The organism is Variovorax sp. 278MFTsu5.1 (assembly GCF_048305045.1).
In the GTDB taxonomy this organism is placed as follows: domain Bacteria; phylum Pseudomonadota; class Gammaproteobacteria; order Burkholderiales; family Burkholderiaceae_C; genus Variovorax; species Variovorax guangxiensis.
The window spans coordinates 5327127-5383093 of the sequence record NZ_CP157622.1 but is presented as its reverse complement, the minus strand read 5'-3'; the positions used below and the strand labels follow the sequence as shown (position 1 = coordinate 5383093).

Sequence of the window (55967 nt, the reverse complement as noted above, 5' to 3'; positions counted from 1 at the left end):
GCGACGATCCAGCCCTCGAGCTGGGCCGAGGTGACGGAGACGATCGACGGCGTCACGTCGAAGGCGGGCCGTCAGGCCAGCAGCTGCGGTATGCCCGAGAACAGCGCGCGCATGTAGTCCAGCATGCGGTCGAGCATCCACGGGCCCGCGACCACCAGCGTCGCGAACACCGCGAGCAGCTTCGGGATGAAGGAGAGCGTGGCCTCGTTGATCTGCGTGGCGGCCTGGAAGATGCTCACCACCAGGCCGATGACCAGCGCCACCAGCAGCAGCGGCGCGCCGATCAGCAGCGAGATCTCCATGGCCCGGTGGCCCATGGTCATGACGGATTCGGGTGTCATCTCCGGTCGTGCCCTAGAGGTAGAAGCTCTGCGCCAGCGCGCCGATGAGCAGCTGCCAGCCGTCGGCCAGCACGAAGAGCATCAGCTTGAAGGGCAGCGCGATGGAAGCCGGCGGCACCATCATCATGCCCATGGACATCAGCACGCTCGCCACCACGAGGTCGATGATGAGGAAGGGAATGAAGATGGTGAAGCCGATCTGGAAGGCCGTCTTCAGCTCGCTGATGACGAAGGAAGGCAGCAGGATGCGCAGCGGCACGTCTTCGGGGCCCTGCATCTCGGGCACCTTGGCCAGCCGTGCGAAGAGAGCGAGGTCGCTCTCGCGGGTCTGCTTGAGCATGAAGGTCTTGAAGGGCGCGATGCCGCGCTCCATCGCCTTCTCGGCGCTGATCCTGTTCTCGGAGAAGGGCTTGTAGGCCTCGTCGTAGGCCTTGTCGAGTACCGGCGCCATCACGAAGAAGGTGAGGAACAGCGACAGCCCCACCAGGATCTGGTTGGGCGGCGAGGTCTGCGTGCCGATGGCGGTGCGCAGCAGGCCCAGCACGATGAGGATGCGCGTGAAGCTGGTCATCGACAGCAGCAGCGCGGGCAGGAAGGTGAGCGAAGTCAGCAGCACCATGGTCTGCACGCTCAGCGACCAGGTCTGGCTGCCGCCGGGGCCGGGCGTGCTGGTGATGCCGGGCAGGCCCTGGGTCCATGCGGCTGCGGGCACCAGGGCGGCGGCGAGCAGCAGCAGCGCGGCGCGCAGGCCGCGGCGCAATGCGGGGCGGGTCATGGGGCGGGGTGGTGTTGCCGAGGCTGCTGCGTCTTGCCGGTGAGCGATTCGCGCAGCTTGCGGGCGAAGAGTTCGACGGGAGTCGCGGGCGTAGATGCCGATGCCGCGCTGGCCTGCTGGGTCTGCGTCTGGGCCTGCGCCGGCAGCGTGTGCAGCGTATTGACCTGGCTGGGCGTGACGCCCAGCACCAGCCAGGTGTCGGCCACTTCGACCACCACCACGCGCTCGCGCTGACCGACTGCGGCGCTCGAAACCACCTTCACCAGGTGGCCGCCGCCCAGCCGCTGCAGGCCGAAGCGGCGCGCCAGCCAGGCGCAAAGGAAGATCAGGCCCACCACCATCGCCATGCCGAAGCCCGCCTGCAGCAGGCCCGAGGCGCCGACGGCGGCCGGCGCCACATCGTGGACCGGCGTGGACACGGTGGGAAGGCTCATGCGCGTGCGAGCTTCTGCATGCGCTCGGAGGGGGTGACGATGTCGGTCAGGCGGATGCCGTACTTCTCGTTCACCACTACCACCTCGCCCTGCGCGATGAGATAGCCGTTGATCAGCACGTCCAGCGGCTGGCCGGCCAGCCCGTCGAGCTCGACCACCGAGCCCTGCGACAGCTGCAGCAGGTTCTTGATGGTGATGCGCGTGCGGCCGATCTCCGCGGTGAGCTGCACCGGCACGTCGAGCACGCGCGCGATGTCCACCGCGGTGGCGTTGCCGCCGGCCGCAAGAGGCGCCGCGGCGGGCGCGTCCTGGATCGGCTGGAAGACCTGCGCGGCGGCCGGCGCCACGGCAGGGGCTGCTGCTGCGGCAGTGGCGGCCGTCTGCTCGGCCAGCGCGCTGGCCCAGTCGTCCGCTTCGCTGCCGGCGGAGGAGGTGTTGTCAGTCATGTTCGTTCTTCAGGTCGCTGTCTTGATGGGTGATCATGTTCTGCACGCGCAGTGCATAGCGTTCGTTGGAGATGCCGTAGCCGCACTCCATCACCGGCACGCCGCCGACCTTGGCGACGATCGTCTCCGGCAGCTCGATGGGAATCACGTCGCCGGTGCGCAGCTTCATCACTTCGCCGATGGTCGAGGGCATGCTCACGAAGTCGGCCACCAGCTCCACGTCGGCGGCCTGCATCTGGCGAGACATCTGCGTGACCCAGCGCTTGTCGACCTCGACCTCGTCCTGGATCGGGTTGGACAGCAGGTCGCGGATCGGCTCGATCATCGAATAGGGCAGGCACACGTGCAGGAAGCCGCCCACGGGGCCGAACTCGATCTGCAGCGTGGTGTTGATCACCACCTCGTTGGGCGCGACGATGTTGGCGAGCTTGCCGTGCATCTCGGCGCGCACGTAGTCGAAGTTCAGCGGGAACACCGGCTGCCACGCGTCGCCATAGCACTGCAGCGACAGGTCGAGCAGCCGCTTGATGATGCGCTGCTCGGTGCGGGTGAAGTCGCGGCCTTCCACGCGAACGTGGTAGCGCCCGTCGCTGCCGAAGAGGTTGTCCACCACGAGGAACACCAGCTTCGGATCGAACACGAAGAGGGCCGTGCCGCGCAGCGGCTTCATGTGGATCATGTTGATGTTCGCCGGCACCGGCAGGTGCCGCACGAACTCGCCGAACTGCTGGATCTGCACCGGCCCCACCGAGATGTCGGGGCTGCGCCGCATGAAGTTCAGCAGCGCGCTGCGCAGGCCGCGCGCGAAGCGGTCGTTGATGACCTCCAGCGTGTGCATGCGGTTGCGCACCACGCGGTCGGGCGCGCCGAGGTCGTAGGCGGGCAGCCCGTCCTTCGGCGGTGGAGGAGGGGGCGCCTGGTCGACGTCGCCGGTGACGCCTTGCAGAAGCGCATCGACCTCGTCCTGCGAGAGCACCTGTTCATACGCCATGGATCGCTTGCCGTCCGGAGGATGGTGTCGTGGTGCTCACTGCACGACGAAGATGTTGAACGAGACGCTGGAGATGCCCAGCTCGGGCGTCTGCGGCGTCAGCGGTGCGTTCAGCGCGGCGCGGATCTCCTCGGCCAGCCTGGCCTTGTCTTCCGGCGTGACCAGCGACTCGGGCGGCCGGTTCGACAGCTGCACCAGCAGCCGGCTGCGCAGCTCGGGCATGAACTCGACGATCCGGGCCTTGGCCTGCTCGTCGCGCACGCGCACCGCCATGCCGATCTGCAGGAAGCGGCTGCGCCCTTCGGACTGCAGGTTCACCGTCAGCGGGTCCAGCATGACGAAGATGGGCTTCTCGGGAACCGGCGGCTTGGCCGTTTCCGTGGAGGCGGCGCCCGTGAAGCGCGGCAGGAAGACGTACGCGGCGGCGCCGGCCGCTGCGAGAAGGCCGACGGCCAGCACGACCCCGATCAGCAGCTTCGATGAGCGGCGCGGGGCGGGCAGCGAGGCGGAGGCCGGTGCGGCGTTTGCGACAGATGTTGGGGGAGCCATGTTGAAGCGGTTTTTCTTGTCCGGTCTATTCTTTTCGAAGTCCCTCGCGGACGAACGGCCGAACAAGCGCACAAAGGCGTTTCATATCCGTTCATTGCGCGGCGCCTTCCATGGGGCGCCGTCGCGGGGCGGGGGGTGAAGATGGGTTGCTGCGTGCCTCGCTGCCTCAGGCGAAGGTGTCGATGCCGGAGCGCGAGTTGGCGGCGGCGGGGCGCGTGGCGGCGACGGCGGCCGCCGGTGCACCGGCCGCCGTGCGTCCGGCGCCGGGGTAGGAGGCCGTGGCCTGCTGCCGCGCCGCGCCCTGCTGCTGGCCCTGTTGTTGCTGCGCGAAGGCGGCGTCGTTGCCGTTGGGCTGGCGCGTTTCCGCGCCGACCGAGGTCTGGCCCAGCGTGATGCCTTGCTCCGACAGCGAGTTGCGCAACTGCGGCAGCGCGGCCTCGACGGCCTTGCGCACGCTCTCGTGCGCCGAGACGAACATCGCCTGCGCCTGGTTGTCGCCCATCGACAGCGTGACCTTCAGCGGGCCGAGGCCGGCCGGGTTCAGGTTGAGCTCGGCCGTGTGGTGCCCGCTGGCGCTCATGCGCAGCAGTTGCTGGCCCAGGGCCGGCGCCCATTTGTCGCTGCCGACTTCGGGCGCGATGGTGTGGGCCGGAGTGCGCGCGGCGGCCGCGGTGTCGCCCGCGCGCTCCGGGGACGACGCCGTCACCGCGGCTGGCTGCTGGAGCGCGACGGGGTCGATGGCGGGCTGGCTGTCCGCGCCATCGGTCGTGGCGGCGACAGGGCTTGCAGCCACGGCGGCCTTGGCGGCCTGCGCATCGTTTGTTGCCGCTGGTTGCGCCGCGCTCGCGAGCTGCTCGGCGGTGGTGGTGCCGATGGGCGCGCGCGATGCGGGGCCGCGGCCGGTCGCTGCGGTGCCCACGGATGGGCTCGCGGGGGCGGACACCGGCTTGGCGAAGCCCACGGCCATGGTCTGCGCCGCGATGGCGGCGCGGGCTGCATCGTGCAGCGAGCCGGCGGGCGCGGCATCCGCTTGCAGGGGCGCGGCTTGCGCGGCGGCTGCGGCGGGCTTCTGCGCGACGGCCTCCTTCGCGGCCTTGGCCGCGGCCTCGGCCGTGTCCGCTGCATCGGAGGCGACAGCGGTCGTGCCGGCGGCTGTCTTCGCCGAAAGCGCCTGCAGGGCCGGATCGAGAGCCACGTCGGTGGTGGCGTCTGCCGGCGTCGTCTTCGCAAGCCCGTCGGCAGTGCCTTCGCCCGCCGCCTGCGCCGCCGACCGGCCCGCGAGCGTCAGCGCGTGCAGCGGCGAGTTCGCCTGCGCGAGGAATGCGAGGTTCGGGTCGGCGAGCGGAGCGTCTTCCTTCTTCGTGTCCTCATCCGCGCCGGGCTTGCGCGCGGCCTTGCGGTCGATGGCGGCCACGTCCGACGTGCTGCCGTCCTTCTCCGCCGTACCGGCCTGGCCGCCGCCGTTGGCGCGCGAGCGCTCCAGCGCCGCGCCGAAGCTTGGGCCCTGCGCCTCGTCCGCGCCGCGCCCGCGCGAGGCGGCCTGCGCGGCCGCGGGCTGTGCTGCGGCATTCGTCGTGACGGGGGGCATGATCATGGAAGGCATGTCGGGTCCTGCGTGCGGATGTTTCTGTTTCTCAAAGGGTCGGATGCGAGGCGCGGTCGAAGAACTTGCGCGCCGCGCGCTCGTCGCTGTCGCGCTGCTCGCGCTTGGCCTCGGCCATCAGTTCCTGCATGCGCACGCGCTCGGCCAGCGTGTCGAAGGAGCTCAGGCGTCGGCGCTGCTGCTGCCAGTCGTCGCGGCCGTGGTCCAGCCGGGTGCCGGTCTGCGCGGCAATAGCGCGCTGCTGCTCGATGGCGTTGTCCAGCGTGCCGAGGAAGTTGCGGTAGTTGCGCCACTGCGAGGAGGGCAGGCCGTCGCGCATCAGGGCGTCGAGCTGCTCGTGGTAGTCCTGCCGGTACTGCAGCAGCAGGTCGAGCTTCTGGCTGGCGTCCAGGTGCGCGTTCTGCAGCGCGCCCAGGCGCCGCGCGGCGTCGTCGGTCTGCGTGTGCGCCAGGTCGATCAGCATGCCGAGAGGGAGCTTGCGTGTCATCTTTTGCTTCTTTGCGGAGTGGGTGTGCGCGGCTCGCCTTCGAACAGGTTTTCCAGGCGGGCGATGGATTCGGCATAGTCCGTGCGCTCGTCCATCGACTGCTGCAGGAAGCCCTCGATGCGCGGGTACATCGCGATCGCCTGGTCCAGCTGCAGGTCGTGGCCGGGCGCGTAGGCGCCCACGCTGATCAGGTCGCGGTTGCGCTGGTAGCGCGAGAGCATCTGCTTGAAGCGGCGCACGGTGTCGAACTGCGAGGACGGGATCAGCGCGGTCATGGCGCGGCTGATGGAGGCCTCGATGTCGATCGCCGGGTAGTGCCCGGCCTCGGCCAGCGTGCGCGAGAGCACCACGTGGCCGTCGAGAATCGCGCGCGCCGAGTCGGCGATGGGGTCCTGCTGGTCGTCGCCCTCCGAAAGCACCGTGTAGAAGGCCGTGATGGAGCCGCCGCGCCCGTTGGCGTCGCGCTCGCCGTTGCCGGCGCGCTCCACCAGCGCCGGCAGCTTGGCGAACACCGAGGGCGGATAGCCCTTGGTGGCCGGCGGCTCGCCCACGGCCAGCGCGATCTCGCGCTGCGCCATCGCGTAGCGGGTGAGCGAATCCATGATGAGCAGCACGTCCTTGCCGCGGTCGCGGAAGTACTCGGCCAGGCAGGTCGCGTAGGCCGCGCCCTGCAGGCGCAGCAGCGGCGAGTTGTCGGCCGGCGCCGCCACCACCACCGCGCGTGCCAGGCCCTCTTCGCCCAGCGTGTTCTCGATGAAGTCCTTCACCTCGCGGCCGCGCTCGCCGATGAGGCCGACCACGATGACTTCCGCGCTGGTGTAGCGCGCCATCATGCCCAGCAGCACGCTCTTGCCCACGCCGGAACCGGCGAACAGGCCCATGCGCTGGCCGCGGCCCACGGTGAGCATGCCGTTGATGGCGCGCACGCCCACGTCGAGCACCGAATCGATCGGCGCGCGCGTCAGCGGGTTCATGGGCGGCGAGCTCAGCGGCACCTTGCGGGCCATGTCGAGCGGGCCCAGCCCGTCGAGCGGACGGCCGGCCGCATCGACCACGCGGCCGAGCATGCCTTCGCCGACAGGCAACCGCTTGGTGTGCGCATTGCCGCCGCCGATGGTTCCCGCCGCATCGGGCTCGGGCGCGCCGGGCCGCGCATACACGCGCGCGCCGGGCAGCAGGCCCGCCACTTCGGTCTGCGACATCAGGAAGAGCCGGTCGCCCGCGAAGCCGACCACTTCGGCTTCGGCGTGCCGTTGCGCATGGCCCGGCGGCAGCTCGATCAGGCAGTCGCTGCCCACGGGCAGCTGCAGGCCCACGGCTTCGAGAACCAGTCCCACGGCGCGCGTGAGCCGGCCCGAGGCGATGGTGGTTTCGCAGCCCGCCACATTGGCGCGCGCTTTTTCGAGCGCGGCGAGCACCGACTGCAGATGGGGGTTGGGGGCGGTGGCCTGCATGGCGGTTGTCACCGGGCTTCGGGCCTGCCGTCGGCGTCGCCGTTGAGGGCGCCCGTCACGCGCTTCCAGCGCGTTTCCAGCGTGCCGTCGAGTTCGCCGGTGGCTGATTGCACGCGGCAACCGCCTCGGGTGATGGTGTCGTCGGCGCGCATCTGCCAGCCTGCGGCTTCGATCTCTTCGCCAAGGCTGCTTCGCACCAGCGCCACGTCGTCGGGGTGCAGCAGCAGGCGCGGCTCACCGCGCAAGGCTGGTTCGGTGTTGAGCAGGTCGCGCACCACGGGCAGCACCCATTCGGGCTCGGCCTTCAGCGTGCGGTGCACCACCTGGCGGGCCACGTCGAGCGCGAGCGCGAGCACGGCCTGCGATAGCTCTTCCTCGGCGCGGCGCAATGCATCGGGCAGCGACCGGGCCAGCGCGCGCAGGCGTTCGGCGTGTGCGCTGGCGGCCGCGAGGCCGGTGGCCAGGCCCTCGGTGTGGCCCACCTTGCGGCCTTCGGCAAGGCCGGCGGCGCGGCCCTCGGCTTCGCCGTCCATGCGGGCTTCCTTGCGGATGCGCGCGAGATCGGCGAGGTCGACCTTGGGTGCGGAAGGAGGCGGCGGCGCTGGCGGCGCGGTGTTCCTGCGCTCGCCCGTCGTCTTGCGGGCCGCGGGCGTGCGAGGGTTGCCGTCGATGGTGCCCATCTCCCAGCGTTCCCATGCGGACAGCGCGGGCGCGGGAACGATGGGGCGCTCGGTCCTCGGCCCGCCTGCCGCGTGGCGTGCGGCGGCGTGGATGGCTGCGAGCCGCTCGCGCGATTCGCCGAAGCCGCCGAAGTTGCCGTTGGAATCAGACGAACTCATCGGTGCCAGGCGTCGCGATCACGATTTCGCCGGCCTCCGCCAGGCGGCGGGCGACCTGCAGGATGGCCTTCTGCTCGGTTTCGACCTGCGACACGCGCACAGGTCCGCGCAGCTCCATGTCCTCGCGCAGCGTCTCGGCGGCGCGCTGCGACATGTTGTTGAGGAACTTGTCGCGCAACTCCATCGGCGCGCCCTTGAGGGCGATGATGAGCGAGTCGCTCTCGATGTCCTTGAGCAGGCGCTGGATGCTGCGGTCTTCCAGGCCCAGCAGGTTCTCGAACACGAACATTTCGTCGACGATGCGCTGCGCCAGCGCCTCGTCCTGCTCGCGCACGTGGGCGATGGCTTCTTCCTCCACGCTGGTGCTCATGAGGTTGACGATCTCGGCCGCGGTGCGCACGCCGCCCAGGCGGCTGCGGCGCAGGCCCTGGCCCGCGAGCATCTCGGTGAGCACGTCGGTCAGTTCGTTCAGGGCCGAAGGCTGCACGCCGCCGAAGGTGGCCACGCGCATGATCACGTCGTGGCGCAGGCGCGCGGGCAGCTTCTCGAGCACCTCGGAGGCCTTCATGCGGTCCAGATGCACGAGCAGCGTCGCCAGGATCTGCGGATGCTCGTCGCGGATGAGCTCGGCCACTTCGCCGGCCTCGAGCTCGTTGAGCCGCTCGATGCCGCCGTGCGGCTCGTCGGGCTGCAGGATGTCTTCCAGCAGGTTGCTGGCGCGGTCCTCGCCCAGCGCCTTGCGCAGCACGGCGCGGATGTAGCTGGTCGAGCCCAGGTGCAGGGCCGAGAGCTGCTCGGTCTCGTTGCGGAATTCGGCCAGCACCCCTGCCAGCTCTTCCTTCGAGACTGAGGTGAGCTTCGACATCGCGAGCCCCAGCGCCTGCACCTCGGAGGTGGGCAGCTGGTGCAGCGCGGCCGCCGCGCGGTCTTCGCCCAGTGCCATCAGCAGGATGGCGCTCTTGCGGGTTCCCTGTTCGCTACTCATCGTTGTTCATCCAGTGCTGGATCAGCGCCGCCACCACCTTCGGGTCCTTGTCGGCGGTCTGGTGGGCGTATTCCATGTCGGCCTTGCGGCGGTTGGCCTCGCGTTCGCGCAGGCTCTCCTCGGCGGAGGGCGTGTTCTCATCCGGTGCGGCAGCGGCCACCACGGCCGGGGCTTCCGCAGCGGCCGGCGCGGGCGGGGGCGCCAGGTGCTTGCGCATCAGCGGGCGCAGCACCGCGAACCAGGCGAAGAGCGCGAACAGCGCGTACAGCAGGTACTGGCCGGCGATCCTGGCGAGGTCGAGGTTCTCGCGGTCGCGCCAGAACGGCACCTCGGGCGCGGGAGCGTTGTCGGCGTCACGGGCGAAGGCGCTGTTCACCACGTTGAGCGAGTCTCCTCGTTCCTGGCTGAAGCCCATGGCTTCCTTCGCGAGGTTGCGGATCTGCTCCAGCTCGGCCGGCGTCAGCGCGCGGCTGGCGGTCTTGCCCGCGGCATCCACCGCGTCGCGGTTGTTCACGACGACGGCGACCGACAGGCGCTTCACGCCGCCGGCGGCCTGCTGCACGTGGCGTATGGTGCGGTCGAGCTCGTAATTGGTGGTGGTGTCCTTGCGCGAGCTGCTCGGGCCGGTGGGCGCGGTGCTGGCCGTCGATGCGCTGGCCGTGCCGGGGGCTCCCGGTGCGCCGGGCGTTCCGGGGGCGGGCGGGGTTCCGGGTGCGTTCGGTGCCCTCGGGCCGGTGATCGGCGCGGTCGGGTTGACCGGCGGCTGGTTCGACAGCGCGCCCGGCACGCCGCCAGGCTGTCCGCCGCCGTGCTGTGCCGATTCGCTGCTCTGCTGGCTGCGGATGGCGGCCTGCGCCGGGTCCTGGTTGGGCTTGTATTTCTCGTCGGTGTGCTCGACCACAGAGAAGTCGATGTCCGCCGCCACCTGCGCGCGCACGTTGTTCGCGCCCACGATGGGCTGCAGGATCGCCTCGATGCGGCGGATGTAGCCCTGCTCGATCTCCTGCGCGTACTTCAGCTGGCTCACGTCCAGCCCGCGGTCTGCGCCGCGCGCGGAAGAAAGCAGGTTGCCGCGCTGGTCCACCACGGTGACGCTCTTGGCGTCGAGGTCGGGCACGCTGCTGGACACCATGTGCACGATGGCGCTGACCTGGCCTTCGTCGATGCTGCGTCCGCGCGCCAGTGCGAGCACCACCGAGGCCGAGGGCTTCTTCTGCTCGCGCACGAAGAGCGAGGGCTTGGGCAGCGCCAGGTGCACCCGGGCCGACTCGATGGCGCCGATGGATTCGATGGAGCGCGCCAGCTCGCCTTCGAGCCCGCGCTGGTAGTTGACCTGCTCGGCGAACTGGCTGGTGCCGAACTTCTGGTTGTCCATCAGTTCGAAGCCCACCCCGCCGGCCTTGGGCAGGCCCTGCGCCGCGAGCTTGAGGCGGGTCTCGGCCACCTTGTCGCCCGCGATCAGGATCGCGCCGCCGCCTTCGGCGAACTTGTAGGGCACGTTCATCTGCTGCAGCGACGCGATGATCGCGCCGCCGTCGCGGTCCGACACATTGGTGTAGAGCACCTTGTATTCGGGGCCGCGGCTCCAGAGCATGAACGCGGCCGCGGCGGCCACCAGGGCCGCGCCGCCGATGATCAGCGGCAGCCTCGGCTGCGCGCGGAGGCGGTCGAGCAGGGCCGGCTGGCCGTTGCCGGACTGGGGCAGCGCGTCCGCGGGCGCAGCCGTGCTCATGGGTGCGCCCTCGTCGCGGCCATGGCCATGGTGGGAGAGGAATTTCGGTTTAGAGATTTCATTCCGGATGGCCGGTGATGTCGTCCGCGGCCTGTTCGTTTCGCGGACGATTGTCAGCAGTCACCCGGAATTCGAATGGCCGAACAGCCGGGGTTTTCGCCCTCAGTTGCGCGCTTGAATCGGGGTCTTCCCTTGATACGCTGCAAGCCAGCCGGAGGGCCCTGGTCCCTCCGTGTCAAGTCACGCAGAAGTGTTCAGACAAACAAGAGGAAGAGGATCACCATGTCCATCAGCGCCATCGAATCGGTCCTGCAGCAGATGCGGGCCACCGCGGTCCAGACGGGCATCGCGCCGCAGACGGCAGCCCCGGCCGAAGCCGGCGGCTTCGCCGCCGAACTCAAGCGCTCGCTCGCCAACATCAGCGGCGCCCAGCAGCAGGCCTATGCGCAGGCCGAGTCCTTCGAGCTGGGCAAGCCCGGCGTCGCGCTCAACGACGTGATGGTCGACATGCAGAAGGCGAACGTCGCGTTCCAGACCGGGCTGCAGGTTCGAAACCGGCTCGTGACCGCCTACCAGGAAGTGATGAACCTGCAGGCCTGAAGGGTGAACGGGTGATGTGGAGAGGGGCGCGCAACTTTTTCGTGCATGCCCCCTAAAGGTTCGCAGGGCCCCGCCGATAACCAAGTCAACGATGGCTTGAGTCTCTAAGTGGAAGCGGGTCCAGCGTTACGGCCAAAAGCCGGAGTCCACAACCTTTTTCATCAATCAGGAGTCGAACATGGCGCAAGTCATCAACACGAACAGCCTCTCCCTGCTCACGCAGAACAACCTGAACAAGTCGCAGTCGGCGCTGAACAGCGCCATCGAGCGCCTGTCTTCGGGCATGCGCATCAACAGCGCCAAGGACGATGCCGCCGGCCAGGCCATCGCCAACCGCTTCACGGCCAACATCAAGGGCCTGACGCAAGCCACCCGCAATGCCAACGACGGCATCTCGATCGCCCAGACGACGGAAGGCGCCCTGACCGAAGTCAACAACAACCTGCAGCGCATCCGCGAACTGGCTGTGCAGGCCGGCACGGGCACGAACTCGGCCAGCGACCTGGACTCCATCCAGGCTGAAATCGGCCAGCGCATGGACGAAATCAACCGCGTCTCGCAGCAGACCCAGTTCAACGGCGTGAAGGTCCTGTCGGCAGACGCTGGCAAGCTGACCGTGCAAGTCGGCGCGAACGACGGTGAAACCATCGACATCGACCTGCAGGAAATCAGCGCCAAGACCCTGGGCCTGGACGGCTTCAACGTCAACGGCAAGGGCGTGTCGGCCAACGCCAAGGCCAACGTCAACGACCTGACCAAGGCCGGCGCCACCGGCACGGGCCCGTACGTCGTGACCACCAGCTTCGCCAAGGTGACCGCCGAGCAGGCCGTCGACGCGATGCAGGACGGCAACACGGCTGTCGTGGGCGCGACCACCTACAAGTACGACGCCGCCGCCGGCAACTTCACGACCACCGTCGCCGTCGCCACCGGTGCTCCCACCACGGCTTTCGCCGGCACGCTGCTGCCGACCGCGGGCAACAAGTTCTCGGGCACCTTCACGGGCGTCAGCGGCACCACCAACTTCGAAGTCGACAGCGCCGGCGCGATCACCATCGGCGGCCAGGCAGCCTACCTCTCGGGCGGCAACCTGACGACCAACAACGTCGGCGCTCCTCCGGCCGCCACGCTGTCGGGCCTGTTCGCCAGCGGCGACACCACCGCCAGCGCATCCAGCGTCCAGCTCAACGGCACGACCTACAACTTCGGCGCTGCCGCGAACTCGGGCTTCACCTACACGAAGACCGTTTCGAAGGACGACGTGAAGACCGCCGTCGCCGGCGCCGCCTCGACGGTGAACCTGGGCTCGGGCATCTTCGCCTCGACCGTGACCTTCGCCGCTGCCGGTGGCCAGTCCAGCGACACGTACATGGACAACGACAAGGAGATGACCAAGACCGCGTCGTACACCACGAGCTACAACGTCAACGCAGTCAACGGCGAAGTGACGGTTGCCTCGACGACCGGCACGGGCAAGTACGCAGCCGACGTGGGCGCAGTGGCCTACGTCAACTCCGCCGGCAAGCTGACCACGGACACGACCAGCAAGGGCACCAAGACGAGCAACCCGCTGGCCGCGCTCGACGCAGCCCTGGCCAAGGTCGACACGCTGCGCGGCAGCCTGGGTGCTGTGCAGAACCGTTTCGACTCGGTGATCGCCAACCTCGGCACCACGGTCGTGAACCTGTCCTCGTCGCGCTCGCGCATCCAGGACGCCGACTACGCGGTCGAAGTGTCGAACATGACGCGCGCCCAGATCCTGCAGCAAGCCGGTACCTCGGTGCTGTCGCAGGCCAACCAGACCACGCAAGGCGTGCTGTCGCTCCTGCGTTGATCGAAAGGTACTGAGAAGTCAGAGGAAAGCCGGGTCCCTCCCCTGGGTTGGGATCCGGCCGACGCAGGCCCCTGGCGCAATCCGGGAGTGCCTGCGCTGTTCCCTGCGGCCATGCCGGTCCAGGCGAGGCCGCAGAGAACAGCGAACCCAGCACAGCAAGGTGGAAATGATGTTGAACCCCGTGTCGGCGAACTCCGTGAAGGACAACCAGTGGACGCAGCTGCTCGTCGGCGGCGCCGCGGGCGCGGCCTCTGCCGCCGCCGCCACGGCCGAGAAGGACGACGCGAAGGAGGGCGCGACGCCGGTCCAGGTGGAGCAGGCGGTGCGCCAGGTGAACGAGTCGCTCGCGCTGCGCGAGGTCGGCCTGCAGTTCGAGGTCGACAAGGAGACCGACATGGTCATCGTCAAGGTGGTGGACCGCGCCAGCGGCGAGGTCATCCGCCAGATTCCCAACGAGGAAGTCGTGCGCATCGCGAAGCTGATGAACGACGGCAACGGACTGCTGGTGGACCACGCGGCCTGAGGCCGGCACGCGGGCACCGGCAATCTCAATCAAGGAAAAACAGGAAAGCATCCACATGGCAACCATCAGCAGTCTCGGCGTCGGCGCCAACCTCGACCTCGCCTCCCTGCTCACGCAGCTCGAGACCGCCGAGAAGCAGCCCATGGTGGCGCTGCAGGCCAAGGCCAAGAGCTACACGAGCAAGCTGTCGGCCTACGGCACGATCCAGAGCGCGCTCTCCACGCTGCAGGCGGCGGCCAAGAAGCTCGGCGACCCGACGTTCTTCCAGAGCGTGACGGGCACGCCCACCGTCAGCGGCATCCTGTCGGCAACCGCCACCGACACGAGCGCGGCGGGCAACTACACCATCGACGTGTCGCAGATCGCGCAGTCGCAGACGCTGGTGAGCGCGGGCCAGGCCGACGCCAAGGCCGCCATCGGCACCGGCAAGATCACCATCGACTTCGGCGCCATCACCGGCGGCACGCTCGACCCGGCGAGCGGCCAGTACAGCGGCGCCACCTTCACCGCCGACGCGAGCCGGCCCGCCAAGTCGATCACCATCGACTCGACCAACAATACGCTGGAAGGCATCCGCAACGCCATCAACGGCGCGAACGCGGGCGTCACGGCCAGCATCGTGAACGACGGCAGCGGCACGCCCAACCGCCTGGTGCTGACCTCGACGCAGACCGGCGAGAAGTCGAGCATGCGCATCGCGGTCGACGGCGACGCGGCGCTGCAGGGCCTGCTGAACAACGACCCCGCCGGCGCGCAGAGCCTGAAGCAGACCTCGGCGGCGCAGAACGCGAAGCTCAACGTCAACGGCATCGACGTCACCAGCCCGACCAACACGGTGAAGGAAGCCATCCAGGGCGCCACGCTGACGCTGGTGGGCACCGGCAAGACCGGCCTGTCCATGAAGGAGAACACGGCCGGCGTGAAGACGGCCATCAACGACTTCGTGAAGGCCTACAACAGCCTGCAGAGCACGGCCAAGACGCTGACCGCGTACGACGCCGACACCAAGACCGCCGCGGCACTGGTGGGCGACAGCACGCTGCGCAACCTGCAGACGCGCATCCGCCAGGCGCTCGTGGCGCCGCAGTCCGGCGGCACGAACGACATGAAGGTGCTGACCGAGATCGGCGTGTCCTTCCAGAAGGACGGCACCCTGGCGGTCGACTCCGACAAGCTGGACAAGGCGCTGGCCAACAACCTCAAGGGCGTGGCGAACCTGTTCTCCAGCGCCACCGGCAGCAAGGCCGGCTACGGCAAGCAGATCGACGCGCTGGTGGACGACGTGACCAAGGGCGCGCTGAAGGTGGCCAGCGACGGCGTGACGGCGACCATCAAGGAACTCGACACCCAGTACGACGCGATGCAGCTGCGCGTGGACGCCACGGTCGACCGCTATCGCAAGCAGTTCAACCAGCTCGACGTGCTGATCAACAACCTGAACAACACCAAGAACTACCTCACGCAGCAGTTCGACGCGATGTCGAAGCAGTCCAAGTAGGACGCAAGGCACGCGGAACCTGGAGCACCAGCCGATGTACACCCCCCACAACATGCGCACAGGTGCCGGTGCCTACGCGCGCCTCGGTGTCGAGACCAGCGTGATGAGCGCGTCGCCGCACCAGCTCATCACGATGCTGTTCGATGGCGCCAAGACCGCCATCGGCATGGCGCGCCACCACATGGCCGCCGGCGACACCGAAGCCAAGGGCAACGCGATCTCCAAGGCCATCGGCATCGTCGACAACGGCCTGAAGGCCGGGCTCGACGCCCAGGCGGCCGGCGAGGCCGGCGCCGAGCTGGTGGCCAACCTTTCGGCACTGTACGACTACATCGTGCAGCGGCTGTTCCGCGCCAACCTGCACAACGACGTGCTGGCCCTGGACGAGGCCGACCGGCTGCTCGAGAACATCGCTTCCGCCTGGCGGGAGATCGACGACCGGGCCCGTGGCTGAAATGCAACCGCAAGAGAAACAGAAAAACATGGCATTCCGGAGTGAGGTCGTTCATTGCTACGAAGAGCTGGCCACCGGCATCGCATCGATGCTGGTGCTGGCGCGCGCCAAGGAGTGGGGCCAGCTCCCCGCGCTCGAAGCCCGCTGCTCGGCGATGGTGGAGCGCCTGAAGGCCATCGAGCCCCACGAGCTGCTGGACGCGACGCAGGTCGAGCATGTGCTCGATCTGCTGGAGCGCATACGTTCCGACCAGGCCGAGGTGTCGGGGCTCATCAAGCCGCAGCTCGAGAGCCTGATCAGCCGCATGGGATATCTCACGCAGCAGAAGAACCTCGGCAGGGCCTACGGGCCGCCGCACTGAGCGCGGCTGCCGGACGACCTGAAGAAACCGCACCATGACTGGACTCGCCGGACTGCTCGACGCGCTGCTGGCCGCAAGGCTCGCGCCGCGGCTGGACGTGCTCGGCATCAAGCCCGAGACCACCATCGGCGCGCCCGGGCCGGCGGTGGCGATCGGCAAGGTCGAGAACGATGTCAGGCTGCCTTCCAATGCGGCGCTCGACAGGCAGATCCCGGGTGCCGCTGCCGGCGGTACTCCCCATGCCGGCTCCGGCGCCCAGCCTTCGATGGAGACGCGGCTGTCGGTGGCGGCGCGCGTCATCGGCGCGGTGCTGGCCGACCTGCAGGCGCAACCGGGGCCGGTGCGTGGCGCCGTGCCGCTGATGCCTTCGCGCGCGCAGCCGGTGAACGCCGCGGCGCTGGCGGGCACGCTGGCGCAGGCTGTGTCGGACAGCGGGCTCTTCTATGAATCGCACCTGGCGTCGTTCACGGCCGGCGGCCGCACGCTCGCGCAGATGAAGCAGGAGCCCCAGGCGCAGTGGGCCGTGCCGGTGATCGCGAAAACGCAGGCGGGTGCATCGGTCGCGTCGCAGGTGGTGGCTGCCGCATCGACGGCGGCGATCGTCGATTCGCCGGATGCGCTGCCTTCGCTCGTGGCGCAAGCTCAGGTGCCCGCGGTGCAGGGCGACGGCGCCCGCGCGGTGGGCGTTGCCGCGCCACAGGCGCCGGCCACAGCAGGGCAGCCACAGGACGCCGGTGTCTCCTCCTCGCAAGGCAAACCGCAGACTCTGGAACAGCAAGCCGCGGCGAACGACGCGGCGCGGGTGCAGGCCGCCTATCGGCAACCCGAGAGCGCATCGCCCGGCGGCGGCTTCGATTCGATGCCCGCGCACCGCGCCGGCGAATCCGCGCGCCAGGCCGACAGCGCCACGGCCCTGCCGGCATTGCGCGGCGGCGAAGTGATCCATCCCCAGGCCGTCACGCTGGTGCACCAGCAGCTCGATCTGCTGGCCAGCTCGGTCTTCCGCTGGAACGGCCATGCCTGGCCCGACGTGCCGATGAGCTGGACTGTGGAGGAAGAACAACAGGCCCGGTCCGAGGCGCGCGAGGGCGCGGTGGCCGAAGAAGAGGGTGCGCGCCGCTGGTCGACCACGGTCTCGCTGGAGCTGCCGAAGCTTGGCGAGGTCGACTTGCGGCTGAGCCTGGACGGCCAGGCCGTCCAGGCGCATCTGTTCGCGCGCGAGGCTTCGACCATGGTGCGCCTGCGCGGCGACACCGGCCGGCTCGCGAAGCGTTTCGACGCCGCGGGCCTGCAGCTGCAGCAGGTGCTGGTCGCCGCGAAGGAGGTTGCGCTATGAGCGCCGCGCCGGGCCGCCCCAGGCAAGCTCGCACCGCGGTGCGAAGCACGAAGGTATTCCAATGAACGAGGTGCTCGACAACCGCAACAGCGCCGTCGCGCTGTCCTATGCGGACAAGACGCGGGCGCCCGTCGTCGTGGCCAAGGGTTATGGCGTGGTCGCCGAATCGATCATGCGCGAGGCGCGCGAGCACGGGCTTTACGTGCACTCGTCGGCCGACCTCGTGAAGCTCCTGATGCAGGTCGACCTGGACAGGCAGGTCCCGCCGCAGCTGTACCTCGCCGTGGCGGAGGTGATGGCGTGGATCTACCGCCTCGAGGGTCGCGCAGGCGACTAATTGACCAGATGGACCAATGTGAAATCATGAATCGAGAAATTCGTTCAAATGGTCTTTCATCGGGACTAAATAAACCCATAGCGTTTATCAATTCGATGTTGCTGACGAATAAATTCGCGCTTTTTTTGGTGGCGTCTGAAACATTTGTTACCCAAACGGCTGACACCTGTAAACGCGGGGTCTCCATTGGGAGATGAGGAGTGCCTTGTCAGATGCCTCCTACCTTTTTTACCCTCATGTCATACAAAACACTTCAACATGTAAAACTTTGTGTATATAATGTATACACGATTGTTAGGAGCACGAAGTGAGCTTTGAATCGGAAATGGGATCAGAGATGGAAAACGTCAACATCACCGCCAACGGCGTGATTTCGAGGGAAATCGGCGAGATAAATCTGGCCTATATGCTGCTGGCGCAGAAGCTGGTGAAGCAGGACAGGGCCGAGGCCATGTTCCGCCTCGGCGTGGGCCGTGAGCTGGCCGATCTGCTGGCGAACATGTCGCTCAGCCAGATCGTGAAGCTGGCCGCGTCCAACTTCCTGCTGTGCAGCTTCCGGCTGGACGACCGCCCCATGTTCGCGGTGGTCGGCGAGGGCAAGGAGCCTGCGCTGCAGCAGGCGCATATGTCGATCCTGATGGCCGCGCGCCAGGCGCAGGCACAGTCGCAGGCGCAGATGCGCGGAGCGAGCGCGGCGTGACCAGCAAGAGCGTCCTGGGCGAGGTGCGGCAGGTCCAGCTCGCGATCGAGCTGATCGGCCTCGGCGCGCGCCTGCAGTTCCTGGAAGCCGCGGTCACGCTGAGCCGCGAGCGCCTGATCCGCCTCTACAAGGAACTCAAGGGCGTCTCTCCGCCCAAGGGCCTGCTGCCGTTTTCCACCGATTGGTACATGACATGGCTGGCCAACATCCACTCGTCGATGTTCTACAACATCTACCGGTTCATGCTCGACGAGGCGGACGAGAACGAGCTGCCCGCGCTCATCAAGGCCTACCGGCTCTACACGCAGCAGGTCGAGGCCAACGGTGGCGAGGTGGTGCTCGACTTCACCCGCGCCGAGACCATGGTCCGCTTCTTCGACAGCGACATGCTGCAGCTGAGCACCTGCTGTCGCTGCGGCGGCCATTTCGTGGCGCATGCGCACGACAACAAGAACGGATACGTGTGCGTGCTGTGCCGTCCGCCTTCGCGCGCGGGCAAGGCACGCAAGCCCAAGGCGACAGAGCGCCGCCGCGGCGGGCTCGTCGCGGTGGCGCCGGTGATGGACATCGGCGGCGCCGTCTAGGAAAAGTGCCCCGCCGGCGGCCATGGCCGCCAGGGGTTTGTTGATTCGACGCCCGCTGGGCGATAGGGGAAGCGCGTGCTGGTTCTGGTTGGATACATCGTGGTGATCGGTGCCGTCTTCGGTGGCTACGGCCTCATGGGCGGGCACTTCGGCGTCCTGTTCCAGCCGGTCGAACTGCTCATGATCGGCGGTTCGGCGCTGGGCGCCTTCATCGCCGGCAACAACGGCAAGACCATCAGGGCCACCATCAAGGAGCTGCCCCTGCTGCTGCGCACCTCCAAGCACAACCGCCAGCTCTACATGGACCTGCTCGCGCTGCTGTACGAGCTGCTCGCCAAGGCCCGCAAGGAAGGAATGATGAAGCTGGAGACCGACGTGGAAGACCCGTCCCAGAGCGAGATCTTCACGCGCTATCCGAACATCATGGCGCACGAGGGCATCACCGTCTTCCTGTGCGACTACCTGCGCCTGGTCATCAGCGGCAACACCGATGCGCACGAGATCGAGGCGCTGATGGACCACGAGATCGAGACCATCCGCCACGAGGCCGCGGTGCCCGGCCACAGCCTCTCGCGCGTGGGCGACGCGCTGCCCGCGCTGGGCATCGTCGCGGCCGTGATGGGCGTGGTGCACGCACTCGGCTCCGCCAACCTGCCGCCCTCCGAAATGGGCGCGCTGATCGCGCACGCGATGGTGGGCACCTTCCTCGGCGTGCTGCTGGCCTACGGCTTCGTCTCGCCGCTGGCCTCGCTGATCGAGCAGAAGGTGGAAGAGGGCATGAAGATCTACCAGTGCGCCAAGGTCACGCTGCTGGCCAACCTCAACGGCTACGCGCCTCAGCTCGCAGTGGAGTTCGGCCGCAAGGTGCTGTTCTCGACCGAGCGCCCCTCGTTCACCGAGCTGGACGACCACGTCCGCGAAGTCAAGGCGCGCTGACGCGCCCATCGCACGAGCCAGCACAGAGCAGCCAGCGATCATGAGCGACGACAAGCCAAGAGTCATCTTCAAGCACGTCCACAAGGGCAAGCACGGGGGCGCGCACGGCGGCGGCTGGAAGATCGCCTATGCCGACTTCATGACGGCCATGATGGCCTTCTTCCTCGTGATGTGGCTGCTCTCCATCTCCAGCACCAAGCAGCGCGAAGGCATCGCGGAGCACTTCCGCATGCCGTTGCGCGTGGCGCTCACCGGCGGCGACAAGTCCAGCCTCAGCACCAGCATGATCCCCGGCGGAGGCGCCGACCCGGTGCACGTGGAGGGCGAGGTCAAGCTCACCGAGACCGCGAGCGAGGACGAGGCCGACGCCAGCCGCCTCGCCGAGATGAAGAGAAATCTCGACGCGCTGATCGAGAAGAGCCCTGTGTTCCAGCAGTTCCGCTCCCAGATCCTCATCGACATCACCACCGAGGGCCTGCGCCTGCAGATCGTCGACACCGAGAACCGCCCGATGTTCGAGCTGGCCAGCGCGCGCGTGGTGCCGCACATGCGCGCCATCCTGCGCGAGCTTGCGCCGGCGCTCAACGGCCTGCCCAACAAGATCACCCTGTCGGGGCATACCGACGCCATCGTCTACACCAACGACCGGTCCTATGGCAACTGGGAGCTGTCGTCAGACCGCGCCAACGCATCGAGGCGCGAACTCGTGGCCGGCGGCATGGCCGAGGGCAAGGTGCTGCGCGTGATCGGCCTGGCCGACAGCATGCACCTGGACAAGGCCGATCCGCGCAACCCGATCAACCGGCGCATCAGCATCATCCTGCTCAACCACCGGACCCAGGAGCGCATCGAGCGCGAGAACAGCGCGGAGCCCGTCGGCGGGCTGCGCATCGGCAAGGCGGCCGCGAAGGCGGACTGAACGGACGCACGACAGCAGACGGCACAACAACAAGAAACACACAAAGACACGAGATGGACCTCAGTCAATTCACCCAAGCCTTCTTCGTCGAAGCCATCGAACTGCTCGCCGAGATGGAGCAGCTCCTGCTGGAACTCGATGTCGACGCCCCCGACAGCGAACAGCTCAACGCCATATTCCGCGCGGCGCACTCCATCAAGGGCGGCGCAGCGACTTTCGGTTTCACTGCCCTTACCAACACCACGCACGTTCTCGAGTCGCTTTTGGACCGCGCCCGCCATGGGCAGCTGCGTCTGACCGGCCGGATGATCGATGCATTCCTGGAAACGAAGGACGCCTTGCAAGAACAACTCACCGCCTACCAGGCAGGCAACGAGCCGGACCCGGACATGGTCGCGCACATCTGTGGCGTGCTTCAGCAACTCGCGCTCGAAAGCGGTGACGCAAGTGCGGCGGCACCCGCGCCCGCTCCGGCCCCTGCGCCGGCTCCTGCGCCGGCTCCCGCGCCGGCTCCCGTGCCTGTGGCAGCCTCCGAGCCCGTGGCTGCGCCGGCCGATGCCGCCGCCGGCAAGGGCGGCGGCGGCGCACTGCGCGTCCGCTTCGCCCGCCTGTCGGAAAGCGAATGCGAGCTGCTGACCGGCGAGCTGGCCAATCTCGGCAAGGTGCTCTCGAGCACGCGCAGCAACGACCAGCTCACAGTGCTGCTCGAAACCACCTGCTCGCCAGACGACATCGTCGCCGTCTGCTGCTTCGTCATCGACGAATCGCAGATCGACATCACGCACGAAGCGGTTGCCGAAGCTCCGGCAGCGGTGGCCGCACCCGCGCGCGCGCCCGATCCCGAGCCCGCCGCGATCGTGGAAGCCGCGAAGCCGCAGCCCGCGCCTTCTCCCGCACCCTCGGCGCCCGCCACGGCAGCCGCTTCGTCCGCCGCCGCCAAGGAATCCAGCTCCATCCGCGTCGACGTCGAGAAGGTCGACCAGCTCATCAACCTCGTGGGCGAGCTCGTCATCACCCAGTCGATGCTCACGCAGGCCGCGACCATGCTCGATCCGGTGGCCTACGAGCGCTTCCTCAGCGGCCTGGGCCACCTGGAGCGCAACGCACGCGACCTGCAGGAATCGGTCATGTCCATCCGCATGATGCCGATGGACTACGTGTTCAGCCGCTTCCCGCGCGTCATCCGCGACGTGAGCGCCAAGCTGGGCAAGCAGGTCCGCCTGGACACCTACGGCAAGGAAACCGAGCTCGACAAGGGCCTGATCGAGCGCATCGTCGACCCGCTCACGCACCTGGTGCGCAACAGCCTCGACCACGGCATCGAGACGCCCGAGGTGCGCCTGGCCAAGGGCAAGGACGCCACCGGCCAGCTGCTGCTGTCGGCGCAGCACCACGGCGGCAACATCGTGATCGAGGTGAGCGACGACGGCGCGGGCCTCAACCGCGAGCGCATCCTTGCCAAGGCCATGCAGCAGGGCCTGCCGGTGAGCGAAACCATGCCCGACGACGAGGTGTGGCAGCTCATCTTCGCGCCCGGCTTCTCCACCGCCGAGCAGGTCACCGACATCTCGGGCCGCGGCGTGGGCATGGACGTGGTCAAGCGCAACATCCAGGAAATGGGCGGCCACGTCGAGATCCACTCGCGCGGCGGCCAGGGCACCACCACGCGCATCGTGCTGCCGCTGACGCTGGCCATCCTCAACGGCATGTCGGTGAAGGTGGGCAGCGAGGCCTACATCCTGCCGCTGAGCTACGTCATCGAGTCGCTGCAGCCGCTGCCGGAGCACCTGCATTCCATCACCGCCGACGGCCACGTGATCCGCGTGCGCGGCGAGTACTTGCCGCTCATCGAACTGCACCGCGTGTTCGACGTGGCCGGCGCGCAGACGCACCCCACGCAGGGCATCCTGGTGATCGTGCAGGCCGATGACAGCCGCTTCGCGCTGCTGGTGGACGAGCTGCTCGGACAGCACCAGGTGGTGGTGAAGAACCTCGAGACCAACTACCGCAAGGTGCCCGGCATCTCCGCCGCGACCATCCTCGGCGACGGCAGCGTGGCCTTCATCATCGACGTGGGCGCCATGCCGCGCATCCAGCGCGCGCAGGCCGCGAGTGCGGCCGCGCTCGCGGGCGCGGCCCGGAGGACCGACGCCATTGCACTCTGACATCCGACGGAGACAGCTGAATGCGGTTTGATTTCTTCCGTCGCGCTTCCGAAGGCGCCGGCGCCGAAACCGGCGCCTCCACCCAGCCCGAGGCCGGCTGCGAAGGCCACCTGGCCTACGCGATGCTGCTCGACGCGCAGAGACGCGTGATCGGCTATCGCATGGCCTGGCGCGCCGCCGGCGCGGCTTCCGATGCGTCCGGCGCAGCGGGCGTCAAGGCGCTCATGGACACGCTCGCCATGCACCTCAACCCTGGCGACGAAGGCTGGCTGCTGGGATCGCAGCTGCTGTTCGTCGACGTGACGGTCGACGCGCTCTTCCAGAGCGAGCTCCAGTCGCTGCCGCCGCAGCAGGTGGTGCTGTGCATGCGCGCGGACGAACTGATGGACGCCGACCTGCGCTCCATCCTGCTGTTCCTGCGCGAGCAGGGCTTCGGCTTCATGCAGTGCGCAGGCACCGTACTGCCTGAAGACCCGGAGCTGCGCTCCATCGTCACCCACCTCGAAGTCGGCGCGAACGACGCGGACACCGTCGCGCGCCTGCGCCAGGACGCCCAACTGGGCCACCCGCCGGTGGAGCCGGTGGCCTCGCGCGTGGAAGACTGGACCGAGTTCGATGCCTGTGCGTCGCGGCGCGTGAACGTGTTCATCGACGGCGCCTTCCGCAACCCGCCGGTGCTCGAGACCGAAGACGCGCTGCAGCCCGAGTCGCTGCTGATCGTGCAGCTGATGCAGATGCTCCAGCGCAACGAAGACCTGCGCGTCATCGAGGCCGCGCTCAAGCACGATGCCGCGCTCACCTACCGCCTGCTGCGCTACATCAACTCGCCCGCGGTGGGCATGGCGGTGGAGATTCATTCGCTGCGCCATGCGGTCGCCATGCTCGGCTACTCGCCGCTTTACCGCTGGCTCTCGCTGCTGCTGGCCACCAGCAACAAGGCGGGCTCGCCCTACATGATGAAGAAGGCCATCCTGCGCGGGCGCTTCGTCGAGCTGGTGGGGCAGGGCATGCTGCCTGCCAGCGAGGCCGACAACCTTTTCGTGGCGGGCATGTTCTCGCTGCTCGACCAGCTGCTGGGCGTGTCCATGGAAGGCGTGCTGCGCAAGGTGCAGCTCACCGAGGCGGTGCAGCAGGCCATTCTTTCGCGCGGAGGACTGTACGGCCCCTTCGTGGCGCTGGCCGAGAGCTGCGAGCTCGACGACGGGCAGGCGGCGCGCCTGTCGGAGGCGCTGTTCCTGAGCCCGGCGCAGGTCAATGCCGCCCAGCTCTCCGCGCTGGTGTGGGCGCAGGGCGCCAGCCCCGCCGCGAGCGAGCAATGAAGCAAGCCGCGGCCGGAGTGCCGAAAGTGCGGGGCATTTGCGCGTCTGATCGGTCCATTGGAAACGGTGGCCGCTATGTACATTGAAAGCCAACCTTCCAGGCTGGCCGTGACCACCGAGTTCCTTTTCACCGACAGCGACTTCTCGCGCGTGCGCACCCTCATCCATCGCCGCGCCGGCATCGCCCTGGGCGAGCAGAAGCGGCAGATGGTCTACAGCCGCCTCTCGCGCCGGCTGAGGGAGCTGCAGCTGCCCGACTTCGCCTCGTACCTCGACTGGCTCGAACAGCGCCAGGACGGCGAGGAGTGGCAGCTCTTCATCAACTCGCTGACCACCAACCTCACCTCGTTCTTCCGCGAGGCGCATCACTTCCCGACGCTGGCCGAGCACGTGCGCAAGGCGAAGCAGCCCGTCACCGTGTGGTGCGCGGCGGCATCGACGGGCGAGGAACCCTATTCCATCGCCATCACGCTGATGGAGGCGCTGGGCGACAAGGCCGCGGCCTCGCGCGTGATCGCCACCGACATCGACACGGCGGTGCTGGCCAAGGCCTCCGCCGGCGTCTTCACCGCGGAGCAGGTGCGCAGGCTCGCGCCCGAGCGGCTGCGGCGCTTCTTCAACAAGGGCACCGGCTCCAACGCGGGCAAGGTGCGCGTGCGGCCCGAGGTCGCGGCGATGGTGAAGTTCTCGCGGCTCAACCTGCTCGACAGCGCCTGGGCGGTGAAGGAGCCGGTGGACGCGATCTTTTGCCGCAACGTGATGATCTATTTCGACAAGCCGACGCAGAAGAAGGTGCTCGACCGCTTCGCGCCGCTGCTCAAGGCCGACGGCCTGCTGTTCGCCGGGCATTCGGAGAACGCCTCGCTGGTCAACCAGGCCTTCCGCCCGCTGGGCCAGACCGTGTATGAGCTGGCGCGCTCGCGTGCCGCGGGTGCTTCCTCATGAGCGCGGCCTCGAATGCGGCCGCCCCGGGCTCGGTGGCGAGCCATCATTATTTCGACCGCGACGTCGGGATGATGGCCGTGAAGCTGCTGCCCTCCGAGTACTACGTGACATCGAGCAACACCGCGCTCAGCACGGTGCTGGGCTCCTGCGTGGCCGCCTGCCTGCACGACCGCGAGGCGGGCGTGGCCGGCATGAACCATTTCATGCTGCCCGACGACGGCGAAGCCGGCGCCTCGGCCGGCACGCGCGACGCCACCGAATCGATGCGCTACGGCACCTACGCCATGGACGTGCTGATCCGCGAGCTGGTGCGCGCGGGCGCGAGCCGCGACCGGCTCAAGGCCAAGGTCTTCGGCGGCGGCGCGGTGCTGGCGAACATGACTACGCTCAACATCGGCGACCGCAACGCCGACTTCGTGCTGCGCTACCTGGGCAACGAGCGCATCGAGGTCGCCGCGCAGGACCTGCGCGGGCCGCATGCGCGCCGCGTGTGCTTCGTGCCGGCGACGGGAAAGGCCATCGTGCGCAAGCTGCGCGCGCAGACAGAAGTGCGCCAGGTGCAGCACGAGGAGGGCGAGCTGCTGCGCAGGCTCTCCGGCCCGCGCGCTGCATCGGCTGCCGATAACAAAGGAAACCTGTGAGCGTGAAGAAGATCAAGGTGCTGTGCGTTGACGACTCGGCGCTCATCCGCAGCGTGATGACGGAGATCATCAACAGCCAGCCCGACATGACGGTGGTGGGCACGGCGGCCGACCCGCTGGTGGCGCGCGACCTCATCAAGGTCACCAACCCCGACGTGCTCACGCTCGACGTGGAAATGCCGCGCATGGACGGGCTCGAATTCCTCGAGAAGCTCATGCGGCTTCGGCCCATGCCGGTGGTCATGGTTTCCTCGCTCACCGAGCGCGGCTCGGAGATCGCGCTGCGCGCGCTCGAGCTGGGCGCCATCGACTTCGTGACCAAGCCGCGCCTCGGTGTGCGCGACGGCCTGCTCAACTACACCGAACTGATCGCCGGCAAGATCCGCACCGCGGCCAGTGCGCGCCTGCTGCCCGCGCGGCATGCCGCCCCGGCGCGCCCCGGCGGCGAGGCACCGCAGGAATCTCTGCTGCGCAGCCCGCTGCTGAGTACCGAGAAGCTCATCATCATCGGCGCTTCCACGGGCGGTACCGAGGCCATCCGAGAAGTACTGCAGCCGCTGCCGCCCGACTCGCCGGCCGTGATGATCGCGCAGCACATGCCCGCGGGCTTCACGCGCTCGTTCGCGCAGCGCCTGGACGGTCTGTGCCGCATCAACGTGAAGGAGGCCGAGCACGGCGAGCGCGTGCTGCCGGGCTATGCCTACATCGCGCCCGGCGGCTTCCACCTGTCGCTCGCGCGCAGCGGTGCCAACTACGTGGCGCACCTCGACCAGGAGCCGCCGGTGAACCGCCATCGGCCGTCCATCGACGTGCTGTTCGATTCGGCCGCCAAGCACGCGGGCAAGAATGCCATCGGAATCATCCTGACCGGCATGGGCAAGGATGGCGCCGAGGGCCTGCTGCGCATGCGGCGCGCCGGCGCACACACGCTGGCGCAGGACGAGGCCAGCTGCGTGGTCTTCGGCATGCCGCGCGAGGCCATCGCGCTGGGCGCGGTGGACGACGTGTCGCCCCTGGCCGAAGTCAGCCGCCGCGTGCTGGCACACCTTCGCACGTTCGGTGAACGTACGAACCGAGTTTGAGAGAAAAGAAAACGACCTTGGAGTTGGAAATATCGTGATCGACAAGAGCATCAAAATCCTGGTTGTGGACGACTTCCCGACCATGCGCCGCATCGTGCGCAACCTGCTGAAGGAGCTGGAGTTCCACAACGTGGACGAAGCCGAGGACGGCGCCGCCGGCATCGAGAAGCTGCGCGGCGGCAACTTCGGCTTCGTGGTGTCGGACTGGAACATGCCCAACATGGACGGCCTGACCATGCTGCAGACCATCCGCGCCGACCCCGAGCTCAAGAAGCTGCCGGTGCTGATGGTCACGGCCGAGGCGAAGAAGGAGAACATCGTGGCGGCGGCCCAGGCCGGCGCCAACGGCTACGTGGTGAAGCCCTTCACCGCCGCAACGCTCGAAGAAAAGCTCACCAAGATCTTCGAGAAACTCGCGAAGGAAGCGGCCTGACATGAGCCAGAACTCCGCCGCCGCCGCCGTCGCGGAACCCGCGAACACCACCGAAGAACTGCTGGGCCGCATCGGCCAGCTCACGCGCCAGCTGCGCGAAGGCCTGCGCGAGCTGGGCCTCGACAAGCAGGTGGCCAGGGCCGCGCAGGCCATTCCGGATGCGCGCGACCGCCTGAGCTACGTGGCCGCCACCACCGAGCGCGCGGCGCACCGCGCGCTCAACGCCATCGACGTGGCCCAGCCGCTGCAGGAAGCGCTGTCCACCGATGCCAAGGGCCTGAGCAAGCGCTGGGACGAGTGGTTCAAGAATCCCATCGAGCTCGACCACGCGCGCGAACTCGTGCTGGACACGCGCGGCTACCTCGACGGCGTGCCCGAGCGAGCGAGCGCGATCAACTCGCAGCTCATGGAAATCCTCATGGCGCAGGATTTCCAGGACCTCACGGGCCAGGTCATCAAGAAGATGATGGAAGTGGTCAACGACGTCGAAACGCAGCTGCTGCAGGTGCTGATCGACAACTCCGCGCCCGAGAAGCGCCACGAGGCCGTGCAGAGCCTGCAGAACGGCCCGCAGGTCAAGCCCGGCAACCCCGATGCAGTCACCGACCAGGCGCAGGTCGACGACCTGCTGGAGAGCCTCGGCTTCTGATCTCAAGGGGCCTGCCGGCCCCTTTCTATTGTCCGAATTGCAGGGCTATCAGGGCCCTGATCGACAGATTGTTCCGGAGGGTCGAATTCAATAATTTGGCCATGAGCAAGGCGTACTTCGCCACTGCTGGTTCGGAGCATGAATGGCTGAGGAAAGCGATCTCGAGAAAACGGAACCCGCCTCCGAGCGGCGCCTTGAAAAGGCCCGCGAGGAAGGCAACGTAGCCCGTTCCCGCGAGCTCACCACCTTCGTCATGCTGGGCACGGCCTGTGCCGGCCTGTGGCTCGCGTCGGAGTCGCTCGGCACGAGCATGAACGGCGCGCTGCGCATGGGACTGCAGTTCGACCGCGCGGCAGCCTTCGACCCTTCCTACATGCTGGCCCGCACCGGGCTGATGTCGATGCAGGCGCTCGGCGCCATCGGCCCGATGTTCGCGATGATGATCGTCGCAGCCGTGGTCGCGCCGATGATGCTCGGCGGCTGGCTCTTCTCCACCAAGTCGGTGGCGCCGAACTTCGGCAAGCTCAACCCGTTGGCCGGCATCGGCCGCATGTTCTCCTCGCAGTCGCTTGCCGAGTTGCTCAAGGCGCTGGCCAAGTCGGCGCTCATCGGCGGCGTGGCCTGGTGGGTGGTGTCGAGGGACATCGGCACCCTGATGGCCCTGATGGCGCAGCCCGCGCAGTACGCGCTGCCGCATGCGGTCGTGCTGGTGGCCAGGCACTGCGTGCTGATCGCCGCGACGCTGTTCCTGGTGGCGCTGATCGACGTGCCCTTCCAGCTCTGGAGCTACTACCGCAAGCTGCGCATGTCGCGCGAGGACGTGCGCCAGGAGCACAAGGAAAGCGAAGGCGATCCGCACATCAAGGCCGCGATCCGCCGCCAGCAGCAGCAGATGGCGCGCCGCCGGATGATGTCCGAGGTGCCCAAGGCAGACATCGTGCTGACCAACCCCACGCACTTCGCCGTGGCGCTCAAGTACCAGGAGGGCGGCATGCGCGCCCCCCGCGTGGTGGCCAAGGGCACCGAGCTCGTGGCCGCGCGCATCCGCGAACTGGCGAAGGAGCACAAGGTGGCGATCCTCGAAGCGCCGCCGCTCGCGCGCTCCCTCTACAGGCACACGAAGCTGGGCGACGAGATTCCGGCAGGCCTCTACACCGCCGTGGCCGAGGTGCTCGCCTGGGTCTACCAGCTTCGGCGCTGGAGGGCCGAAGGCGGCGAAGCGCCACGCACGCCCACCGACCTGCCGGTTCCCGCAGATCTTCAATACAGCGCCGCCGATGCGGCTGAGCTTGCCGCATGAACGCGATGACAAACCTGATGCGCATGCCCGCGCGATTCTTCCCGGGCTCGCAGCTCAAGGGCCTGGCCGGTCCGATCCTCATCATCATGATCCTGAGCATGATGGTGCTGCCGCTGCCGCCATTCCTGCTCGACCTGCTGTTCACCTTCAACATCGCCATGTCGGTGATGGTGCTGCTGGTGAGCATGTACACGATGAAGGCGCTGGACTTCGCGGCCTTCCCGGCGGTGCTGCTGTTCTCCACGCTGCTGCGCCTGTCGCTGAACGTGGCTTCCACGCGCGTGGTGCTGATGAACGGCCACACCGGCGCCGACGCGGCGGGCAAGGTGATCGAGGCCTTCGGGCACTTCCTCGTGGGTGGCAACTTCGCCGTGGGCGTGATGGTCTTCATCATCCTCGTGCTCATCAACTTCATGGTGATCACCAAGGGCGCGGGCCGCATCGCCGAGGTGGGCGCGCGCTTCATGCTCGACGCGATGCCCGGCAAGCAGATGGCCATCGACGCCGACCTCAACGCCGGCCTGATCGGCGAGGACGTGGCCCGCAAGCGCCGCACCGAGGTGGCGCAGGAAGCCGACTTCTACGGCTCGATGGACGGTGCCAGCAAGTTCGTGCGCGGCGACGCGATCGCGGGCCTGCTCATCATGGTCATCAACATCATCGGCGGCCTGGTGGTGGGCATGGTGCAGCACGGGCTGGACTTCTCCACCGCCGGCAAGACCTACACGCTGCTGGCCATCGGCGACGGCCTGGTGGCGCAGATCCCGGCGCTGGTGATCTCCACCGCCGCGGGCGTGATCGTCTCGCGCGTGACCACCGACGAGGACGTGGGCAGCCAGCTCACGGGCCAGCTCTTCTCCAACCCGCAGGTGCTGTTTCTCACGGCCGGCATCGTTGGCCTGCTGGGCATGATCCCTGGCATGCCGAACCTGGCGTTCCTGCTGATCGCGGGCGGCCTGGTGTGGCTGGGCCGCGGGCTGCTGCAGCGCAAGCCGAAGCAGCAGGCCGCGCAGGAGGCGGCCGCCGCGCAGGCCGCGAACCTCGCCGCGTCTTCCGCAGAGACGGCGGAGGCCACCTGGGACGACGTGGCCATGGTCGACCCGCTGGGCATGCAGGTCGGCTACCGGCTCATTCCGCTGGTGGACCAGTCGCAGCAGGGCGAGCTGCTGGGTCGCATCAAGAGCATCCGCAAAAAGATCGCGCAGGAAGTCGGCTTCCTGGTGCCGGTGGTGCACATCCGCGACAACCTGGAGATCAAGCCCAACACCTACGTCATCACGCTGAAGGACGTGGAGATCGGCCGCGGCGAAGCCTTCCCCAACCAGTGGATGGCCATCAACCCGGGGCAGGTCAGCGGCACGCTGCCCGGCACGCCCACGCGCGACCCGGCCTTCGGCCTCGCGGCGACCTGGATCGACGCGAGCCTGCGCCAGCAGGCGCAGGTGTACGGCTACACGGTGGTCGACGCCTGCACGGTGATGGCCACGCACCTGAACCACCTCATACAGACGCATGCCGCCGAGCTGCTGGGCCGCCAGGAAGTGCAGCAGCTGCTCGATCAGATCGCCAAGACCGCGCCCAAGCTCACGGAAGACCTGGTGCCGAAGGTGCTGTCGCTCAGCACGCTGCACAAGGTGCTGCAGAACCTGCTCGACGAGGAAGTGCCGATCCGGGACATGCGCACCATCCTCGACGTGATGGCCGAGCACGCGCCGACCGTGAAGGACCCGACCGAGCTCACCACGCTCACGCGCCTGGCGCTGGGCCGCGCGATCACGCAGCAGCTGTTCCCGGGCGACAGCGAGATGCAGGTCATCGGCCTGGACGGCTCGCTCGACGGCGTGCTGCAGCAGGCGCTGACCAACAGCAGCGGCATCGAGCCCGGCATCGCCGACAACCTGCTGCGGCAGGCGCAGGCCGCCATCACCCGCCAGGAGCAGATGGGCCTCGCGCCCGTGCTGGTGGTGCAGCACGCGCTGCGCGTGCTGCTGTCGCGCTTCCTGCGGCGCAGCCTGCCGCAGCTCAAGGTGCTGTCGCACGCAGAGATTCCTGATTCCCGAACCATCAAGGTCACCACCGCCATCGGAGGACGAGGTTGAATTCCCCCCAACAGACAGACGTGCGCGCCACCGCGCGCAAATTCGTCGCGGCCACCAGCCGCGAAACCCTGCGACTGGTCAGGGAGGCGCTGGGCGCCGACGCCATCGTGCTCTCGCATCGCGTCACCGCCGAAGGCGTGGAGATCGTCGCCATGGTCGAGGGCGAAGTGCAGGGCGTGGTGCAGCAGGGCAGTGCGCCTGCGAAGCCCGTGGCTGCACCGATCGTGGCGGCACCGGTTGCTGCGCCGGCGCCGGTCGCGCGTGCGATGCCGATGCCGCCGGTGCCTGCGCCCGTTGCGCCCGTCGCAGCCGCTGCGCCGATTGCAACACCCGTCCCGGCCCCCGTCGACACGGTGCTCGAAGAGCTGCATTCCATGCGCGGCATGATCGAGGAACAGCTCGCCAGCGTGGTATGGAACGACAGGCAGCGCCGCGACCCCGTGCGCGGCCGCCTGCTGCGCACGCTGCTGGGCGCGGGCTTCAGCGCGCGGCTTTCCAAGGCCATGCTCGAGAAGCTGCCCACCGGGCGCACTTACGCAGAAGGCATGGCCTACGTGCGCTCGGAACTCATCCGCGCCGTGCCCGTGCACGAAGATGAGGATGCCTTGTTCGCCCAGGGCGGCGTCTATGCGCTGATGGGCCCGACCGGAGTGGGCAAGACCACCACCACCGCCAAGCTGGCCGCGCGCTGCGTGATGCGCTTCGGCGCCGACAAGCTCGCGCTGGTGACCACCGACAGCTACCGCATCGGCGCCTACGAACAGCTGCGCATCTACGGCCAGATCCTCAACGTGCCGGTGTACGCGGTGAAGGACGCCGCCGACCTGCACCTCGTGCTGCGCGACCTGCGCGAGAAGCACATGGTGCTGATCGACACCGTCGGCATGAGCCAGCGCGACCGCGCCGTGCCCGAGCAGATCGCCATGCTGGGCCAAAGCCCGAGGCCGGTGAAGAAGCTGCTGCTGCTCAACGCCACCAGCCACGGCGACACGCTCAACGAGGTGGTGCACGCCTACCGCCACGGCAACGAGCTTGCCGGCTGCATCTTCACCAAGGTCGACGAAGCCACGCACCCGGGCGCGCTGATCGACACCGTGATCCGCCATCGGCTGCCGGTGCACTACATCTCCAGCGGCCAGAAGGTGCCAGAGAACCTGATGCAGGCCGACCGCGCGCAGCTGGTGGACAGCGTGTTCCAGCCGCGCCAGCACAGCCCGCTGTTCGTTCCTGCCGAGAGCGACCTGCAGGAAGACGCCGCTTCGGGCGCCGCCTCGCAGCTGGCGGTGCAGAAGGCGCAGGGCGAGACCGACCTGCTGCGCCTGAAGTACCAGAACCTGATCCGCGCGATGGCGCACGACGCGCAGGAACTTGCCACCACGGCGAGCGCGCTGGCCGGCTCGCAGATCGGCTTCGAGCGCGCACGTACGCTGTGGCGCCAGGCCACGGACGAGGAGGCGGGCCAGAAGGCCGTGCTGCAGGACTTGCTGGTGCATGCGCGCAGCGAAGTGGCCACAGGCAGCGAGAGCTACGTGCTCGCGCTGTGCGGCCAGGTCGGCCTGCGCTCGAACGAAGGCGGCGATGCCTACGAATGCCATGGCAGCCTGCTGCTGTCGGACCGCACGGGCCTGCCGATGGCGGCGCCCAACCAGTGGCTTTCGACGGCGGCCACGCGCGGCACCAAGGACGCCGCGCGCAAGCCCGGTGCACGCCAGGTGCCATGGCTGCGCCAGCAGGATTTCGGCCATCGCCCGATGGTCCATCTGCTGACGCGGCTGCCCGGCATCGAGGCCATGGTGCAGTGGCAGGCCGCCGGCCAGCGCTGGCTGGCGCGCGCGCCGGGTTCCACGGCCGTGATCGAGTCGCGCACCGGCTCTCCCGACACGCTCGCGCGCATGGATTTCGAGTTCGCCGAGGAGCGCCCCGTGCGCTTCCGCGGCAAGGCGGCGCTGCTCGCCGTGGCGCATGCCGACGTGGTGCTGCGCTTCAATGCCGCCGCGATGGCGGCGGGCATCGCACGCGACGAGATGCCGGCGCTGCGCTGCATCGCCACGCGCGTGGTCGATGCGCGCAGCGGCAACGTACTGGCGCTGAGTCATGCGCTGTCGAACGTCGGTACAGAGGTTTCGGCGCGCCAGCTCGCGCAGTGGCTGGGCTGGGCCGTGGATGCCGAGCCCTGCTTCCGCCTGCTGCGCGACGGCGTGCAGCTGGTGGGCGGCATCGGCGAGCTGGGCGACCCGGACATCATGAAGCGGCTGCTGATCGCCGGGCAGATGACCTCCACCGTGTGGCGCCTGCTGCAGGCCGAAGGCGAATGGGCCGACCGTGCCCGCGCGCTGATGGGCCAGCTCACCGGCCGCCCCGCACGCAACGGCCGCGCCATGAGCGGCAGCGCGCTCTACGCGGGCTTTGGCAAGCTCTTCCTGCTGCTGGACGCGCTTGGCACCGAATCGACCGCGCCGGTGCAGTCGCCCCGCGCGCTGGAGAAGCCGCAGAAGCTGGAGCGGCAGGATTGAGGGCGCTGCGATGAACAAGCTGGTTGCGGATCAGGCGGACGGCCTCCGGCGCCTGCTCGCGCCGACGCAGGCGCGCGTGCTCGCGGTGGCCGGCATGGGGCGCGGCGCGGGCGGCACCACCGCCGCGATGAACTTCGCCGTGGCGCTGGTGGGGCAGGGCCGCAACGTGCTGCTGCTGGACGAGCATTGCCGCGCCGAGGGCTCGGCCTGCGAGGTCTGGGACATCGACCCGCTGGGCGGCCTTGTCGACGTCGCGGCCGGGCGCCTCACGCTGGACGGCGCCGAGGTACGCATGGCCTGTGGGGTGCATGTGCTGCCGGCGCCGCCCGCGGCTGCAAGAGGAACATCGCAAGGCGCGGCCGACCCGCGCAGGTTCTGGCACGACGGCGTGGTCGTCATCGACGCGGCCTTCGACGGCGAGGGCCGGCTGTCGCCGCTCGCGCAGTGCGCGGACGACCTGCTGCTGGTGCTGCAGCCGCATCCGGCCTCGGTCACCTCGGCCTACGCGGGCATCAAGCGCCTGCACCACGCCCACGGCCTGAAGCAGATGCGCTTCCTGCTCAACGGCGTGGTCGACGTGCAGGCCGCGCGCCAGATCATGAACAACCTCGCCCATGCCGGCAGCCGCTACCTCGCGCTGTCGCTGCGGGCGGCGGGATGGGTGCGCTTCGATCCGCTCGTCTCCGACGCATGGCGGCTGAAGAAGACCATCGCCGAGGCCTTTCCCGCGAGCCATGCGGCGGTCGACTTCCGCCGCGCCGCGGGCGAGATGGACCAGTGGCCATGGCCCGAGGCAGCCCCGCTGCAGGCCGTGGCCTGAGCCGCCGGCTCCGCACCGAGGAAGGACGCACGACGGCCATGTACACCGCACAAGGAACCATCGAGAAATCGCACCTGCTCGCGCAGCACCAGCCGCTGGTGCGCCGCATCGCGCTGCAGATGATGGCGAAGCTGCCGGCCAGCGTGGAGCTGGACGACCTGATCCAGGCCGGCATGCTCGGCCTGCTTGACGCATCCGCGCGCTACCAGGACAACCGCGGCGCGCAGTTCGAGACTTTCGTGAGCCAGCGCATCCGCGGCGCCATGCTCGACGAGCTGCGTGCCGCCGACTGGGGCTCGCGCGGCCTGCGCCAGTCGGCGCGCGGCATCGAGAAGGCGATGCAGGCGCTGGGCCACAGGCTCGGGCGCGCTCCCACCGAAGGGGAGATCGCCCGGGAACTGAAGATGGACATCGAGGCCTACCAGTCGCTGCTGCAGGAGATCCAGGGCTGCCAGCTGCTGTATGTGGAAGACTTCTCCAAGGACGACGCCGACAACGGTTTTCTCGACAGCCACTCGCAGGACGCCCGCAAGGACCGGCGCAGCAGCGACGATCCGCTGGAGCAACTGCTGGAAAGCGGCTTCCGCCACCAGCTGGTGGACGCCATCTCGGCGCTGCCCGAGCGCGACCAGCTGCTGCTGAACCTCTACTACGAGGAGGAGCTGAACCTGCGCGAGATCGGCGCCATCCTCGAAGTGAGCCAGTCGCGGGTGTGCCAGCTGCACAGCCAGGCGATCAGCAGGCTGCGGGCGAAGCTGAAGGATGTGCTCTAGGGTCTGTTCACACTATTTCCCGGGTCGCGTTGGTGCTCCAAGGGGCTGGCTGCAAGGCGCGCGTGCGCAGTAAGGCTGGCGCCCTGCAAGCGCGGGCAACGCCGCAGACGGCCCCTTGGAGCACCAACCCTGCGGGAAGGGCAGCCAGGGCGGGCCACTCGGCGTTGCGCTCCTAGCGTGTGCGCATGCACACGCGTCGTCACGCGCCTTGATTGGCCCGCCCTGGCTGCCCTTCGCGACCCCGGAAATAGTGTGAACAGACCCTTGAAGGATGCGCTGAATAGGCGTTGTCCGTCAGCCAGGCGCGCTCGCCTCCGGCGCAGGGCGCCTGCGAGGGCACGAAAACTCGGAGTCTTGCCAAAGACCCGCAACAAGCAACTCTCTTCAAGGCTGCAGGCCAGCCGCCCCATCGGCGAATACGCGCTCATCGGCTCGACCCACAGCGCGGCGCTGGTGCATCTGGGCGGCGACATCGAGTGGCTGTGCCTGCCGCGCTTCGACTCGGCCGCGATGTTCGCCAGCCTGCTGGGCGACGAGCGCAACGGCCACTGGACCATGTGCGCGCGCGACCGCAAGGCGCGCGTCTCGCGGCGCTACCTTCCCGGCACCGTTGTGCTGGAGACCACGATTCGTACAGGCACGGGCGTGGCCGTCGTCACCGACTTCATGCCTCGCCCCGCGCTCGACGGCACACACGAGGTGGTGCGCATCGTGCGGGGCGTACGGGGCACGGTGAGCATGCACACCGAGTTCCGCATCCGCTTCAACTACGGCGAGTGGTGCCCGTGGATGGAGCGGCGCGATGGCGCGGTGTTCGCCACGGCCGGGCCGGATGCGGTGCGCATCAGCTCCGGCGTGCCGCTGGTCAACGAGAACTTCGCGAGCTTCGCCGACTTCACCGTGTCGGCGGGGCAGTCCATCGCGTTCAGCCTCGACTGGTTTCCCTCGCACCTGAAGCCGCCGGTGACGCGCGATGCCAACGCGCTGCTGGCGCGCACAGTCGCCGAATGGAGTGCGTGGACCGATCGCTGCGGCTACCACGGCGAATTCCGCGAGCCGGTGATGCGCTCGCTGCTCACGCTCAAGGCGCTGACCTACGAGCCGACCGGCGGCATCGTCGCCGCGCCGAGCACCTCGCTGCCCGAGCTGCCCGGCGGCGAGCGCAACTGGGACTACCGCTTCTGCTGGCTGCGCGACGCGGCGCTCACGCTCTATGCGCTGATCGGCTCGGGCTACGTCGAGGAGGCCAGCGCATGGCGCTGGTGGCTGATGCGCGCCGTGGGCGGGTCGCCCGAGGAGCTGCAGGTGATGTACGGCCTGCACGGCGAACGCTCGCTCACCGAACTCGAGCTGGGCTGGCTGCGCGGCTACGAGGACAGCCGCCCGGTGCGCATCGGCAACGGCGCGCACGGGCAGCGCCAGCTCGACGTGTACGGCTCGGTCATCGCGGCCTTCCATGCGGCGCGCAAGGCCGGCCTGTCGGACATGGACAAGCTGTGGCCGCTGGAGCGCGCCATCGCGAAGCAGCTGATGGAACTCTGGCGGGAGCCCGACTGCAGCCTGTGGGAGGTGCGCGGCAAGCCCCGCCACTTCGTGCATTCCAAGATCATGTGCTGGCTGGCCTTCGACCGCGTGATCGCGAGCGCCACGGAATACGGGCTCGAAGGCCCCATCGAACGCTGGCGCGAGGCGCGCGACCAGATCCACGCCGAGGTCTGCGCGCGTGGCTACGACGCGTCGAGCAACTCGTTCGTGCAGTACTACGGCGCCGACACGGTGGACGCGGCGCTGCTGTGGATGCCGCTGATCGGCTTCCTGCCGATCCATGACGAGCGCGTTCAGGGCACGGTCGCGCGCATCGAGAAGGAGCTGGTCTTCAACGGGCTGGTGTACCGCTACCGCACCGAGAAAGGCGTGGACGGGCTCGGCGGCGGCGAGGGCGCGTTCATGGCGTGCAGCTTCTGGCTGGCGAACGTGTACGTGGCCATGGGCAAGGTGCGCAAGGCGCGCGCTCTCTTCAGGCGGCTGCTGGCGCTGGGCAACGACCTGGGCCTCTTCGCCGAGGAATACGACCCGGTGGCTCAGCGGCAGCTGGGCAATTTTCCGCAGGCCTTCTCGCACATCGGGCTGATCAACAGCGCGCACGCGCTGGTGTCGGCGGCCGGCGGCGTGTGGGAGCTGGCGGACCTCGATGGCAAGGCGCCGCAGAAGGAAAAGGAAGAGGGCAAGGAAGCGAAGAAGCCGCCCGTCAGGAAGCGTTCGCGAGCGCGAACTCCTCGGCGCTGAACACGGTGTGGAAGACCGTGCCATCGAACATCTCGAACAGCTTCTTCGACACTTCGCGGCTTTCGTAGCGCACGGGCGATTCGAGCGCGCGGGCGATGTCCTCGCGGCTCGCGTAGCGGATCGACAGCACCATCGCCAGTTCGGGATCGCTCACGTCGCTTTCCAGCTGGCGCAGCACGCGCACCTCGAGTGCACCGGGAAAGCGGGTCCACAGCGGCACGAGCTTCTCGTGCACGTGGCGGTCGAAGGCTTCTTCCATGCCGGGCTTGACCCGGCCCCTGAAGAACGCGCAGCGGATGAACATGGCTTCTCTCTTTCCTGTGTCGAATCTGTGCGATGACGGCGGCGGACCGTTCAGCCGCGTTCGTAGCCGCTGAACTGCCGCATCATCTCGGCCGTGTCGTGCGCGCCCAGCCCGGCCGCGACGAAGGCGCGATGCAGCTCCGAGACGGCGCCCGCCAGTGGCAGCGGAAGCCGCTGGCCCTGCGAGAAGGCCTGCACCGCCTCGAGGTCCTTGAGCATGTTGTCGATGCGGCCGGTGGGCGAGTAGTCACGCGCGGCCATCTTGGGGCCGAACTCGCGCAGGATCTGGCTGTCGGCACGTCCGCCGGAGAGCGCGGCGGGCAGCTTCGAGGCATCGACGCCGCCGGCCTCGGCCAGCCGCACCGCTTCGGCCACTGCCTGGAAGCCGATGGCGCACAGCAGCTGGTTGACCAGCTTGGTGGTCTGGCCCGCGCCGCTTTCGCCCATGTGGGTGTAGTTGGCGCACAGGCTGTCCATCACGGCGCGTGCGCGCTGCACGTCTTCGGCGCTGCCGCCGGCCATCACCGTGAGCTGGCCGAGCAGCGCCTTGGGCGCGCCGCCCGAGAGCGGCGCATCGACGAAGCCCATGCCCGTGCGCTCGCGCAGCGACTGCGCGAGCCGGCGCGTGGAAGGAGGGTCGATGGACGACATGTCGATCAGCAGCCGCTGCGCATCCGCCGGCACGGCGGCCGCGATGCCGTCCTCGCCGAAGACGGCGCGCTCCACCACCGCGGCCGAGTTGAGGCTGGTGATGACGAAGTCGCTGGCACCGGCTGCCTCGCGCGCCGTGGCGGCAGCGATCGCGCCGTGTTCTGCCGGCGCCGCGGCCTTGGCGGCATCGAGGTCGAACACGCTCACGCGGTGGCCGCATTCGAGCAGACGGCGCGCGATGGCCGAGCCCATGATGCCGACGCCGATCACGGCCACGCGCGTCGCCGGGGCGGTCGTCTTCGTCATGCGAAGGCCTTCATGGATGGCCGATGTGGGTTCGCGGCACGGTGCTACAGGCTCGCGGTGATGCCGCCGTCCACATACAGGATGTGGCCGTTGACGAAGCTCGATGCGTCCGAGGCCAGGAAAATGGCCGCGCCGCCGAGTTCCTCCACGTCGCCCCACCGGCCCGCGGGCGTGCGGCCCGAGAGCCATGCGGTGAAGGCCTCGTCGGCCACCAGCGCCTGCGTGAGCTCGGTCTTGAAGTAGCCCGGCCCGAGGCCGTTGACTTGGATGCCGTGCTTGCCGAGGTCGATCGCCATGCCCTTGGTGAGCATCTTCACCGCGCCCTTGGTGGCGGCGTAGGGCGCGATGCCCGGGCGGCCCAGCTCGCTCTGCACCGAGCACACGTTGATGATCTTGCCGCGCTTGCGCTCGATCATGCGCTGAGCGACCGAGCGGCCCACCAGGAACACGCTGTCGATGTTGGTGGTGGTGATCTTGTGCCACGCATCCACCGGGAACTCGGCGAAGGCCCCGCGATGCTGCATGCCGGCGTTGTTGACGAGGATGTCGATGGGCCCGACCTCGGCCTCGATGGCGGCCACGCCGGCTTCCACGGCATCGGCGTCGGTCACGTCGAAGGCCTTTGCTTCGGCCGCGATGCCCCTGGCGCGCAGGGCGTCGCGGGCGGCGGCGAGCAGGGCGGGGTCGCGCGCATTGAGCACGACGCGGGCGCCCGCATTGCCGAGCGCGCCGGCCAGCGCGAAGCCGATGCCCTTGCTGGAGCCGGTGACGAGGGCGGTGCGCCCGGAGAGGTCGAACAGTTTCAAGGGAGTTTCCTGGTGCGTGACAGGCAAATAAGTTACCGGTATCTTTTGATCCAGTCAATGGGTAAACCCTGAGTTCGCGCAGTCCGCTGAAACTATTAAAGTTACCGGTATCATTGTGCGCCAGCCAAAAGGACACCAGCTTGACCACCACCGCCGCTCTTCCGCATGTGCTGATGCCTGGCACCTACCCCGAATGGGACATGGCGCCGATGCGGGAGGCCTACACGCTGCACCGCCTTTGGGAGGCGCCTGACCGGCAGGCCTTCATCGCCGAGCACGCACCGCAGATCCGCGCGATCGCCACGCGCGGCGAACTCGGCGCGAGCACCGAACTCATCGCGGCGTTGCCGAAGCTGGAGCTGGTCGCCTGCTACGGCGTGGGCACCGACGGCATCGACCTCGCCGCCTGCCGCGCGCGCGGCATCCGCGTGACCAACACGCCAGACGTGCTCAACGGCGACGTGGCCGATCTTGCCGTGGGCCTCCTGCTGGCTGTGCAGCGGCGCATTCCGGCAGGCGACCAGTTCGTGCGCAGCGGCGCCTGGGCCCACGGCGGCATGCCGCTGGCCACGCGCGTTTTCGGCCAGCGCATCGGCATCGCGGGCTTCGGCCGCATCGGCGGCACCATCGCGCGGCGGCTCTCGGGCTTCGACGTGGAGGTGGGTTACTTCAGCCGCACGCCGAAGGCGGAGAGCCCGCACCGCCACTTCGCCAGCCTGAGCGCGATGGCGGAGTGGTGCGACGTGCTCATCGTCATCCTCCCCGGCGGCGAGGCCACGCGCGGCATCGTCAACGGCGAAGTGCTGCAGGCGCTGGGCCCCAGGGGCTGGCTGGTGAACGTGTCGCGCGGCACCACCGTCGACGAAGCCGCGCTGCTGCAGGCGCTGGAGACGCGCGCCATCGCCGGCGCGGCGCTCGACGTGTTCCTCAACGAACCGCGCATCGACCCGCGCTTCGCCGCGCTCGACAACGTGGTGCTCACCCCGCACCATGGCAGCGGCACCGAAGCGACGCGCCGCGCCATGGGCGAGCTGGTGCGCCGCAACCTCGAGGCCCACTTCGCGGGCCGACCCCTGATCACCCCCGTTGCCTGACACCTGACAAAGACAGAAGGAAGAAGAATCATGCGCCTGCGTTGCATGTGCCTCGTGATCCACGCCCCCGACGACCTGCGCCTGGACGAGCAGGACGCCGGCGAGATCAGCCCCGGCCAGGTGCTGGTGAAGGTCGGGATGGGCGGCATCTGCGGCTCCGATCTGCACTACTTCCACAACGGCGGGTTCGGCACCGTGCGCATCAAGGAGCCGATGGTGCTGGGCCACGAAGTTGCCGGCACCGTGGTGGCGGTGGCGCCCGGCGTCGAGAGCGTGCGCATCGGCGACAAGGTCGCCGTCAACCCGAGCCGTCCCTGCGGCGCCTGCAAGTTCTGCCTCGAAGGCCTGCCCAACCAGTGCCTGGACATGCGCTTCTACGGCAGCGCGATGCGCACGCCGCACGTGCAGGGCGCGTTCCGCAACATGCTGCTGTGCGAGGCCACGCAATGCGTGAAGGTGGCCGACCACGTGCCGCTGCGCCTGGCGGCGCTGGCCGAGCCGTTCTCGGTGGGGCTGCACGGCGTGTCGCGCGCCGGCCCCTTGTTGGGCAAGCGCGTGCTGGTGTCCGGCTGCGGGCCCATCGGCGTGCTCGCCATCGCGGCGGCGCGCGCGCACGGCGCGGCCGAGATCACCGCCACCGACGTGGTCGACGAGCCGCTGGCCATCGCGCGCGCCATGGGGGCCGACAACGCCATCAACGTCGCGCAGGACAAGGCCTGGGTCTCGCGCTACTCCGCCGACAAGGGCACCTTCGACGTGATGCTCGAATGCTCCGGCAACGAGCGCGCGCTGCGCGACGGCCTGGAGGTGATGCGCCCGCGCGGCGTGGTCGTGCAGCTCGGCCTGGGCGGCGACGTGAGCATTCCGCAGAACATGGTGGTGTCGAAGGAGCTCAGCATCTGCGGCTCGTTCCGCTTCCATGCCGAGTTCGCGCTGGCGGTGAAGCTCATCAACGAAGGGCGCGTCGATCTTTCGCCGGTGGTGTCGCACACCTTCCCGATGCTGCAGGCGCGCCAGGCCTTCGAGCTGGCGAGCGACAGGCAGAAAGCGATGAAGGTGCTGATCGACTTCGCGGGGGATGCAGCGCAGGCGGAGGCCGTCGCCGCCTGATTCATCTAGGGAAAGGCTTGATCACGCCGGTTGAAGCGGCGTCGCCCGGCTCATCCAATCGCCGTCAGTCTTGCACGTGCGATTTCTTGTGCGCGTCCTGAAAGATCTGGTGGATCAGCTCCCTGAACCATTTGTGGCCGGGATCGTGATCGTTGCGGGGATGCCAGACGGCATCGATGGAAAGCGCCAGCTCCGGCAGCGGGAACGGAAAGGCGACGCAGTTCGAGCCTGAGAGCACGCTGCCCATCCAGTGAGCCGGCATGGCGGCAATCAGGTCGGTGGATTCGATCACCGGCACCATGCCTTGCCATGTGGGCACCTGGATCATGACCCGGCGTGCCAGCCCGCGCTCGGCGAGCAGTTCGTCGAGGATGCTGCTGCCGACCCCCGAGACCTTCAGGTGCCCGAGTTCGAGGTATTTGTCCAGGGTCAGCGGTGCGGATGCGGCGGGGTGGCCTTTCCTCATCAACACCATCCATCGGTCGTCCAGTATTCGTCGGGAGGCGGAAAGAACGGAGTGCCCCCGGGAAACGGAGAGCCTGATCTCCACGCCTTCGTATTCGACGCGGTCCGACGGCTGGCGCATCTCGAAAGACTGCACCGAGAGGCTGACACCCGGCGCCACGGTGCGCAGTTCGACGCACAGGCGCGGCAGCAGGAGGATGCCGACATAGTCGGACACGCGCAGAAGAAAAGTCCTTCTCGCAGTGGCGGGGTCGAACTCCCCGGCAACCCCGATGGCGTTCTCGATTTCGCTGAAGGCCTTTCTGAAACTCTTCGCGAGGCGAACGGCCTCGGGGGTCGGAACCATGCCTTGCGCGGTTCGCAGCATCAGGGGGTCCTTGAACTGGTCCCTGAGACGGCGTAACGCGTGGCTCACGGCAGAAGAGGTCAGGTTGAGCCTGGCCGCCGCCTTGCTCACGCTTCGCTCTTCGACGAGCGCTTCGAACATCACCAGGAGGTTGAGGTCGATCCTGCGAAGGTTGATCGCTGCGCGATCCTGGTCCGGGGAAAGCTGAATTTCATTCATTTGAATGATGATGGTAATGAATTTGACTGACTGTGGGCCGAGCCAAAACAATCTGGCCTGCACTTAACCAGACAGTTCGGAATCCATGGCAATCACAGGCCGCCACGACGCAGCCCACCAGGCGCTTCCTGGTGAAAAACAAAGAATCTTTCCTGAGGGGGCATGCGACACGCACTTGCATGTTTTCGGATCTCCGGAGGCATTCCCGTTCATCGCCGAGCGCTCGTACACCCCGCCGCCGGCCACGATCGAACAGTACTGGTCTGCCTATGGGCCCTTGGGCATGGATCGCTGCGTTCTTGTCCAGCCGAGCGTGTACGGCCGCGATCACTCGCTGCTGAAACGGACACTGGCCGGCGCTGCTCCCGGCAGCATGCGCGGCGTGGCCGTCATCTTCGAAGACACGCCGGATGCCGAGATCGAGGAACTGCATCGACTCGGAGTGAGGGGCGCCAGATGCAATGCGCTGTTCAGCGGAGGCGTTTCCGCCGCCGGCCTGCAATCCATTGCGGATCGGGTGAAGGGACTTGGGTGGCACATCCAGTTGCTCGTGAACATCGATGCGGATTTCAGCCTCGTCCAGCGCCTGGCCGAAAAGGGCATGAGCGTCGTGGTGGACCACTTCGGCCATCCGTCGAACTGCGGCGACATCGACAGCAGGGGCGTCAAGGGCCTTCGAAGCCTGCTTCAGGAGGGATGTGCCTGGGTCAAGTTCTCGGGCGCATACCGGATATCCGCGACAGGCTCAGGCGTCGACCCCGCCGTGCTGCCGCTGGCGCACAGCCTGGCGCACGCGAATCCCGATCGCATCGTCTGGGGCTCTGACTGGCCCCATCCCGGCGTCGACGCGAAGTCGACCGCCAGCATCGAGCTGGCAAACCTGATCACCCACTGGTTTCCCGAGGAAATCAGGCGCAAGGCCCTTGTCGAGAACCCGACCCGGCTTTATTGGAACGACTGATTTTTCAAGAAGGAGACATTCATGTTCAATCAAAAAAGCAGCCGCAGAGCTTTCCTGCAAGGTGCCGCATCGCTCGCTGCCTGCGCCGCACTCCACCCCGCCATTGCGCAGAATCGCTTTCCTTCGAAGTCGATCACCCTGGTGGTTCCCTTCGCACCGGGAGGGAACGTGGACATCGTCGCGCGCTCGCTGAGCGTGCCGCTGACCAGGCTGGTCGGCCAGTCCGTGATCATCGACAACCGTGCCGGCGGCGGCGGCGCCGTGGGAACGGGCGCAGTTGCGAGAGCCGAGCCCGACGGGCACACGCTGCTGGTGGCGACACCCGGTCAGCTGGGAACCCTTCCGGAGATCATCAAGGTGCCCTACAAGGCGGACAGCCTGACGCCGGTCGCTCTGCTCAGCCGTACGCCCGTCGTCGTGGTCGTGCGCGCCAACGACCCGCGGTTCAAGACCGCTGCGGACTTCCTGAAGGTCGCCAAGGCTGCCAGCCAGAGCGTGACGGTCGGCCACGCAGGCCCCGGCTCTCCCAACCACCTGGCGCTGCTCCAGTTCGAGGACTCCGCCAAGGCGCAGGTCAATGCCGTGCCCTACAAGGGTTCGGGCCCGGCCCTGGTCGATCTGATGGGCGGCCAGATCGACGCCGTGGTTGACCAGATCACGAGTTCCACCCCGCACATCAAGAGCGGCGCGCTGCGTGCCCTCATCGTGCTGGGCCCGCAGGGCGGCGGGCTTCTCGCGAACGTCCCGACACTTGCGCAACTGGGCTTGCCTTCGTTCGACGCAACCACCTTCGTCGGATTGTTCGCGCCCCGGGGCACGCCTGCCGCCAGCGTCGCCAGCCTGCAGGACTGGGCGACCAAGGCCGTGGCCCAGCCGGAGTTTTCCAACGTGATCAAGGACCTGGGCAGCGAGCCCGTCGGAGGCACAGGCGCTGCGCTCCAGAAGCTGGTCAGCGCCGAGTCGGCCCTGGCTGCGCAGATGGTCAAGCAGGGACGCCTGAAGTCCGACTGATCGGCACCGGATCGCCTGGCGCGAGGATCGCAAGGCGCATGACTTACTGGAAGGAAAGCGGCCGTGCGGGCGCTGCAGGTGCGCGCAGGCTCTTGCGGCTTTGCCGGCCGCGGCCTTGCAAGCGCAGGCAGGCCGGCCGACTGCCCCTCGCAACCGTGGAACCCCGAAATTGATCGAGATCATTCCAGCCCCCGTCGCACTGCAAAGCGGCTACCAGCGCTTTCTCCATGCATTGGGCGCGGCAGGCTTCCGTGGCGAGATCTCGCCGCGATACGCCGACCGCACCGTCCTCGCCACGGACAACTCGATCTACCAGCGCCTGCCCCAGGCCGTGGTCTTCCCGCTGGACGGGGCGGACGTCGAAACGCTCGCGAAGCTGCTCGCCGCGCCGGAGCATCGGCAGGTGGTCGTTTCCGCGCGTGGCGGCGGGACGGGCACCAACGGGCAGTCGCTGACGGACGGCATCGTGGTCGACCTCTCCCGGCATCTCAACCGGATTCTCTGGATCGATCCCGTCCGGCGAGTGGCAAGGGTGCAGGCGGGCGTGGTTAAGGACCAGCTCAACGCGGCGCTGCAGGAGCATGGACTCTTCTTCGCACCGGAGCTGTCGACCTCCAACCGCGCCACGATAGGCGGGATGATCAACACGGACGCGAGCGGCCAGGGAAGCTGCACCTACGGCAAGACGCGGGACCATGTGCAGGAACTCGACATGGTCATGCTGGGCGGCATTCGCTTTTCGAGCAGATCCGTCGATGCCCGCGAACTGCAGGTGCAGTTGCAGAAAGACGGGCCAGTGGGTGCCGTGTGGCGCTGCGCACACCAGATCGCCACCCGGCATGCCGACCTGATCGCGGCGCGCTTTCCTCCGCTGAATCGCTGCCTCACCGGCTATGACCTGGCACACCTCGGGGAACCCGGCGATCGCTTCAACCTCAACAGCGTCCTGTGCGGCGCAGAAGGTTCGCTGGGATTCGTGGTCGAGGCCGAGATCGGGCTGCTCCCCATTCCCCGGTATTCGGTGCTGGTCAATGTGCGGTACGCCAGCTTCATGGATGCTCTGCGGGACGCAAGATTCCTGATGCAGCATCGCCCGCTGTCGATCGAGACGGTCGATTCACAGGTGTTGAACCTGGCGATGGGCGACATCGTCTGGCAGGACGTGGCGGAGTACTTCCCTGTCGACGGCGACAGGCTTCCGACCCGTGGCATCAACCTGGTCGAATTCTGCGCAGACTCGCAGGAGGAACTGCGCGAGCGCGCGGCGGCCTTCGTCGGCCATCTTGCGGACGATGCCACTGCGGCGCGCATCGGCCACACGGTCGCTTGGGGGAAGGCTTGCGTGGAGAAGGTCTACGCGATGCGCAAGCGCGCTGTCGGATTGCTGGGCAACGTGCCGGGCGAGGCCCGGCCTCAGCCTTTCGTCGAAGACACTGCGGTGCCGCCGGAGAAGCTTGCCGACTACATCGAAGAGTTCAGGGCGCTGCTCGACGGCCACGGGCTGAGCTATGGCATGTTCGGCCATGTGGATGCGGGCGTGCTTCATGTCCGGCCGGCGCTGGATCTGAGAAACCCGGCCCACGCGGCGTTGATCCGCACGATCTCCGATGAGGTCGCGGAGTTGACGCTGAAATACGGCGGCGTGTTGTGGGGCGAGCACGGGAAGGGCGTTCGTTCCGAGTACGCGCCGAAGTTCTTCGGTCCGTTGTACCCGGCACTGCAGCAACTCAAGGCTGCGTTCGACCCATACAACCAGCTGAACCCGGGAAAGATCGCCACTCCCGCGGGCCAGCTTGCAGAGTTGCTGCGTATCGACGAAGTCCCTTTGCGCGCCGACGCCGATCGCCAGATCGACGAACGCGTCTGGCAAAGCCACGCAAGTGCGCTTCGCTGCAACGGCAACGGCGCCTGCTACAACTTCGACCCTGACGATGCGATGTGCCCCTCATGGAAGGCCACGCGTGAACGCAGGCATTCGCCGAAGGGCCGTGCGGCCCTGATGCGGGAGTGGCTGCGTTTGCAGGGCAATGCGGGGGTCGATGTACTCGGGGTGGCTGCGCAGCAGCCTTCGTTCGTCGCCGGATTCGCCAGGCGCTGGAAGAGCGGCCGTGGTCGCGCGGTGGCCCGCAACGGTGCTTCCGATGACTTCTCCCACGAGGTCTACGAAGCGATGAGCGGTTGCCTGGCCTGCAAGTCGTGCGCGGGGCAGTGCCCTGTCAAGGTCAACGTCCCGGATTTCCGCTCGCGCTTCCTGGAGCTCTATCACTCCCGTTACTCGCGGCCGATGAAGGACTACCTGATCGGTTCGCTCGAATTCAGCGTGCCGTTCTTCGCGCGGGTTCCGTGGCTCTACAACGCGGCGATGTCCTCCAGCCTGCTGCGTCGCATGCTCGAACGCCATGCGGGCATGGTCGACAGTCCGCTGCTGAGCCGTTTCGACTTCCGTGCCACGCTGCGTCGCTGGGGCGTACGCACTGCCACCGAGCGGTCGCTGATGGCTCTGACGCATGCGCAGCGGGCCCGGTCCGTCGTCCTCGTTCAGGATGCCTTTACGCGCTATTTCGATACGCACGTTTTCTCGGCATTCATCGAACTCGCTTCACGGCTCGGGTACACGGTGTGGCTGGCGCCTTTCATGCCGAACGGCAAGCCGCTTCACGTCCTTGGCTTTTTGAAGGGGTTCGGCCGTGCAGCGCGCAGGAACGCGGCGATGCTCGACGAACTGGCTTCGTGCGGCGTGCCGCTCGTCGGCCTCGACCCTGCGATGACGCTCGTGTATCGACAGGAATACGCGAAGCTCCCAACCCTGGAGAAGCCTCCCGCCGTGCAGCTTCCGCAGGAGTGGCTGCTCGATGTTCTGCCCCGGATGAATCCGCAACCCGCAGCGGGAGACTTCCGGCTTCTGGGCCATTGCACCGAAAGGACGAACGCGCCTGCGGCCGCGGCCTTGTGGCCCGATGTGTTCGCCCGCGCCGGTTTGAAGCTCCAGCAGCAAGCCAGCGGCTGCTGCGGCATGTCGGGGACCTATGGCCATGAGAGCGTGAACGTCGCGACGTCCCGCCAGATCTACTCCCTGTCCTGGGAGCCGATACTGAAGGATGGGGAGACGCAGAAGACGGAGTTCCTGGCGACGGGCTACTCCTGTCGCAGCCAGGCCAAGCGAATGGAGAGCCGGCATCTCCGGCATCCCGTGGAGGTATTGCTCCAGTTCCATGCCCGGACCGCGTCACCCGCGACGGGCCGAAGGCAATGACCTGCGGGTGCGCGACGAAAAACTGACTCGGCAACTGCCTTCGCGAGTGCTCGCGCCACGCACGAGCCCCCAGCGAAGCTCAGCCCCTCAGTCGTCCAATCGATGCAGCTCCACGCCCGGCGCGTCGAGCTCTGCCTTCAACACATTGCCGTGCGTCGAATCGGTGACGAACAGCGTGCACCTGTCCGGCCCGCCGAAGGCGATGTTCGTGGTGGACGCGCCGACGGGGCCGCGCAGCACCATGACCGGCTCGGCACGCGCATCGAGCACCCACACGATGCCCAGGCCCGGGTTTGCGACCAGCAGCCGCCCCTGTGCGTCGACGGCGAGCCCGTCGGGGCCGCTCGGACCATGGGACGTGAAGAACTGGCCCACCTTGGCGACGCTGCCGTCCGCGAGCAGCGGCACGCGCCACACGCAGTTGCCGCGCGTCACGGCGAGGTAGAGCACCTTGCCGTCGGGCGAGAGCGCCACGCCGTTGGGGCTGGGCACGTTCGACAGCAGCAGGTCGAGCTGCCCGTCGGGCCGCAGGCGATACAGGCGCCCCGACGGGTCGTGCAGACCGCTCTGGCCCTGGTCGGTGAAGTAGACGTTGCCCCGCGCGTCCAGCACCAGGTCGTTCACGCCCTTGAAGCTCTCGGTGTTGCGCCGCTGCAGGTGCGGCGTGACGCTGCCGGTGTGCACGTCCACGCGCATCAGGCCGCTCCTGTAGTCGGTGACGAGCAGCGTGTTCGCGTCGATGAACTTCATGCCGTTCGGTTCGCCGTCGTATTCGGCCACCAGCGTCCACTCGCCCGAGGCGTCGATGCGGAAGATGCGGCCGAAGGGAATGTCCGAGACATAGAGGTTGCCGGCGTCGTCGAACACCGGGCCTTCGAGGAAGGAGTCGGTCGGCTGGCCGCCGCGGTTGGCGTCGGCCCAGATGCTCGGCTCGCGGCGCCGGAAATGCCCGGGCATGCTGGTGAAGGTCTGGAGCTCCAGCACCTGGGGCGCTTGCAGGAAGTACAAGTCGGTCTCCTTTGCGGCGCGGATCAGGCGGCCGCGAATCCATAGAGCTTCGCCGGGTTGTCGACGAGGATGCGCGTGCGCACGGCTTCGTCGCCGCACCATGCGGCGAGCACGTTCGCGAGGGCTGCGTCGTCCACCGTTCCCGGCGTCTCGGTCGTGTGCGGCCAGTCGCTGCCCCACACCAGCCGCTCGGGCGCGGCCTCGACCAGCGCGCGGCCCAGCGCGAAGGCATCGCGGTAGGCGGGTGCTCCGTCGCGCGATCGCATGTAGACGCCCGAGAGCTTCATCCATGTGTTGCCGCCGTCGAGCAGTCGCCGCGCCACGGTGAACGCCGCTGCATTGGCACCTTCGGCCGGATCGATGCGCGCCATGTGGTCGATGACCAGCGGCACCGGCAAGGTGGCCAGCACCGGTTCGAGTTCCACCAGCTGCTCCGGATGCACGAAGACCTGGATATGCCAGCCAAGCCGCGCCACCTTGCGCGCCAGCGTCGTCAGCATCTGCGGCGTGGTGGTGCCCCAGGACTGCGGCGTCACGAAGTTCACGCGCAGGCCGCAGACGCGCTGCGCTGCGAGGCGGTCGAGTTCATCGTCGGCCACATCCTCGGCGACGACCGCGACGCCGCGCGCCTGTTCGCCCAACTGCGCGAGCGCATCGAGGGTGCAGGCGTTGTCGGTGCCGTAGGTCGAAGGATTGACGACCACCGTGCGCGAGGTGCCCAGCCGCTGCTGCAGCAGGCAGTAGGCTGCCACCTCGGCGTGCGGCGGCTGGCGCTTCCAGTGCGGCGACGCGGCGAAGCGCGCATCGAAGATGTGCATGTGGCTGTCGCAGGCGCCTGCGGGCAGCGCGGGCGCAGGACGGTCCGTGCCCACCGAGTGGGGAACCGGCTGCGCGATGGAGGTGGCGTTCATTCGTGCGTTGTGGTCAATCGAGCTTGATGTTGCCCTTGCGGATCACCTCCGCCCACTTCGCGTCTTCCTTCTTCAGGAAGTCGGCGAACTCGGCGGAGGTCGAGCCGACCGGCTGCACGCCGACGTCGACGAAGCGCTTCTTCACTTCGTCTTCCTTCAGCGCCTCGACCACCGCCTTGTGCAGTTTCTCGGCGATGGGCGCCGGCGTGCCGGCCGGCAGGAACATGCCGTTCCATTCGTAGGCCTCGTAGCCGGGCGCCACGGTCTCGGCGATGGTCGGCACCTCGGGCAGCCGCGGCGAACGCTGCGGCGACGACACCGCCAGCGCGCGCAGCTTGCCGGAGGACACGAGCGGATACGACGCGGCGATGGTGCTGAACATGAAGTCGACCTGCCCGCCCATCACGTCGGTGATGGCGGGGCCGCCGCTCTTGTAGCCCACGTGCACCATGTCGAGCCCGAGCCGCTGGCGCAGCAGCTCCGCCGCGAGCCGCTGCACGGTGCCGCTGCCGCCCGATGCGAAGTTGATCTTGCCTGGCTCGGCCTTGGCCTTGTCCGCGAGGTCCTTGATGCTCTTCAAGGGCGAATCGGCGCGCACGATCACGATGTTGGGCGCCAGCGCCACGAGCGCGAGCGGCTGCAGCGCATTGGCGGCATAGGGCATGCGCGCGAAGAGATGCGGATTGATCGAGTAGGGCGTGGCGTCGTAGAGCACGGTGTAACCGTCGGGCGAGGCCTTGGCCGCAAAGCCCGCGCCGATGGTGCCGCTGGCGCCGGGCCGGTTGTCGACGATCACGGTGGTGCCCAGCTTCATGCCCACGCGCACGGCCAGCACGCGCGCGAGCGCATCCGCCGATCCGCCGGGTGCATAGGGCACGACCAGCGTGATGGGGCGCTCCGGATAGGCTGCGTGCGCGGAGGTCGCCGCTGCCGCGATGAGGGTGCATGCGGCGAGCATGCGTCGGATGGCTTTCATGGTGTGTTCCTCTTGTATGCGTTCATTCGGTCTTGAGGTCGAGCGATCGGGCGAGATCGCCGTAGAGCCTGACCTCGCCCGCGAGCTGCGCACCGAATGCGTCGCCGCAGGTGTTGCGGGCCTCCATGCCCAGCGAGCGCAGCTTTTCCTGCGTGGCCGGCGCCTGCGCGAATTCGGTGGCCACGCGGCGCAGCGCGGCCAGCACCTCGGGCGGTGTCTTCGCCGGCGCGAGCAGGCCGTACCAGGCGTCGGCCGTGTAGCCCTTGACGCCGGCCTCCTCGAAGGTCGGCACGCCGGGCAGCAGCGCCGAGCGCTTCGGCGCGGCCACCGCGAGCGCCGTCAGCTTGCCGCTCTGCACCTGCGCGAGCACCGAGCCCAGCGTGGCGAATGAGCTGTCGACCTGCCCGCCGATGAGATCGGTGACCGCCTGCGCCGCGCCCTTGTACGGGATGTGGTTCATCGACGTGCCCGTCAGCTGCGTGAACTGCGCGCTCGCGAAGTGGCCCGAGCTGCCCGAGCCCGGCGTGGCATAGGTGCGCTTGCCCGGCTCGGCCTTCACGGCCTGCAGGAAGGCGCCGAGCGTCTTCACCGGCATCGACGGACCCACCACCAGCACCGTGGGGCTCACGGCCAGCGAGCACACCGGCGCGAAGGAGCGCACCGCGTCGAACTTGACGCGCTGGCTGTAGAGCGCCGGGATCATGGTGTGGTTCGTCGCGCCCAGCAGCAGCGTGTAGCCGTCCGCCGGCGCGGCGGCGACCGCCTCGGCCGCGAGGATGGTGTTGGCGCCGGGCTTGTTGTCCACGACGAATGGCTGGCCCAGCGCGCGCGATGCATGGTCGGCGAAGGCGCGCGCCACCACGTCGGTGGGGCCGCCCGCCGAGAAGCCGACGAGCACGCGCACCGGCTTGGCAGGCCAGGCCTGTGCGTGCGCTTGCACCTGTAGCGCCAGTGCCATCGGCAGGCCGAGCGCGAACGCGGCCCAGCGGGCCTTCTTGCCGCTTTTCATTCTCTTGTCTCCTTGTCTTGGTTGGGGACGGTGGCGATGCCGCCTCAGCTGCTCGCCGCCGTCTGTCGCTCGAGCACCTGCAGCAGGTTCTTCGCGGCGCCCACGCCCATGTTGACGTAGGCATCGCTGGTCACGCCGCCGATGTGCGGGCTCAGCACGATGTTCTTCTCTCCCTGGAAGGGGTGGCCCGCTGTCATCGGCTCGACCGCGAAGCTGTCCAGCCCGGCCATCGACACCTGGCCGGAGCGCAGGGCCGCCAGCAGCGCCTCTTCGTCGATCAGGCCGCCGCGCGCGGTGTTGACGACGATCACGCCGCGCTTGCAGCGTGCGAGCGTGTCCGCATCCAGCAATCCCCGGTTCTCGTCGGTCAGCGGGCAGTGCAGCGAGATGGCGTCGGATTCGGCCCAGAGGGTCGCGAGGTCGACGGCCTGCACGTAGGCGGGCAGGTTCTTCGCATACGGATCGAAGCCGAGCACGCGCATGCCCAGCGCATCGGCCATGCGCGCGAAGCGCAGCCCGATGGCGCCGAGCCCGACGAGGCCGACGGTGCGGCCGCCGAGCTCGAGGCTCTTGTGCGTCGCCTTGTCCCAGTGGCCGGCGTGCATGCGCGCGTCCAGCGCCACCACCGACTTCGCGCAGGCCAGCAGCAGCGCGAGCGCCTGCTCGGCCACGGCCGCCGCGTTCGCGCCCACGGCCGCGACCACCTCGATGCCGCGTGCCTGCGCCGCCACCTTGTCGATGGTGTCGGTGCCGCTGCCGTGCTTGGAGATCACCTTCAGCGAAGGCGCGGCGTCCATGACGGCCGCGCCCACCTTGCCGTAGCGCACGATGATGGCCACCGGGTCGTGCGCGCGGCACAGCGCGACGAGGTCGTCCTCGGTCGGCGTCTTGCCCGCGTAGACGATCTCGTGGCCTTCGAGCAGCTTCACCGCCTGCGGCGCCAGGTCGGCGCCCGTCACCAGGATGGCCGTCACAGCGTCTCGCCTTCCTTCAGCACGCCCGCTGCACGCAGCGCGGAGTCGAGCCACTTGGCGGCGGTGTTGCCTTCCTTGATGGCGGCGATGCGTGCGGCCTCGTCCTTCACCTTCTTCGCGGCCAGCGGCAGCAGCGACTCGATCTTCTCGCGCTCCACCACCACCACGCCGTCGGCGTCGCCGACGACGAAATCGCCCGGGCACACCGTCACGCCACCGATCGACACCGGATGCCCGATGCGCCCGCCGATGTTCTTGGTCGGGCCGTTCGGATTGGTGCCGGCGCAGAAGACGGGGAAGTCCATCTCGTCGATCTCCAGGCTGTCGCGGCAGGCGCCGTCCATCACCACGCCGGCGATGCCGATCTGGCGGCACGCGGTCATCATGATCGTGCCCATGAGCGCCGACGTGAGGTCGCCCTTGCCGTCGATGACGAGCACGTCGCCGGGCTTGGCCATGGCGATGGCGGCGTGGATCATCAGGTTGTCGCCGGGGCGCACTTCCACGGTGAGCGCGGTGCCCGCCAGCTTCATGCGCGGGCGCAGGGCCTTGATGCGGCCGTCCAGCGCGCCGCGGCGGCCGGCCACGTCGGCAAGGATGGCCGGCTGGAACTCGGCCGCCTGCGCCACGATGTGCGCGGGCACGCGTTCGAAGTCGCGGATGACGTCGGGGAGGGGAGATGACATGGGGAAACCTCTTGGAGTGATGGTGATGGATGGCAGGAAATGAAGAGGGCCAGGCTCACTCGGGCCTGATGCCCGCGTCCTTGACAACCTTGGCCCACTTGGCCAGGTCCGCTTTCTGGGTGTCGGCGAGCTGCTGCGGCGTGCTGCCCACGAGGGTGACGCCGAGCTTGTCGGCCATGGCGGCGATCTCGGGGTCCTTCAGCTGGCGCACCACCTCGGCGTTGAGCTTCTGGACCACGGCGGCGGGCGTGCCCGCCGGCGCGTAGAGCGCCTGCCACTGCTCGACCACGAAATCCTTGAAGCCGGCCTGGCCCATGGTGGGGACATCCGGCAGTGCCTTGAGGCGCGCGGCCGAGGTGACGGCCAGTGCCCTCAGCTGGCCGCTCTGGATGTGCGGCAGTGCTGCGGCCACCGGCGCGAACATGAAGCTCGTGTGGCCGGCGAGCACGTCCTGGATGGCCGGCGTGTCGCCCTTGTAGGGCACGTGCGTCATGCGCGTGCCCGTCTGCAGGCGCAGCAGCTCGCCCTGCATCTGCAGGATGGTGCCGTTGCCGCCCGATGCGAACGACAGCTCCTCGGGCCGCGCCTTCGCCTGCGCGACGAGGTCTGCCACGGTGCGCATCGGCTGCGCGGCGCCGACGACCAGCACGTGCGGAATGGTCCCGATCAGCGTCACCGGCGCGAAGGCTGCCACCGGGTCGTACTGCATCTTCTGCAGCAGGTTCGGCACGATGGCCTGCGGGCCGATCGAGGTGCCCAGCAGCGTGTAGCCGTCGGGCGCGGATCGCGCGACGAAGGCCGAGCCGATGGTGCCCGTGGCGCCGGCCTTGTTGTCGATGATCACCGTCGTACCCAGCAGTGCGCCCAGCCGTTGCGCGATGGCGCGGCCGAGGATGTCGGTGGTGCCGCCCGGCGGGTAGGGCACGACCCAGGTGATGGGCCTGCCGGTGGGCCACTGGCCCTGAGCGAGTGCGGGCATCGACGTCGCGGCGAGCGCGGCCAGGCCCAATGCGCCGAAGCGGCGCCTGTGCATGCGGGTCATGTTGTCTCCGTGGAAGCGTTGTTCTGTCTGTCGAAGCCGTAGAGTGCGGCCGGGTTGTCGACCAGCACGCGGCGCAAGGCGTCCTGCGTCCCGGTCCAGCCGGCGAGCAATGCCATCTGCTGCGCGTCGTCGGGCATGGCCTGGTGGCCGGCACTGGCGCTGGCGTGCGGCCAGTCGCTGCCCCACACCACGCGCAGCAGCGCGGCCTGTAGGAAGCTCCTTGCCAGCGGTGCCACGTCCGCGAAGTGCGGCGGGCCTTCCTCGCTCACGATGTAGCTGCCCGATAGCTTGACCCACGCGCGGCCCGATGCGAGCAGGCGCAGCACCAGCGCATGCGCCGCGTGCCTGCCGGCCATCGATGGCGCGAGCCGTGCGAAGTGGTCGAACACGATGGGTACGGGCAGGTCTTCCAGCACATCGGCGAGCTGCACCAGCAGATCCGCCGGCGCGAGCAGCTGCAGGTGCCAGCCCAGCGGCGCGATGCGCCTTGCAAGCGGTGCGATCTGCGCCGCAGTGTTCGCGACGCCGAGCGAGAGATTGAGCCGGATGCCGCGCACGCCGCAGTCGTGCAGCGAGCGCAATTCGTCGTCGCCGGTGTTCTCGTCGATGACCGCCACGCCGCGCGCCTGTGCGCCGAAGGCGGCGAGCGCATCGCGCAGCGGGCGGTTGTCGGTGCCGTAGGTGGAGGGCGTCACGAACACCACGCGCTCGGTGCCGGTGCGCTGCTGCAGTCGGCGGTAGTCGTGCGCGGTGGCGTCCGGCGGCGTCAGCTTCGCGCCGGGTGCCGGCGGATAGCGCGAGTCGTACAGGTGCACGTGGCAGTCGCAGGCGCCGGATGGAACCTCGACCGGCGCGCGTCCTTGCCCGGCAGAGAAGGGTGCGGTGGGCATGGCGAGTGAAGCTGTGCCCGCGACGACGGAGCCGGTCATGGGGATGAGGCGGGGATCAGTCGAGCTTGATGCCCGAGGCCTTCACGATCGCGCCCCAGCGCACGCCGTCGGTGCGGATCAGCGAGGCGAACTTCTCGGGCGGGCCGGACAGCACCTCTGCGCCCTGCGCCGCGAGCTTCTTCTGCACGTCGGGCGTCGCGAGA

At 68.3% G+C, this 55967-nt stretch carries 56 protein-coding genes (2 of these 56 cut by a window edge); 30 read left to right on the top strand and 26 right to left on the bottom strand.

The features are described 5' to 3' along the window. The 13 genes from fliR to fliF form a co-directional block, all read right to left on the bottom strand. Nucleotides 1-44 carry the 5' end (the start) of a flagellar biosynthetic protein FliR gene (gene fliR, locus ABL844_RS24895; RefSeq protein WP_165909663.1) on the bottom strand. Its footprint begins 742 nt before the window's first position, so 44 of the gene's 786 nt are visible here — the first part of the coding sequence; its start codon is at nucleotides 42-44; its stop codon lies off the left edge, out of view. A 27-nt stretch (nucleotides 45-71) separates the two neighbouring features. Continuing rightward, on the bottom strand, nucleotides 72-341 hold the full coding sequence (gene fliQ, locus ABL844_RS24890) for a flagellar biosynthesis protein FliQ (RefSeq protein ID WP_126023304.1): 270 nt from the start codon (nucleotides 339-341) through the stop codon (nucleotides 72-74). Between the two features lie 13 nt (nucleotides 342-354). Continuing rightward, the gene (fliP, locus tag ABL844_RS24885) at nucleotides 355-1116 is read right to left on the bottom strand and encodes a flagellar type III secretion system pore protein FliP (protein WP_260319401.1); all 762 of its coding nucleotides are present in this window, start codon (nucleotides 1114-1116) and stop codon (nucleotides 355-357) included. After that, nucleotides 1113-1550: a flagellar biosynthetic protein FliO gene (gene fliO, locus ABL844_RS24880; protein ID WP_418129380.1), complete on the bottom strand. Its 438-nt coding sequence runs from the start codon at nucleotides 1548-1550 to the stop codon at nucleotides 1113-1115. The genes fliP and fliO overlap by 4 nt, the downstream gene beginning before the upstream one ends. Next, nucleotides 1547-1996: a flagellar motor switch protein FliN gene (gene fliN, locus ABL844_RS24875; protein WP_418129379.1), complete on the bottom strand. Its 450-nt coding sequence runs from the start codon at nucleotides 1994-1996 to the stop codon at nucleotides 1547-1549. Before fliN ends, fliO begins: the two co-directional genes overlap by 4 nt. Then, nucleotides 1989-2987: a flagellar motor switch protein FliM gene (fliM, locus tag ABL844_RS24870; protein ID WP_418129378.1), complete on the bottom strand. Its 999-nt coding sequence runs from the start codon at nucleotides 2985-2987 to the stop codon at nucleotides 1989-1991. The genes fliN and fliM overlap by 8 nt, the downstream gene beginning before the upstream one ends. A gap of 36 nt (nucleotides 2988-3023) precedes the next feature. Further along, on the bottom strand, nucleotides 3024-3536 hold the full coding sequence (gene fliL, locus ABL844_RS24865) for a flagellar basal body-associated protein FliL (protein WP_418129377.1): 513 nt from the start codon (nucleotides 3534-3536) through the stop codon (nucleotides 3024-3026). Nucleotides 3537-3702: 166 nt separating this feature from the next. Further along, on the bottom strand, nucleotides 3703-5139 hold the full coding sequence (locus tag ABL844_RS24860; protein WP_418129376.1) for a flagellar hook-length control protein FliK: 1437 nt from the start codon (nucleotides 5137-5139) through the stop codon (nucleotides 3703-3705). A gap of 31 nt (nucleotides 5140-5170) precedes the next feature. Further along, a complete protein-coding gene (gene fliJ, locus ABL844_RS24855; RefSeq protein ID WP_126023309.1) occupies nucleotides 5171-5626 on the bottom strand; it encodes a flagellar export protein FliJ in 456 nt (151 codons plus the stop codon). Beyond that, nucleotides 5623-7080, bottom strand: a complete 1458-nt coding sequence (gene fliI / locus ABL844_RS24850; protein ID WP_184641071.1) for a flagellar protein export ATPase FliI — start codon at nucleotides 7078-7080, stop codon at nucleotides 5623-5625. The genes fliJ and fliI overlap by 4 nt, the downstream gene beginning before the upstream one ends. Before the next feature lie 8 nt (nucleotides 7081-7088). Beyond that, nucleotides 7089-7919: a flagellar assembly protein FliH gene (gene fliH / locus ABL844_RS24845; RefSeq protein ID WP_418129375.1), complete on the bottom strand. Its 831-nt coding sequence runs from the start codon at nucleotides 7917-7919 to the stop codon at nucleotides 7089-7091. Continuing rightward, nucleotides 7906-8904, bottom strand: a complete 999-nt coding sequence (fliG, locus tag ABL844_RS24840) for a flagellar motor switch protein FliG (protein WP_418129374.1) — start codon at nucleotides 8902-8904, stop codon at nucleotides 7906-7908. The genes fliH and fliG overlap by 14 nt, the downstream gene beginning before the upstream one ends. Continuing rightward, on the bottom strand, nucleotides 8897-10636 hold the full coding sequence (gene fliF, locus ABL844_RS24835) for a flagellar basal-body MS-ring/collar protein FliF (protein WP_418129373.1): 1740 nt from the start codon (nucleotides 10634-10636) through the stop codon (nucleotides 8897-8899). The genes fliG and fliF overlap by 8 nt, the downstream gene beginning before the upstream one ends. A gap of 282 nt (nucleotides 10637-10918) precedes the next feature. Here fliF and fliE point away from each other — a divergent pair, with 282 nt between their 5' ends. The 25 genes from fliE (at nucleotide 10919) to ABL844_RS24710 (ending at nucleotide 37743) form a co-directional block, all read left to right on the top strand. After that, nucleotides 10919-11236, top strand: a complete 318-nt coding sequence (fliE, locus tag ABL844_RS24830; RefSeq protein WP_126023313.1) for a flagellar hook-basal body complex protein FliE — start codon at nucleotides 10919-10921, stop codon at nucleotides 11234-11236. Nucleotides 11237-11414: 178 nt separating this feature from the next. Next, nucleotides 11415-13070: a FliC/FljB family flagellin gene (locus tag ABL844_RS24825; RefSeq protein WP_184641074.1), complete on the top strand. Its 1656-nt coding sequence runs from the start codon at nucleotides 11415-11417 to the stop codon at nucleotides 13068-13070. A 166-nt stretch (nucleotides 13071-13236) separates the two neighbouring features. After that, nucleotides 13237-13593, top strand: a complete 357-nt coding sequence (locus ABL844_RS24820; protein WP_184641075.1) for a flagellar protein FlaG — start codon at nucleotides 13237-13239, stop codon at nucleotides 13591-13593. A gap of 55 nt (nucleotides 13594-13648) precedes the next feature. Then, nucleotides 13649-15091 carry a flagellar filament capping protein FliD gene (gene fliD, locus ABL844_RS24815; protein WP_418129371.1) on the top strand — a complete coding sequence of 481 codons (1443 nt, stop codon included), beginning with the start codon at nucleotides 13649-13651 and terminating at the stop codon, nucleotides 15089-15091. A 34-nt stretch (nucleotides 15092-15125) separates the two neighbouring features. Then, nucleotides 15126-15545 carry a flagellar export chaperone FliS gene (fliS, locus tag ABL844_RS24810; protein WP_184641077.1) on the top strand — a complete coding sequence of 140 codons (420 nt, stop codon included), beginning with the start codon at nucleotides 15126-15128 and terminating at the stop codon, nucleotides 15543-15545. Between the two features lie 28 nt (nucleotides 15546-15573). Then, nucleotides 15574-15906 (top strand): flagellar protein FliT, encoded by a 333-nt coding sequence (locus tag ABL844_RS24805; protein ID WP_221297679.1) that lies wholly within the window; start codon nucleotides 15574-15576, stop codon nucleotides 15904-15906. Between the two features lie 34 nt (nucleotides 15907-15940). Beyond that, nucleotides 15941-17242, top strand: a complete 1302-nt coding sequence (locus ABL844_RS24800; protein ID WP_418129370.1) for a flagellar hook-length control protein FliK — start codon at nucleotides 15941-15943, stop codon at nucleotides 17240-17242. Nucleotides 17243-17303: 61 nt separating this feature from the next. Next, the gene (locus ABL844_RS24795) at nucleotides 17304-17579 is read left to right on the top strand and encodes an EscU/YscU/HrcU family type III secretion system export apparatus switch protein (protein WP_126023319.1); all 276 of its coding nucleotides are present in this window, start codon (nucleotides 17304-17306) and stop codon (nucleotides 17577-17579) included. 337 nt (nucleotides 17580-17916) lie between these two features. Continuing rightward, on the top strand, nucleotides 17917-18279 hold the full coding sequence (gene flhD, locus ABL844_RS24790; RefSeq protein ID WP_184641079.1) for a flagellar transcriptional regulator FlhD: 363 nt from the start codon (nucleotides 17917-17919) through the stop codon (nucleotides 18277-18279). Beyond that, on the top strand, nucleotides 18276-18863 hold the full coding sequence (gene flhC / locus ABL844_RS24785; protein ID WP_126023320.1) for a flagellar transcriptional regulator FlhC: 588 nt from the start codon (nucleotides 18276-18278) through the stop codon (nucleotides 18861-18863). Before flhD ends, flhC begins: the two co-directional genes overlap by 4 nt. Nucleotides 18864-18938: 75 nt before the next feature. Continuing rightward, nucleotides 18939-19799 (top strand): flagellar motor stator protein MotA, encoded by an 861-nt coding sequence (gene motA, locus ABL844_RS24780; protein WP_126023321.1) that lies wholly within the window; start codon nucleotides 18939-18941, stop codon nucleotides 19797-19799. A 40-nt stretch (nucleotides 19800-19839) separates the two neighbouring features. Then, complete coding sequence (motB, locus tag ABL844_RS24775) at nucleotides 19840-20718, top strand: flagellar motor protein MotB (RefSeq protein ID WP_126023322.1); 879 nt, start codon at nucleotides 19840-19842, stop codon at nucleotides 20716-20718. Nucleotides 20719-20771: 53 nt separating this feature from the next. Continuing rightward, nucleotides 20772-22883: a chemotaxis protein CheA gene (gene cheA / locus ABL844_RS24770; protein ID WP_418129369.1), complete on the top strand. Its 2112-nt coding sequence runs from the start codon at nucleotides 20772-20774 to the stop codon at nucleotides 22881-22883. 20 nt (nucleotides 22884-22903) lie between these two features. Next, on the top strand, nucleotides 22904-24202 hold the full coding sequence (locus tag ABL844_RS24765; RefSeq protein WP_418129367.1) for an EAL and HDOD domain-containing protein: 1299 nt from the start codon (nucleotides 22904-22906) through the stop codon (nucleotides 24200-24202). A gap of 108 nt (nucleotides 24203-24310) precedes the next feature. Next, nucleotides 24311-25147 carry a CheR family methyltransferase gene (locus ABL844_RS24760; protein ID WP_126023325.1) on the top strand — a complete coding sequence of 279 codons (837 nt, stop codon included), beginning with the start codon at nucleotides 24311-24313 and terminating at the stop codon, nucleotides 25145-25147. Further along, on the top strand, nucleotides 25144-25788 hold the full coding sequence (cheD, locus tag ABL844_RS24755) for a chemoreceptor glutamine deamidase CheD (RefSeq protein WP_418129366.1): 645 nt from the start codon (nucleotides 25144-25146) through the stop codon (nucleotides 25786-25788). The genes ABL844_RS24760 and cheD overlap by 4 nt, the downstream gene beginning before the upstream one ends. A gap of 2 nt (nucleotides 25789-25790) precedes the next feature. Continuing rightward, nucleotides 25791-26870: a protein-glutamate methylesterase/protein-glutamine glutaminase gene (locus ABL844_RS24750; RefSeq protein WP_418129365.1), complete on the top strand. Its 1080-nt coding sequence runs from the start codon at nucleotides 25791-25793 to the stop codon at nucleotides 26868-26870. Between the two features lie 34 nt (nucleotides 26871-26904). Further along, nucleotides 26905-27303, top strand: coding sequence for a chemotaxis response regulator CheY (gene cheY, locus ABL844_RS24745; RefSeq protein WP_126023328.1), 399 nt, complete (start codon nucleotides 26905-26907; stop codon nucleotides 27301-27303). Nucleotide 27304: 1 nt separating this feature from the next. Next, the gene (gene cheZ, locus ABL844_RS24740) at nucleotides 27305-27952 is read left to right on the top strand and encodes a protein phosphatase CheZ (RefSeq protein WP_418129363.1); all 648 of its coding nucleotides are present in this window, start codon (nucleotides 27305-27307) and stop codon (nucleotides 27950-27952) included. Between the two features lie 142 nt (nucleotides 27953-28094). Continuing rightward, entirely contained in the window at nucleotides 28095-29252 is a 1158-nt protein-coding gene (flhB, locus tag ABL844_RS24735) for a flagellar biosynthesis protein FlhB (RefSeq protein WP_418129361.1), read from the top strand. After that, nucleotides 29249-31351, top strand: coding sequence for a flagellar biosynthesis protein FlhA (gene flhA / locus ABL844_RS24730; RefSeq protein ID WP_418129359.1), 2103 nt, complete (start codon nucleotides 29249-29251; stop codon nucleotides 31349-31351). The genes flhB and flhA overlap by 4 nt, the downstream gene beginning before the upstream one ends. Next, nucleotides 31348-33864: a flagellar biosynthesis protein FlhF gene (flhF, locus tag ABL844_RS24725; RefSeq protein WP_418129358.1), complete on the top strand. Its 2517-nt coding sequence runs from the start codon at nucleotides 31348-31350 to the stop codon at nucleotides 33862-33864. The genes flhA and flhF overlap by 4 nt, the downstream gene beginning before the upstream one ends. A gap of 10 nt (nucleotides 33865-33874) precedes the next feature. Next, on the top strand, nucleotides 33875-34684 hold the full coding sequence (locus ABL844_RS24720) for a MinD/ParA family ATP-binding protein (RefSeq protein WP_418117567.1): 810 nt from the start codon (nucleotides 33875-33877) through the stop codon (nucleotides 34682-34684). 38 nt (nucleotides 34685-34722) lie between these two features. Further along, nucleotides 34723-35457 (top strand): RNA polymerase sigma factor FliA, encoded by a 735-nt coding sequence (locus ABL844_RS24715; RefSeq protein WP_126023334.1) that lies wholly within the window; start codon nucleotides 34723-34725, stop codon nucleotides 35455-35457. A 354-nt stretch (nucleotides 35458-35811) separates the two neighbouring features. Next, nucleotides 35812-37743, top strand: a complete 1932-nt coding sequence (locus ABL844_RS24710) for a glycoside hydrolase family 15 protein (protein WP_418129357.1) — start codon at nucleotides 35812-35814, stop codon at nucleotides 37741-37743. Here the strand turns inward: ABL844_RS24710 and ABL844_RS24705 are convergent. Genes ABL844_RS24705 through ABL844_RS24695 form a run of 3 tightly spaced genes read right to left on the bottom strand, consistent with a single transcriptional unit; the run spans nucleotide 37706 to nucleotide 39809 of the window. Next, nucleotides 37706-38047 (bottom strand): hypothetical protein, encoded by a 342-nt coding sequence (locus ABL844_RS24705; protein ID WP_126023335.1) that lies wholly within the window; start codon nucleotides 38045-38047, stop codon nucleotides 37706-37708. The genes ABL844_RS24710 and ABL844_RS24705 overlap by 38 nt on opposite strands. Nucleotides 38048-38097: 50 nt before the next feature. After that, entirely contained in the window at nucleotides 38098-39003 is a 906-nt protein-coding gene (locus tag ABL844_RS24700) for an NAD(P)-dependent oxidoreductase (protein WP_418129355.1), read from the bottom strand. Nucleotides 39004-39047: 44 nt separating this feature from the next. Next, nucleotides 39048-39809, bottom strand: coding sequence for an SDR family oxidoreductase (locus ABL844_RS24695; RefSeq protein ID WP_126023337.1), 762 nt, complete (start codon nucleotides 39807-39809; stop codon nucleotides 39048-39050). 140 nt (nucleotides 39810-39949) lie between these two features. On the opposite strand from ABL844_RS24695, the gene ABL844_RS24690 reads away from it, so the two are divergent. Beyond that, nucleotides 39950-40903 (top strand): 2-hydroxyacid dehydrogenase, encoded by a 954-nt coding sequence (locus ABL844_RS24690; RefSeq protein WP_418129353.1) that lies wholly within the window; start codon nucleotides 39950-39952, stop codon nucleotides 40901-40903. 30 nt (nucleotides 40904-40933) lie between these two features. After that, nucleotides 40934-42013 (top strand): L-idonate 5-dehydrogenase, encoded by a 1080-nt coding sequence (locus tag ABL844_RS24685; protein ID WP_418129351.1) that lies wholly within the window; start codon nucleotides 40934-40936, stop codon nucleotides 42011-42013. A 64-nt stretch (nucleotides 42014-42077) separates the two neighbouring features. Here ABL844_RS24685 and ABL844_RS24680 read toward each other — a convergent pair whose 3' ends face one another. Next, the gene (locus ABL844_RS24680; RefSeq protein ID WP_184641093.1) at nucleotides 42078-43043 is read right to left on the bottom strand and encodes a LysR family transcriptional regulator; all 966 of its coding nucleotides are present in this window, start codon (nucleotides 43041-43043) and stop codon (nucleotides 42078-42080) included. 85 nt (nucleotides 43044-43128) lie between these two features. Between ABL844_RS24680 and ABL844_RS24675 the strand changes: the two genes are divergently transcribed. The 3 genes from ABL844_RS24675 (at nucleotide 43129) to ABL844_RS24665 (ending at nucleotide 48268) form a co-directional block, all read left to right on the top strand. After that, nucleotides 43129-44004 (top strand): amidohydrolase family protein, encoded by an 876-nt coding sequence (locus ABL844_RS24675; protein ID WP_418129350.1) that lies wholly within the window; start codon nucleotides 43129-43131, stop codon nucleotides 44002-44004. A gap of 21 nt (nucleotides 44005-44025) precedes the next feature. Continuing rightward, on the top strand, nucleotides 44026-45015 hold the full coding sequence (locus tag ABL844_RS24670) for a Bug family tripartite tricarboxylate transporter substrate binding protein (protein WP_418129349.1): 990 nt from the start codon (nucleotides 44026-44028) through the stop codon (nucleotides 45013-45015). 172 nt (nucleotides 45016-45187) lie between these two features. After that, entirely contained in the window at nucleotides 45188-48268 is a 3081-nt protein-coding gene (locus ABL844_RS24665) for an FAD-binding and (Fe-S)-binding domain-containing protein (RefSeq protein ID WP_418131948.1), read from the top strand. Between the two features lie 87 nt (nucleotides 48269-48355). Here the strand turns inward: ABL844_RS24665 and ABL844_RS24660 are convergent, their stop codons facing one another. The 9 genes in view from ABL844_RS24660 to ABL844_RS24620 are tightly spaced (at most 55 nt apart) and all read right to left on the bottom strand, a layout consistent with a single transcriptional unit that may run on beyond the window. Next, on the bottom strand, nucleotides 48356-49276 hold the full coding sequence (locus ABL844_RS24660; protein ID WP_418129347.1) for an SMP-30/gluconolactonase/LRE family protein: 921 nt from the start codon (nucleotides 49274-49276) through the stop codon (nucleotides 48356-48358). Between the two features lie 23 nt (nucleotides 49277-49299). After that, the gene (locus ABL844_RS24655; protein WP_418129345.1) at nucleotides 49300-50187 is read right to left on the bottom strand and encodes an amidohydrolase family protein; all 888 of its coding nucleotides are present in this window, start codon (nucleotides 50185-50187) and stop codon (nucleotides 49300-49302) included. Between the two features lie 13 nt (nucleotides 50188-50200). Beyond that, on the bottom strand, nucleotides 50201-51163 hold the full coding sequence (locus ABL844_RS24650; RefSeq protein ID WP_418117556.1) for a tripartite tricarboxylate transporter substrate binding protein: 963 nt from the start codon (nucleotides 51161-51163) through the stop codon (nucleotides 50201-50203). Nucleotides 51164-51185: 22 nt separating this feature from the next. Continuing rightward, the gene (locus ABL844_RS24645) at nucleotides 51186-52172 is read right to left on the bottom strand and encodes a Bug family tripartite tricarboxylate transporter substrate binding protein (RefSeq protein WP_418129344.1); all 987 of its coding nucleotides are present in this window, start codon (nucleotides 52170-52172) and stop codon (nucleotides 51186-51188) included. A 44-nt stretch (nucleotides 52173-52216) separates the two neighbouring features. Further along, complete coding sequence (locus ABL844_RS24640; RefSeq protein ID WP_418129343.1) at nucleotides 52217-53146, bottom strand: NAD(P)-dependent oxidoreductase; 930 nt, start codon at nucleotides 53144-53146, stop codon at nucleotides 52217-52219. Continuing rightward, nucleotides 53143-53832 (bottom strand): RraA family protein, encoded by a 690-nt coding sequence (locus tag ABL844_RS24635; protein ID WP_418129342.1) that lies wholly within the window; start codon nucleotides 53830-53832, stop codon nucleotides 53143-53145. Before ABL844_RS24635 ends, ABL844_RS24640 begins: the two co-directional genes overlap by 4 nt. Nucleotides 53833-53887: 55 nt before the next feature. Continuing rightward, nucleotides 53888-54874 carry a Bug family tripartite tricarboxylate transporter substrate binding protein gene (locus ABL844_RS24630; protein ID WP_418129341.1) on the bottom strand — a complete coding sequence of 329 codons (987 nt, stop codon included), beginning with the start codon at nucleotides 54872-54874 and terminating at the stop codon, nucleotides 53888-53890. Next, nucleotides 54871-55803 (bottom strand): amidohydrolase family protein, encoded by a 933-nt coding sequence (locus ABL844_RS24625; protein WP_418129339.1) that lies wholly within the window; start codon nucleotides 55801-55803, stop codon nucleotides 54871-54873. Before ABL844_RS24625 ends, ABL844_RS24630 begins: the two co-directional genes overlap by 4 nt. Nucleotides 55804-55819: 16 nt before the next feature. Continuing rightward, on the bottom strand, nucleotides 55820-55967 hold the 3' portion of the coding sequence (locus ABL844_RS24620; RefSeq protein WP_418129337.1) for a Bug family tripartite tricarboxylate transporter substrate binding protein. 839 nt of this gene lie beyond the right edge of the window; the window shows 148 of its 987 coding nt (coding positions 840-987); its start codon lies beyond the right edge, outside the window; it ends in the stop codon at nucleotides 55820-55822.

What these genes read in the sequence shown, in the direction of transcription:
- fliQ (WP_126023304.1), bottom strand. Translation starts at nt 341, where the DNA reads ATGACACCCGAATCCGTCATGACCATGGGCCACCGGGCCATGGAGATC.
- fliP (WP_260319401.1), bottom strand. Translation starts at nt 1,116, where the DNA reads ATGACCCGCCCCGCATTGCGCCGCGGCCTGCGCGCCGCGCTGCTGCTG.
- fliO (WP_418129380.1), bottom strand. Translation starts at nt 1,550, where the DNA reads ATGAGCCTTCCCACCGTGTCCACGCCGGTCCACGATGTGGCGCCGGCC.
- fliN (WP_418129379.1), bottom strand. Translation starts at nt 1,996, where the DNA reads ATGACTGACAACACCTCCTCCGCCGGCAGCGAAGCGGACGACTGGGCC.
- fliM (WP_418129378.1), bottom strand. Translation starts at nt 2,987, where the DNA reads ATGGCGTATGAACAGGTGCTCTCGCAGGACGAGGTCGATGCGCTTCTG.
- fliL (WP_418129377.1), bottom strand. Translation starts at nt 3,536, where the DNA reads ATGGCTCCCCCAACATCTGTCGCAAACGCCGCACCGGCCTCCGCCTCG.
- ABL844_RS24860 (WP_418129376.1), bottom strand. Translation starts at nt 5,139, where the DNA reads ATGCCTTCCATGATCATGCCCCCCGTCACGACGAATGCCGCAGCACAG.
- fliJ (WP_126023309.1), bottom strand. Translation starts at nt 5,626, where the DNA reads ATGACACGCAAGCTCCCTCTCGGCATGCTGATCGACCTGGCGCACACG.
- fliI (WP_184641071.1), bottom strand. Translation starts at nt 7,080, where the DNA reads ATGCAGGCCACCGCCCCCAACCCCCATCTGCAGTCGGTGCTCGCCGCG.
- fliH (WP_418129375.1), bottom strand. Translation starts at nt 7,919, where the DNA reads ATGAGTTCGTCTGATTCCAACGGCAACTTCGGCGGCTTCGGCGAATCG.
- fliG (WP_418129374.1), bottom strand. Translation starts at nt 8,904, where the DNA reads ATGAGTAGCGAACAGGGAACCCGCAAGAGCGCCATCCTGCTGATGGCA.
- fliF (WP_418129373.1), bottom strand. Translation starts at nt 10,636, where the DNA reads ATGAGCACGGCTGCGCCCGCGGACGCGCTGCCCCAGTCCGGCAACGGC.
- fliE (WP_126023313.1), top strand. Translation starts at nt 10,919, where the DNA reads ATGTCCATCAGCGCCATCGAATCGGTCCTGCAGCAGATGCGGGCCACC.
- ABL844_RS24825 (WP_184641074.1), top strand. Translation starts at nt 11,415, where the DNA reads ATGGCGCAAGTCATCAACACGAACAGCCTCTCCCTGCTCACGCAGAAC.
- ABL844_RS24820 (WP_184641075.1), top strand. Translation starts at nt 13,237, where the DNA reads ATGATGTTGAACCCCGTGTCGGCGAACTCCGTGAAGGACAACCAGTGG.
- fliD (WP_418129371.1), top strand. Translation starts at nt 13,649, where the DNA reads ATGGCAACCATCAGCAGTCTCGGCGTCGGCGCCAACCTCGACCTCGCC.
- fliS (WP_184641077.1), top strand. Translation starts at nt 15,126, where the DNA reads ATGTACACCCCCCACAACATGCGCACAGGTGCCGGTGCCTACGCGCGC.
- ABL844_RS24805 (WP_221297679.1), top strand. Translation starts at nt 15,574, where the DNA reads ATGGCATTCCGGAGTGAGGTCGTTCATTGCTACGAAGAGCTGGCCACC.
- ABL844_RS24800 (WP_418129370.1), top strand. Translation starts at nt 15,941, where the DNA reads ATGACTGGACTCGCCGGACTGCTCGACGCGCTGCTGGCCGCAAGGCTC.
- ABL844_RS24795 (WP_126023319.1), top strand. Translation starts at nt 17,304, where the DNA reads ATGAACGAGGTGCTCGACAACCGCAACAGCGCCGTCGCGCTGTCCTAT.
- flhD (WP_184641079.1), top strand. Translation starts at nt 17,917, where the DNA reads ATGGAAAACGTCAACATCACCGCCAACGGCGTGATTTCGAGGGAAATC.
- motB (WP_126023322.1), top strand. Translation starts at nt 19,840, where the DNA reads ATGAGCGACGACAAGCCAAGAGTCATCTTCAAGCACGTCCACAAGGGC.
- cheA (WP_418129369.1), top strand. Translation starts at nt 20,772, where the DNA reads ATGGACCTCAGTCAATTCACCCAAGCCTTCTTCGTCGAAGCCATCGAA.
- ABL844_RS24765 (WP_418129367.1), top strand. Translation starts at nt 22,904, where the DNA reads ATGCGGTTTGATTTCTTCCGTCGCGCTTCCGAAGGCGCCGGCGCCGAA.
- cheD (WP_418129366.1), top strand. Translation starts at nt 25,144, where the DNA reads ATGAGCGCGGCCTCGAATGCGGCCGCCCCGGGCTCGGTGGCGAGCCAT.
- cheZ (WP_418129363.1), top strand. Translation starts at nt 27,305, where the DNA reads ATGAGCCAGAACTCCGCCGCCGCCGCCGTCGCGGAACCCGCGAACACC.
- flhB (WP_418129361.1), top strand. Translation starts at nt 28,095, where the DNA reads ATGGCTGAGGAAAGCGATCTCGAGAAAACGGAACCCGCCTCCGAGCGG.
- flhA (WP_418129359.1), top strand. Translation starts at nt 29,249, where the DNA reads ATGAACGCGATGACAAACCTGATGCGCATGCCCGCGCGATTCTTCCCG.
- ABL844_RS24720 (WP_418117567.1), top strand. Translation starts at nt 33,875, where the DNA reads ATGAACAAGCTGGTTGCGGATCAGGCGGACGGCCTCCGGCGCCTGCTC.
- ABL844_RS24715 (WP_126023334.1), top strand. Translation starts at nt 34,723, where the DNA reads ATGTACACCGCACAAGGAACCATCGAGAAATCGCACCTGCTCGCGCAG.
- ABL844_RS24705 (WP_126023335.1), bottom strand. Translation starts at nt 38,047, where the DNA reads ATGTTCATCCGCTGCGCGTTCTTCAGGGGCCGGGTCAAGCCCGGCATG.
- ABL844_RS24700 (WP_418129355.1), bottom strand. Translation starts at nt 39,003, where the DNA reads ATGACGAAGACGACCGCCCCGGCGACGCGCGTGGCCGTGATCGGCGTC.
- ABL844_RS24685 (WP_418129351.1), top strand. Translation starts at nt 40,934, where the DNA reads ATGCGCCTGCGTTGCATGTGCCTCGTGATCCACGCCCCCGACGACCTG.
- ABL844_RS24680 (WP_184641093.1), bottom strand. Translation starts at nt 43,043, where the DNA reads ATGAATGAAATTCAGCTTTCCCCGGACCAGGATCGCGCAGCGATCAAC.
- ABL844_RS24675 (WP_418129350.1), top strand. Translation starts at nt 43,129, where the DNA reads ATGGCAATCACAGGCCGCCACGACGCAGCCCACCAGGCGCTTCCTGGT.
- ABL844_RS24670 (WP_418129349.1), top strand. Translation starts at nt 44,026, where the DNA reads ATGTTCAATCAAAAAAGCAGCCGCAGAGCTTTCCTGCAAGGTGCCGCA.
- ABL844_RS24655 (WP_418129345.1), bottom strand. Translation starts at nt 50,187, where the DNA reads ATGAACGCCACCTCCATCGCGCAGCCGGTTCCCCACTCGGTGGGCACG.
- ABL844_RS24650 (WP_418117556.1), bottom strand. Translation starts at nt 51,163, where the DNA reads ATGAAAGCCATCCGACGCATGCTCGCCGCATGCACCCTCATCGCGGCA.
- ABL844_RS24645 (WP_418129344.1), bottom strand. Translation starts at nt 52,172, where the DNA reads ATGAAAAGCGGCAAGAAGGCCCGCTGGGCCGCGTTCGCGCTCGGCCTG.
- ABL844_RS24635 (WP_418129342.1), bottom strand. Translation starts at nt 53,832, where the DNA reads ATGTCATCTCCCCTCCCCGACGTCATCCGCGACTTCGAACGCGTGCCC.
- ABL844_RS24630 (WP_418129341.1), bottom strand. Translation starts at nt 54,874, where the DNA reads ATGACCCGCATGCACAGGCGCCGCTTCGGCGCATTGGGCCTGGCCGCG.
- ABL844_RS24625 (WP_418129339.1), bottom strand. Translation starts at nt 55,803, where the DNA reads ATGACCGGCTCCGTCGTCGCGGGCACAGCTTCACTCGCCATGCCCACC.